Annotated in this window: 36 protein-coding genes and 3 pseudogenes (2 of these 39 only partly in view); 16 read left to right on the forward strand and 23 right to left on the reverse strand. The window is 42.6% G+C overall.

The annotated features are described in order from the left end of the window. On the reverse strand, positions 1-337 hold the 5' portion of the coding sequence (locus GD631_RS05280) for an LOG family protein (protein ID WP_143256677.1). Its footprint begins 197 nt before the window's first position; 337 of the gene's 534 nt are visible here — the first part of the coding sequence; the start codon lies at positions 335-337; its stop codon lies off the left edge, out of view. Positions 338-442: 105 nt separating this feature from the next. Here GD631_RS05280 and GD631_RS05285 point away from each other — a divergent pair, with 105 nt between their 5' ends. The 4 genes and pseudogenes from GD631_RS05285 (at position 443) to GD631_RS05300 (ending at position 4,133) form a co-directional block, all read left to right on the forward strand. After that, positions 443-1,663, forward strand: coding sequence for a M16 family metallopeptidase (locus tag GD631_RS05285; RefSeq protein ID WP_143256678.1), 1,221 nt, complete (start codon positions 443-445; stop codon positions 1,661-1,663). Positions 1,664-1,721: 58 nt separating this feature from the next. Further along, a complete protein-coding gene (locus GD631_RS05290; RefSeq protein WP_143256679.1) occupies positions 1,722-2,819 on the forward strand; it encodes an SGNH/GDSL hydrolase family protein in 1,098 nt (365 codons plus the stop codon). A 145-nt stretch (positions 2,820-2,964) separates the two neighbouring features. Then, positions 2,965-3,087: pseudogene (locus GD631_RS05295) on the forward strand (HU family DNA-binding protein); the annotation flags it as partial. Positions 3,088-3,248: 161 nt separating this feature from the next. Next, positions 3,249-4,133 carry a D-isomer specific 2-hydroxyacid dehydrogenase family protein gene (locus tag GD631_RS05300; protein WP_143256680.1) on the forward strand — a complete coding sequence of 295 codons (885 nt, stop codon included), beginning with the start codon at positions 3,249-3,251 and terminating at the stop codon, positions 4,131-4,133. Here the strand turns inward: GD631_RS05300 and GD631_RS05305 are convergent. From GD631_RS05305 to GD631_RS05330, 6 genes are all read right to left on the reverse strand, one after another. Beyond that, positions 4,116-4,904: an aspartate dehydrogenase domain-containing protein gene (locus tag GD631_RS05305; RefSeq protein WP_143256681.1), complete on the reverse strand. Its 789-nt coding sequence runs from the start codon at positions 4,902-4,904 to the stop codon at positions 4,116-4,118. The genes GD631_RS05300 and GD631_RS05305 overlap by 18 nt on opposite strands. A gap of 40 nt (positions 4,905-4,944) precedes the next feature. Next, positions 4,945-5,487 carry a hypothetical protein gene (locus GD631_RS05310; RefSeq protein ID WP_143256682.1) on the reverse strand — a complete coding sequence of 181 codons (543 nt, stop codon included), beginning with the start codon at positions 5,485-5,487 and terminating at the stop codon, positions 4,945-4,947. Between the two features lie 68 nt (positions 5,488-5,555). Next, entirely contained in the window at positions 5,556-6,260 is a 705-nt protein-coding gene (locus tag GD631_RS05315; protein WP_143256683.1) for a hypothetical protein, read from the reverse strand. Between the two features lie 24 nt (positions 6,261-6,284). Then, entirely contained in the window at positions 6,285-6,755 is a 471-nt protein-coding gene (locus tag GD631_RS05320) for a hypothetical protein (RefSeq protein WP_185911632.1), read from the reverse strand. A gap of 87 nt (positions 6,756-6,842) precedes the next feature. Next, positions 6,843-7,334: a hypothetical protein gene (locus tag GD631_RS05325; RefSeq protein ID WP_143256685.1), complete on the reverse strand. Its 492-nt coding sequence runs from the start codon at positions 7,332-7,334 to the stop codon at positions 6,843-6,845. Between the two features lie 161 nt (positions 7,335-7,495). Beyond that, the gene (locus tag GD631_RS05330) at positions 7,496-8,110 is read right to left on the reverse strand and encodes a TetR/AcrR family transcriptional regulator (protein WP_143256686.1); all 615 of its coding nucleotides are present in this window, start codon (positions 8,108-8,110) and stop codon (positions 7,496-7,498) included. Positions 8,111-8,360: 250 nt separating this feature from the next. Here GD631_RS05330 and GD631_RS05335 point away from each other — a divergent pair, with 250 nt between their 5' ends. From GD631_RS05335 to GD631_RS05365, 7 genes are all read left to right on the forward strand, one after another. Continuing rightward, the gene (locus GD631_RS05335; RefSeq protein ID WP_143256687.1) at positions 8,361-10,004 is read left to right on the forward strand and encodes a SusR family glycan utilization regulator; all 1,644 of its coding nucleotides are present in this window, start codon (positions 8,361-8,363) and stop codon (positions 10,002-10,004) included. Between the two features lie 210 nt (positions 10,005-10,214). Next, positions 10,215-13,220: a SusC/RagA family TonB-linked outer membrane protein gene (locus tag GD631_RS05340; RefSeq protein ID WP_143256688.1), complete on the forward strand. Its 3,006-nt coding sequence runs from the start codon at positions 10,215-10,217 to the stop codon at positions 13,218-13,220. Continuing rightward, complete coding sequence (locus tag GD631_RS05345) at positions 13,220-14,755, forward strand: RagB/SusD family nutrient uptake outer membrane protein (RefSeq protein WP_185911581.1); 1,536 nt, start codon at positions 13,220-13,222, stop codon at positions 14,753-14,755. Before GD631_RS05340 ends, GD631_RS05345 begins: the two co-directional genes overlap by 1 nt. A 31-nt stretch (positions 14,756-14,786) precedes the next feature. Then, on the forward strand, positions 14,787-16,277 hold the full coding sequence (locus GD631_RS05350) for an endo-1,6-beta-glucanase (RefSeq protein ID WP_143256690.1): 1,491 nt from the start codon (positions 14,787-14,789) through the stop codon (positions 16,275-16,277). A gap of 22 nt (positions 16,278-16,299) precedes the next feature. Then, entirely contained in the window at positions 16,300-18,297 is a 1,998-nt protein-coding gene (locus GD631_RS05355) for a DUF5125 domain-containing protein (RefSeq protein WP_143256691.1), read from the forward strand. A gap of 191 nt (positions 18,298-18,488) precedes the next feature. Further along, complete coding sequence (locus GD631_RS05360; RefSeq protein WP_185911582.1) at positions 18,489-20,735, forward strand: glycoside hydrolase family 3 C-terminal domain-containing protein; 2,247 nt, start codon at positions 18,489-18,491, stop codon at positions 20,733-20,735. 941 nt (positions 20,736-21,676) lie between these two features. Next, positions 21,677-23,386 carry a GH35 family beta-galactosidase gene (locus tag GD631_RS05365; RefSeq protein ID WP_143256693.1) on the forward strand — a complete coding sequence of 570 codons (1,710 nt, stop codon included), beginning with the start codon at positions 21,677-21,679 and terminating at the stop codon, positions 23,384-23,386. Positions 23,387-23,440: 54 nt separating this feature from the next. Here GD631_RS05365 and GD631_RS05370 read toward each other — a convergent pair whose 3' ends face one another. From GD631_RS05370 to dapB, 4 genes are all read right to left on the reverse strand, one after another. Next, positions 23,441-24,079 (reverse strand): WbqC family protein, encoded by a 639-nt coding sequence (locus GD631_RS05370; protein WP_143256694.1) that lies wholly within the window; start codon positions 24,077-24,079, stop codon positions 23,441-23,443. A 70-nt stretch (positions 24,080-24,149) separates the two neighbouring features. After that, on the reverse strand, positions 24,150-25,091 hold the full coding sequence (lepB, locus tag GD631_RS05375; protein WP_143256695.1) for a signal peptidase I: 942 nt from the start codon (positions 25,089-25,091) through the stop codon (positions 24,150-24,152). A gap of 42 nt (positions 25,092-25,133) precedes the next feature. After that, positions 25,134-26,618 carry a signal peptidase I gene (gene lepB, locus GD631_RS05380; RefSeq protein ID WP_143256696.1) on the reverse strand — a complete coding sequence of 495 codons (1,485 nt, stop codon included), beginning with the start codon at positions 26,616-26,618 and terminating at the stop codon, positions 25,134-25,136. Positions 26,619-26,653: 35 nt separating this feature from the next. Next, on the reverse strand, positions 26,654-27,418 hold the full coding sequence (dapB, locus tag GD631_RS05385) for a 4-hydroxy-tetrahydrodipicolinate reductase (protein ID WP_143256697.1): 765 nt from the start codon (positions 27,416-27,418) through the stop codon (positions 26,654-26,656). Between the two features lie 83 nt (positions 27,419-27,501). Here dapB and GD631_RS05390 point away from each other — a divergent pair, with 83 nt between their 5' ends. Further along, positions 27,502-28,785, forward strand: a complete 1,284-nt coding sequence (locus GD631_RS05390; RefSeq protein WP_143256698.1) for a DUF2851 family protein — start codon at positions 27,502-27,504, stop codon at positions 28,783-28,785. Positions 28,786-28,896: 111 nt separating this feature from the next. After that, entirely contained in the window at positions 28,897-29,457 is a 561-nt protein-coding gene (locus GD631_RS05395) for a DUF4348 domain-containing protein (RefSeq protein ID WP_185911583.1), read from the forward strand. 127 nt (positions 29,458-29,584) lie between these two features. On the opposite strand, the gene GD631_RS05400 is transcribed toward GD631_RS05395, so the two are convergent. From GD631_RS05400 to GD631_RS05420, 5 genes and pseudogenes are all read right to left on the reverse strand, one after another. Next, positions 29,585-30,100, reverse strand: a complete 516-nt coding sequence (locus GD631_RS05400) for a DUF1573 domain-containing protein (RefSeq protein ID WP_143256699.1) — start codon at positions 30,098-30,100, stop codon at positions 29,585-29,587. A 38-nt stretch (positions 30,101-30,138) separates the two neighbouring features. Beyond that, entirely contained in the window at positions 30,139-32,292 is a 2,154-nt protein-coding gene (locus tag GD631_RS05405) for a DUF4838 domain-containing protein (RefSeq protein ID WP_143256700.1), read from the reverse strand. After that, the gene (locus GD631_RS05410; protein WP_143256701.1) at positions 32,267-35,233 is read right to left on the reverse strand and encodes a hypothetical protein; all 2,967 of its coding nucleotides are present in this window, start codon (positions 35,231-35,233) and stop codon (positions 32,267-32,269) included. Before GD631_RS05410 ends, GD631_RS05405 begins: the two co-directional genes overlap by 26 nt. A gap of 30 nt (positions 35,234-35,263) precedes the next feature. Continuing rightward, the gene (locus GD631_RS05415) at positions 35,264-36,739 is read right to left on the reverse strand and encodes a glycosyltransferase family 2 protein (protein WP_143256702.1); all 1,476 of its coding nucleotides are present in this window, start codon (positions 36,737-36,739) and stop codon (positions 35,264-35,266) included. Between the two features lie 5 nt (positions 36,740-36,744). Continuing rightward, positions 36,745-37,916: pseudogene (locus tag GD631_RS05420) on the reverse strand (HEAT repeat domain-containing protein). Positions 37,917-38,239: 323 nt separating this feature from the next. Between GD631_RS05420 and GD631_RS05425 the strand changes: the two are divergent. The 3 genes and pseudogenes from GD631_RS05425 to GD631_RS05435 all read left to right on the forward strand — a co-directional run bounded on the left by GD631_RS05425 (position 38,240) and on the right by GD631_RS05435 (position 43,015). Then, complete coding sequence (locus tag GD631_RS05425) at positions 38,240-39,583, forward strand: LruC domain-containing protein (protein WP_143256703.1); 1,344 nt, start codon at positions 38,240-38,242, stop codon at positions 39,581-39,583. A 115-nt stretch (positions 39,584-39,698) separates the two neighbouring features. After that, positions 39,699-39,839: pseudogene (locus GD631_RS05430) on the forward strand (DUF6250 domain-containing protein); the annotation flags it as partial. 101 nt (positions 39,840-39,940) lie between these two features. After that, positions 39,941-43,015 (forward strand): chondroitinase family polysaccharide lyase, encoded by a 3,075-nt coding sequence (locus GD631_RS05435; protein ID WP_185911584.1) that lies wholly within the window; start codon positions 39,941-39,943, stop codon positions 43,013-43,015. Positions 43,016-43,442: 427 nt separating this feature from the next. Here the strand turns inward: GD631_RS05435 and GD631_RS05440 are convergent, their stop codons facing one another. From GD631_RS05440 to GD631_RS05470, 7 genes are all read right to left on the reverse strand, one after another. After that, complete coding sequence (locus GD631_RS05440) at positions 43,443-44,702, reverse strand: DcaP family trimeric outer membrane transporter (protein ID WP_143256705.1); 1,260 nt, start codon at positions 44,700-44,702, stop codon at positions 43,443-43,445. A 55-nt stretch (positions 44,703-44,757) separates the two neighbouring features. After that, the gene (locus tag GD631_RS05445; protein ID WP_143256706.1) at positions 44,758-45,702 is read right to left on the reverse strand and encodes a tRNA-dihydrouridine synthase family protein; all 945 of its coding nucleotides are present in this window, start codon (positions 45,700-45,702) and stop codon (positions 44,758-44,760) included. Between the two features lie 210 nt (positions 45,703-45,912). Further along, positions 45,913-46,956: a DUF5017 domain-containing protein gene (locus GD631_RS05450; protein ID WP_004310354.1), complete on the reverse strand. Its 1,044-nt coding sequence runs from the start codon at positions 46,954-46,956 to the stop codon at positions 45,913-45,915. Positions 46,957-46,986: 30 nt separating this feature from the next. Beyond that, complete coding sequence (locus GD631_RS05455; protein ID WP_143256707.1) at positions 46,987-48,759, reverse strand: RagB/SusD family nutrient uptake outer membrane protein; 1,773 nt, start codon at positions 48,757-48,759, stop codon at positions 46,987-46,989. 27 nt (positions 48,760-48,786) lie between these two features. Then, positions 48,787-51,945, reverse strand: coding sequence for a SusC/RagA family TonB-linked outer membrane protein (locus tag GD631_RS05460; protein WP_143257074.1), 3,159 nt, complete (start codon positions 51,943-51,945; stop codon positions 48,787-48,789). A 159-nt stretch (positions 51,946-52,104) separates the two neighbouring features. Beyond that, the gene (locus tag GD631_RS05465) at positions 52,105-53,640 is read right to left on the reverse strand and encodes a sulfatase family protein (RefSeq protein ID WP_143256708.1); all 1,536 of its coding nucleotides are present in this window, start codon (positions 53,638-53,640) and stop codon (positions 52,105-52,107) included. Positions 53,641-53,983: 343 nt separating this feature from the next. Continuing rightward, on the reverse strand, positions 53,984-57,671 hold the 3' portion of the coding sequence (locus GD631_RS05470) for a hybrid sensor histidine kinase/response regulator transcription factor (RefSeq protein WP_143256709.1). 371 nt of this gene lie beyond the right edge of the window; only the last 3,688 of its 4,059 coding nucleotides appear in the window; the start codon falls outside the window, past its right edge; it ends in the stop codon at positions 53,984-53,986.

Here is a 57,671-nt window from a genome sequence, read left to right on the forward strand (position 1 = left end):
CATCGAGTGTACCAACGCCTCCGGGTAGTGCGACTAACACTTCCGACTTCTCTGTTATGATATCTTTGCGGTCACTCAAGTTGCGGGTGTGAATTTCTTCGTCTAACAGAGTGCTTACTTTGCCGTTCTCCTCCAGTTTGGTGGGAACAACTCCGATGACCTTGCCTCCGTTTTCTTTCACGGCACGGGCTACACATTCCATCAGTCCGAGGCTGGCCCCTCCATATATCAAGGTTTTGCCTTTCTGCCCCATCCATTCTCCTATTTGGCGGGCACTTTCGAAGTACATTTTGTCAATGTTCTCGGAGGCGGAACAGAATATTCCTATCTTTTCCATATACGTTGTTGCTGTTATAGTCCACAAATATCTGCAATTTTCTATAAACAGCAATAAGTTTTATTGTATTTTTGTGGCATTAATTCAATAAGGAAGTATAAAACAATGCAAGGTAACGAATATACATTGCCAAATGGCTTACGTATTATCCATGAACCGACCCTCTCAAAAGTAGCTTATTGTGGTTTTGCGATCGATGCCGGAACACGCGATGAGGCAGAGAATGAGCAGGGAATGGCCCATTTTGTAGAACATCTGATTTTTAAGGGAACGGAGAAGCGGAAAGCCTGGCATATCCTCAACCGGATGGAGAATGTGGGGGGTGACCTGAATGCTTACACTAATAAGGAAGAAACGGTGGTCTATGCCGCTTTCCTGAAAGAACATTTGGAACGGGCACTTGAACTGTTGGGGGATATTGTATTTCATTCAACTTTTCCGCAGCATGAGATAGAAAAAGAAACGGAGGTCATTATTGATGAAATCCAGTCGTATGAGGATACTCCGTCGGAACTGATCTTCGATGATTTTGAAGATATGATCTTCCGCAATCATCCATTGGGAAGAAACATTCTTGGTAAACCGGAACTTCTGCGAAGTTTTCGCACGGAAGATGTTCTATCGTTTACCCGCCGGTTTTACCAACCGGGGAATATGGTGTTTTTTGTTCAGGGACAATATGATTTCAAAAGAATCGTCCGTTTGGTAGAAAAATACCTTTCGGATATTCCTGATGTAAGAGTAGAGAATCGTCGTACACCTCCGCCTCTTTATGTGCCGGAACATTTGACGGTTCCCAGAGACACACACCAGGCACATGTTATGATTGGTAGCCGTGGCTATAATGCGTATGACGACAAACGCACGGCTCTCTATTTATTGAACAATGTCCTCGGAGGTCCCGGAATGAATAGCAAACTCAATGTGGCCCTTCGTGAGCGCAGAGGACTGGTTTATAATGTCGAATCCAATCTGACCTCCTACACGGATACAGGGGCTTTCTGTATTTATTTCGGGACGGATGTAGAAGATATGGATACCTGTTTGAAACTGACCTATAAGGAACTGAAGCGAATGCGTGATGTGAAAATGACTTCCTCCCAATTGGCAGCAGCGAAAAAGCAGTTGATCGGACAAATCGGAGTGGCATCTGATAACTTTGAGAATAATGCACTGGGAATGGCGAAAACATACCTTCATTATCATAAATATGAATCATCCGAGCTTGTTTTTAAGCGTATTGAGGAGTTGACAGCAGAGCAACTACTGGAGGTTGCCAATGAAATGTTTGCGGAAGAGTATTTATCAACGCTGATTTATAAGTAGCTTTTTGATATTGCTACGATATGCTGACAATTAATAAACTGTTAATATTAAACTGACCATGAGAAACTTAACACGAAATGTCTGGATTTGCCTGGGTCTGATAATGTTTCCCCTTACAACATTCGGACAGCAGAAGAACAATTTTACCTATGTACCTGCCCAAGAGCTTTTACTGGTAGGAAAAGCGACCACCGAAGGTGAATATTTCCATCGGGTAGACACAGCAAAGTATTGTACGATGCCTCCTGCGGTAAAGAAACTATTCACTAACTCTGCAGGTTTGGCTATTTCCTTCACAACGAACAGTCCGGTGATAAAAGCTAAATGGACTGTTCCTGACAATTACCAATTGCCAAACTTGACCAGATTAGCCCAGAAAGGCTTGGATTTGTATATCAAACGGGATGGGAAATGGCAATTTGCCGGAGTAGGGATGCCGGGTGGCGTGACTACGGAAAGAGTGATTGTCGATAATATGGGAACCGAAGAGAAAGAATGTTTGTTATATCTGCCTTTATACGATGAGTTGAAGAATCTGGAGATAGGTGTTTCTTCTGATGCTCACATACATAAAGGAGAAAATCCGTTCAAAGATAAAATAGTAGTCTACGGATCCAGTATTTTGCAGGGAGCTTCTGCCAGCCGTCCGGGCATGGCCTATCCGGCCCGCTTATCCCGTAGCAGTGGATATAATTTCATTAATTTGGGATTGAGTGGCAATGGGAAAATGGAGAAAGAAGTTGCCGAGATGTTAGCGGATATTGATGCGGATGCTTTTATCTTGGATTGTATTCCTAATCCTTCTCCAAAAGAGATTACCGAACGGACTGTAGACTTTGTAATGACCTTGCGGGAGAAACATCCGGATACACCTATTATTATCATACAGACATTGATACGCGAAACAGGAAACTTTAATCAGAAAGCCCGTGAAAATGTAAAGCGACAGAATGAGGCTATAACTGAACAGGTAGAAGTGTTGCGTAAAAAAGGCGTAAAGAATCTGTATTTCATTAAAGAAGACCATTTCCTGGGGACAGATCATGAGGGAACCATTGACGGAACTCACCCGAACGATTTGGGATTCGACCGAATGTTGAAGAAGTATAAACCGGCTATTGGTAAGATTCTGAAAATCAAGTTTAGAGATAAATGATGGAAAGAATAAAGAGGCTATCCGAAAAGTCCCTAAAAAGAAAAATCACCCTTTTTAGGTAATGGATAATGTTTTACTCGTACAATTTTTGGGGTGCACTTTATCTGTTTGCAGGGTGACTGTTGTCACGTTACAACTAGCCAACTCAACCAAAGTGAAAGCTTCCCGATTGGTAGCAAATAAGAATGATATTCGTTCTGAATCCGTAGCTTTCAACGGAGTGAATTTCCGCGCCTCCAAGAGTCTGCGTGTAGGTATTCGCGGAGATTTTGGATATGTCTAACTTGCGTTCGTATGTCTAAAACATACTGTTATCGTCCATCATTAAATGATATTATGACTAGAAATTTGTATCTTAGCGCCCATGTTGGGTTGCTAATCCGGTAACCGTGTATGTTTGTTTTTATAATACTTCTAAAATAAAAAACGATGTTTCAGAAACTTGTAGCTATAGAGCCGGTCAGTCTGGTTCCGTCGGCCGAAAAAATGTTGTGGTCATTTGCCGGTCAGGTCGTGATGTATCCTGACATACCCACGAGTGATGATGAAATCATTGCCCGTATCGGAGATGCTGATGCGGTGCTTTTGAGTTATACCTCCCGTATCAACCGATATGTACTTGAATGTTGTCCGAATGTGAAATACATTGGAATGTGTTGCTCGCTCTATTCTCCCGAAAGTGCTAATGTCGATATTCGCTATGCCAATGAACGGGGTATCACGGTGACAGGTATTCGGGATTATGGTGACGAGGGAGTAGTGGAATATGTAGTCAGTGAATTGGTGCGCTGTTTGCACGGCTTTGGACAGGAACCGTGGGAGGAGTTACCTCGTGAGATCACCGGATTGAAAGTCGGGATAGTCGGACTGGGTAAGTCTGGTGGCATGATAGCGGACGCTTTGAAGTTCTTTGGCGCTGATATTTCATATTATGCCCGCAGTGAGAAAGAAGCAGCCACTGCCAAAGGATATCGCTTTTTACCATTAAAGGAACTCCTTGCAGAGAGTGAAGTCATTTGTTGTTGCCTTAATAAAAATACGGTTCTGTTGCATGAAGAGGAATTCAGGCAGATGGGTGACCGGAAGATCTTATTCAATACCGGTTTGTCACCAGCATGGGATGAGGCTGCATTTACTGAATGGCTGGAAGGTGATAACCTTTGTTTTTGTGATACGGTAGGCGCATTGGGGAATGAGCAACTGCTCAATCATCCACATGTACGTTGTATGCAGGTGTCTACTGGCCGCACGCGTCAGGCGTTTGACCGCCTGAGCGCAAAAGTGTTGGCCAATCTGTCAGAATACAATGGGTGATGCGATATTAATCAGGGTGCTCACTACTGACCACCCTGCAATATCTGATGTAGCACTATAAATATCTACTACGGCATGCACCTGGTCATTTTTGATTTCTACCCTTTGCGTATCTCCCACAAATCCGGGGGTAGATTGTATGGATACCTGCATGTTCTCCGGACCGACAGAAGCTCGTGAGGCGGCAACTGTAACATTCACTTTGGTTGGAAAGATGCGAATAGCTTCCGCAGCACTTCCGGAGAAAACGGTACGTTGCTCCGTTTGCAAAGAATCATCATAAACGGGAGTTCCTTTGAGTCCGTTAGGACCTTTTTCATTGAAGAAGCGGGCTGTTGTATTTCCCATCAGGGAGGCAGTTCTTAAAACATCGAATCCACCGGTAGCTCCGGATGCGATATAGATTCGTGTGCCATTTGCCTTGGCGGTTTCTGCCACTTCCCGATAGAATGTCTCGTCTGCCAAAGCACCGATAGACAAGGTAATGACAGACGTTCCGTTTCTCAATGCCGGCAAGGCCAATTCCCGCATAGCGGCAGGAGAGGCCGACTCCACCAGATAATCTGGTTTTAATGCTAATAACTCTTCCAATGTGGCGCAAGCAATGCAAGGCTTGCCATGTTGCTGCATTTTATTTACGATGTGCGCAGCTTTTGATGCCGTACGCGAATAGACACCTACCAGATTATAATCTGGTAATAAGCCTTTGACAACTGCATCCGCAACGATTTCTGCAAGTCGTCCACATCCAACAATGACTAATTTTTTCATGCAACAAAGATAATACTTTTATTGGTAAGAACTTGGATTGCTAATTATTGTATTCAAATATCAAATAACACACCAACAGGTACAGGATAAGGAACAGCACAGACTCGATTCTCATTTTCAGTTCTTTCCGGGTAGGATGCAACCAATTTATAATCCGTGTGCGCAGAGTTTCGGGTGGACGTCTGAATAATCTTGCAAGCTCCTCAAAAGTCTTGCAGCCGTAGACTGTTTGTCTGAAATCATTCCTGCTGCCCCAACCTTCCTCTTTGAACCACCGGGTTTTAGGGTATCTTTCCGCTATCTGGTCTTGCAGCTGTCGCAAGGAGAAAGATTCGGGATTGTCTTCGTATTCCTGTTCGTAGTATATCATGCCTGTGAATCCATGTATACCTTTCCATTTAGTCATGTAGGAGCACTTGATAATATATTTTGTTCCGGTGGCATCAATAATTATATCACCTTTCCACCCGTTGGTTTCTTTTAGCATATCGAGTTTCGTTGTCTTGCCCTCTTTCCAAAAGACATAGACTCTGTTGTCGTTCGGACTGGACCAAAATATCGGGTATTTTAATTTTACTTTCATCTTTATTCCGGAACATGATGATTCAGGGTATCATGTGCAAGTGCTGCTTTATATCAGGGCTTTTTACATCAGGATTCTTCTATGGGTAATGCCACTTTCAGATTCGGATAGCAGTCGCCTAGGTGTTTTAGAAAATCATTGGCAATGACAATGGCCTGTACCGTTTCTTTCGCATCTACCGGAGTTTCGGGAATATCCGTAAAAATCAGACAGGAATAAAGGATGAGTTCAATTGCTTTTCCGTCTGTCTGCAAAGAGAGTTTATAGGCTTTTACATTTTTGCCGCGAGCTTGGGCTTGTGCTTTTGTCTGTCCCTCCAAAGGATATAAGGTGAGTCTGGAGTTTTTGAGTTGCGAAGGTTCGAATATCAGATGCTTGTCTATTTCACCATTGGTATCCGTGTCGAACAGGTGCAGCTTATCACCGCTTAATACCAAATATTTGGGGGTTGCCACGGTGGTGAAACGCACAGTTCCCAAAGTGGCCATTCCTTTCAGTTTGTCTTTCATCCCGTCTTTGAAGGCATCTACCATGTTGTGTTCGGTATTAGCATAGTTGAAAGCATCGATAGGATTTTGCTCCATCGCTTTTTTCAGAAAGGGGAGTTCGGATGTCAGAAATTGGTTCTTGTATTGTGTCGCATTTGCAAATTCTGCTTTGAAATCGGTGTTGTCTACTGCCTGAACCTGCTGGGAGATTTTGCTTTTTGTATAAAACCAATATCCCAAAGACAGGATAATGCAGACAATCGGAATAAGCGAATAGATGTTCATGGGTTTTATTTTTAGGTATCCGTACTATTTTTCTTTTTCCTCGTTGTTATCCTTCACTTTTTTCACCATGCCTAGAAGCCCCAGGATAAAGTCTTTCAGGTAGGATAATATGCCTATGACTATCAATGCTGCAAGACCATAAAAAAGAAGGCTGCCACCCCATTTGTCCCAAAATGTGGGTTCAGGGATGAGGCGGCTAAGTTCTTCTACATTCAGGTCTTGCCGGATTGCTTCGGCATATTCGTCAGAAATGTCGTAATACGTATCGGGTTTCGATTCAGAAAAGAGTACGAGCGTACGTTTGCCGTCTTTCTCAATATACCCTAAATCCAGATGAGTACCTTCGTCCGTTTTATAATAGGAGCTGTCAGGGAGGGTAGCTACTTTCGGAATGTTGTTACTTACAGGAATTCTGATTCTGCGTGCTTCGGCATTACTACTCATCAAAAGACCGGCTATGACGGTCAGAATAAATAAAAACTTTTTCATAATTATTGCAATTTAACGTGTTAATGACTGATAGAGGGACAGTGTTTGACTGTTTTCTTTGTTTGTAATAATTTACTTTATGTGCTCTCCGGCTTAATTGAAAGTTAAATTCCGTACAATGTTATTTTTCCAGATAAAGCTGAACCAGTCATCCATATCCTCTTTGACGAATGTAATTTCCCAGCCGTCATTGCCTTTAGTGGATGGAGCTATTGCTTCTGGATAAAAATGGTCTTGCCAGGAAGCGTATATTTCTTCTTTATGTACCAAGCGGCTTTCATTAGGCACTAGGTTGTCTAATCGGGCAGTTATGGATGTCCAATTTTTCAGTAATGCCCGTAATTCTAACAATTGGTGTGGCGACGGCTCGGAAGCATCGCCTTCTATTGCAATGACTGTTTCCGCAGAATAAAATGGCAGTTGTAGGATGGTAAACCAGTTGTAATGATCATTCTGCCACCAATCACAAACCTTGCTGGAAAAGATGCCTATATCTTCCCCTGTGTATTCTTTTCTCGTTCCCAGTAAAATAGTTACCAGTGTTTTGAAAAATCCCTTTCTTTTCCGCTGTTTGTCTACTTCCATACAGTGCTTGTTTTATAACATTTATAACGACCATTTTTTGAATGATAGTGCCAAAGTTATAAAACTATTTCGGAAAAAGTGAACGGTCGTTTCTTTTTTATCTTTTTTTTGCATAGATAATCTTAGGTGGAAGGAATATGGTATGTATTGAATAATACAGTCTAGTTTTTCAATAAGGAGTAAATGGCATGTAAATGTTTGGAGAGTAGCTGGGTATCCAATCCGCCCAGGAATGCCATTTCAAAGGACAGACCCATGTAAACCTGTCGGAACATGACTACCGCTTCCTCAACGTCTACATCCTTTTTTAGTTCTTCTGTTTGTATGGCACGTTGGATGGCGGTACGCCAGTAAGCATAATCGTTGGTTACGAGATTATGGAGCTTTTCTTTGGCGTCAGGATCATACTGGATCACTTGAAACAGAAAATGAAAATATTGGGCGTGGTATGAAAACTTTTCTGGCGCCACCTTATCTGTGCCTATCAGCTTGCCCAGCATATCCATCGTTCGTTGTACTCCTCTCACGTATTCGTCTATAAATTCGGCAAACGTACCGTTTGTTTCAGTGAATTTGTTTCGTGGATTCTGCGTGCTGAACCAAAACCTGTCCACTACAGCAATGAATAACTCCTGTTTGTTCTTGTAGTATTTGAATATGCCGGCTTTCGACATTCCGAGCATCTTGCCAAGTTCCGCAAAACTGGCTTTTTCGTAATTCACGGACATAAACAGTTTGAACGCAGCTATCAATAAATCATCACGGGTAATTTTCATATTACGGTAGTCTTTTATATTTTCTACCCCCGAAAATACTATTTTATCGGATAGCTTGCATAAAAGCGGGCAATAGATTAACAAAAATAAATCAGGAAATGCCGTTAATGAATCAGCGAAAAGTTATTTTTTAGTAAATCACCTTTCATTCCTTTTCCTAATTTATATGCTGTTTTAGCTAAAATACGAAGATTTTCTCTACATTTGTCTTTATTAGTCTTGTAATCTTCTATTAAAGTTTAATACTCCGATGAAAAAAAGGTATTTGTTGTTTCTTCTACTTCTCTCTTTTCCACTATATACCTGGGCCGATAAGACCCTGGACTCACTATTGAATGTGCTTGATATAACAATTCAGGAACATGAACTTTATGTGGTTCAACGTGAATCACGTATCAGGCATCTCAAAGAACTGATGCAAGGAATAGAAGCTAATTCTGCGGAACGGTACAATCTGAACAGTCAGATATATAAAGAATATAAAGCTTTTATCTGCGATTCTGCCATCCACTATTTGAATGAGAATGTCCGGATTGCGGATCGTTTGCATGACGCAGACCGGAAGATAGAAAGTCAGTTGCAGCTCTCGCTATTATTATCTTCAACGGGCATGTACACGGAGTCTATCGATGTTTTAGAATCGGTAGACCGACAGAAAGTCATTCCCCGTTTAATAACCGATTATTATACTTGCTTTGACCATGTGTATGGCGAATTGAGCGTTTATACACAGGATAAAACCCTTTCGGGACGTTACTGGAGTATCTCGCAGGCATATAGAGATTCATTATATGCTATATTGCCTCCGGAATCGGAAGAATACCTGTTGATGCGTGAAGCATCACTTCGCGATCAACGCCAGTATGAGGAAGCTCTGAAAGTGAATGATCTCCGGTTGGCAGAAATAGAAGCGAACACTCCACAGTATGCATTGGTTACTTACCATCGCTCTTTGATTTACAAGTACAGTAATGATAGCTTGGGAGAGAAACGGAATCTTTGTCTTTCTGCTATATCGGATATTCGTTCTGCCATTAAGGACCATGCTTCGTTGTGGATGCTTGCCCAGCTACTTTACGAAGATGGTGATATGGAACGTGCGTACCAATATATGCGTTTTTCCTGGAATGCGACAAAGTTCTACAATGCTCGTCTGCGTAGTTGGCAGAGTGCCGATGTACTTTCGTTGATTGATAAGACCTATCAGGCGATGATTGAAAAGCAGAATGATCGTCTTCAACAGAACCTGCTGCTTATCACTGCACTGTTAATGTTGTTGATTGTAGCCTTGGGATATATCTACTGTCAGATGAAAAAGCTGGCAGATGCAAGAAATCATCTTCAGGTAGCTAATAAGCAGTTAAACGGATTGAATGAGGAGTTGAGGCAAATGAATAGTTGCCTGTCCTCTACTAATGTCGAACTCTCAGAGTCCAATCAGATTAAGGAGGAATATATTGCCCGTTTCATCAAGTTGTGTTCTACTTATATCAACCGTTTAGACGCTTACCGGCGGATGGTGAATAAGAAAGTGTCCGCCGGACAAATTGCGGAGTTATTAAAGATAACGCGTTCACAGGATGCTCTTGACGAAGAACTGGAAGAATTGTATGCAAACTTTGATACAGCCTTCTTGCATCTCTTCCCTAATTTTGTGGGAAAATTCAATGACTTATTACAGGAAAATGAACAGATTTTGCCGAAGAAAGGCGAGCTATTGAATACTGAACTGCGCATCTTTGCTTTGATACGTCTGGGTATTGAAGATAGTTCACAAATTGCGGAGTTTCTTCGTTATTCGGTGAATACAATTTATAATTATCGGGCGAAAGTAAGGAATAAAGCCCGTGGATCGAGAGAGGATTTTGACGATTTAGTGCGAAAAATTCGCTAATACGGACTGTAAATCAACCACTTTTTTAGGTATACGTTATGAATGTAAATAGATGGTAATTAGAGAATTACCGTTTTGCATGATCCACTTATTGCCCCCTCCTTGTTAGCTCACTTTAATTTCTTTATACTTTTGACCTGTGCTTCGAAAGTAATGAGAGTAGTCCATTGCTGACGAGCGTCTTATTATTAACTTTAAAACTTAGTACGCATGAAAAAAAACAGGCGAAAAATCCTTTCCGGGAGTCGCAAGATTTTCTTTGCTATCTTGGCAATGTTTTTATCTTTGAGTGCATCCGCACAGCAAATTACTGCATCCGGTCAGGTCCTGGATGCTCAAAAAGAACCGCTAATCGGTGTTAGTGTACAAGAGAAAGGTACGTCTAACGGAGCAATTACCTATTTAGATGGAAACTTTACATTAAACGTTCAGCAAAACGCCATTTTGATATTCTCTTATGTGGGTTATAAGTCGCAGGAGGTAAAGGCGACCCATCAGATGAAGATCACACTTCAGGAAGATAATGAAGTGCTTGATGAAGTGGTGGTCATCGGTTATGGTTCAGTGAAACGGAAAGATGTGACTACCGCTATCTCTTCCGTATCTACCAAGGATTTGGATATGCGGCCTATCGTTTCGGCAGGACAGGCCATTCAAGGTAAGGCAGCCGGTGTCTCGGTGATTCAGCCTAATGGTACGCCGGGCGGTGAGATGTCTATCCGTGTACGTGGTACTACTTCAATGAATGGTAGTAATGATCCGTTGTATGTAGTGGACGGAGTGCCTGTAGACAATATCAAGTTCCTTTCTCCGAATGATATTGAGAGTATGCAGATATTGAAAGATGCTTCATCGGCATCTATCTACGGTTCGCGTGCCGCTAACGGGGTCATTCTAATTACTACGAAGGCCGGTGCAGCCGGTAATGCCAAAGTTTCTTTGACAGCCCAGTTCGGTCTGAACAAAGTAGCTGATAAAGTAGAATCCCTGAATGCAGCACAATATAAAGAATTGCAGGATGAAATCGGGCTAGTGTCTTTGCCGGACGGATTATCCGATCGCACTGACTGGTTTGATGAAACGTATACAACCGGAAAGACTCAAAATTATCAGGTAGCTGTATCCAATGGTAATGAGAAGATGAAATATTACCTCTCTGCGGGTTACCTCAAAGAACAGGGAGTGTTGGATATCTCTTATTACAAGCGTTATAATTTCCGGGTAAATCTGGAAAATAAGGTTCGTAAATGGCTGACAGTAAGTGCTAATATCTCTTATTCAGATTATACAAGCAATGGAGGTGGAGCAATGGGAACAGGCTCGAATCGGGGTGGTGTTATTCTGGCTGTTATCAATACACCAACTTATGCGCCGGTGTGGGATGCTTTGAACCCTAATCAGTATTACAATAACTTCTATGGAGTGGGTAATATTACAAATCCATTAGAAAATATGGCCCGCGCGAAGAATAACAAAGACAAAGAAAACCGCTTGTTGGCATCGGGTAATATATTGTTGACTCCATTCCCGGAACTGAAGTTCAAGTCTACTCTTACTCTTGACCGTCGTAACGCTGTTAATACCACTTTTCTTGATCCGATTTCTACTGCTTGGGGTCGCAATCAGTACGGTGAGGCTTCGGACAATCGGAATATGAATACAGTGCTGACATTTGATAATGTATTGACTTATAATAAAAATTTCAAGAAACATGGCTTGGAAGTAATGGCCGGTTCGTCATGGACAGATTCAGACTATTCAAATAGCTGGATCAATGGCTCTCACTATCGTAGCGATCTGATTCAAACATTGAATGCTGCCAATAAAATATCTTGGGATAATACAGGTACGGGTGCGTCCCAATGGGGAATTATGTCATTTTTCGGACGTGTAGCTTATAACTTCGACAGTAAATACCTGATAACAGCTAATCTTCGTGCCGATGGCTCTTCTAAATTACATCCCGATCATCGTTGGGGCGTATTTCCTTCATTCTCTGCAGCTTGGCGTATTTCTTCGGAGAAGTTCATGGAGAACCTGACCTGGATTGACGATTTAAAATTGCGCGGTGGCTGGGGACAAACCGGTAACCAGTCGGGGATTGGTGACTATGCATATTTGCAGCGTTACAATATCGGTCGTATCGAATGGTTTAAGAAAGGCGGTGAAGGTGATTCGACTGATTATGCAAATGCTGTTCCTACCATTAGCCAGGCAAACTTGCGTACATCTGATTTAACATGGGAAACCACGACACAGACCAATATAGGCTTGGATCTGACCATATTGAATGGACGGTTGACGTTTAATGCCGACTATTATTATAAGAAGACCAAAAACATGTTGATGAATGTGTCATTACCTGCCGGTGCCGCAGCAGCTACGTCTATTGCCCGTAACGAGGGTGAAATGGTAAATAAGGGTTTTGAGCTTTCTATTAGTTCGAAAAATCTTCGTGGAGGAGCATTTACATGGGATACAGACTTTAATATCTCTTTTAACCGGAATAAATTGACAAAACTGGAATTACAGAAAGTTTATTACGATGCTAAAACTGCGGATGTGGTGAATGACTATGTGGTACGTAATGAGCCGGGACGTGCTTTGGGAGGTTTTTACGGTTATATAAGTGATGGGGTAGATCCTGAAACCGGTGAGTTGATGTATCGTGATTTGAACAATGACGGTAAAATATCATCTTCCGACCGTACTTATATCGGTGATCCGAATCCGGATTTCACCTATGGTATGACTAATACCTTCTCTTGGAAAGGATTTAATTTGAGTATCTTTATCCAAGGGTCTTATGGAAACGATATTTATAATGCTTCACGTATTGAAACGGAAGGTATGTATGATGGTAAGAATCAGTCGGCCCGTGTATTGAATCGTTGGAAAATACCCGGACAGATAACAGACGTGCCTAAGGCTAATTTCAAATTACTCAATTCTACCTATTTTGTAGAAGATGGCAGTTATCTAAGATTGAAGGATGTTTCCTTGTCATACAACGTTAAAGGTAAACTGTTGAAGAAATGGGGAATTACCCGTTTACAACCTTACTTCACGGCTACTAACCTGCTGACATGGACTAGCTATTCGGGAATGGACCCGGAAGTAAACCAATGGGGTAACAGCGGTACGGTACAAGGTATCGATTGGGGTACTTACCCGCATTGCAGATCATACGTGTTTGGTATTAATGTTGAATTCTAATGAAAGGAAAGATTATGAAACTAAGAACTATATTTTACGGATTAACCTCCGGTTTGCTATTGGGACTTTCTTCCTGCTCGCTGAATTATGAGCCATTAGACACCTATTCGGATGTGACGGAAGGAGTGACAAGTGATGGTACAAAAATTGTATTCAAAGATAAAGCTGCAGTTGAAAGTCATCTGACAACGCTTTATAATCAAATGCGTGACCGTCAGGAACATTGGTATGTGGATTTACTTTTGATTTCAGACTCCCATTCGGATAATGCTTATGCCGGTACTACCGGAGCGGAAGTTGTCCCGTTTGAGAATAACTCTATTGAAGGTTCCAATTCTGTGTTGGAACGTGACTGGAACCGTTATTTGGAGGATGTGGCCCGTGCCAATAAACTCATTTGTAACATTGACCTGGTGACAGATAATTCGTTGACTGCTGCCGAACGGGCGCAATACAAAGCAGAAGCGAAGATATTCCGTGCCATGGTAATGTTCGACATGGTACGTCTGTGGGGTGATTTCCCTGTGATTACAACAGTGGCTGATGATATTACTTCTGAAAACATTGATGAGGTATATCCACAATATTTCCCCAAACAAAATACGGAACTTGAAGCTTATCAGCAGATTGAAAAGGATTTGTTGGATGCAGTATTGTATGCTCCGGACAATACGCCGGGGAATAAGACGTTGTTTTCCAAATCTGTAGCTCGTACCTTATTGGCTAAAATATATGCCGAGAAACCTTTGCGTGATTATACGAAAGTTATCCAATATTGTGATGAAGTGAAAGCAGACGGTTTTGATCTGGTAGATGATTTCAGTGATTTGTTTGGAATGAATGCCGCAGGAACAGATGCAAAGATGCGCAATACAAAAGAATCGATTCTTGAAGCACAATTTACTTCCGGAGCAGGTAACTGGTGTACATGGATGTTCGGGCGTGATCTGGTGAACTGGAATAACAATTTCACGTGGGCGAAATGGGTGACTCCGTCACGTGACCTGATTAGTGCTTTCAAACAGGAAGGGGATGAGGTTCGTTTCAAGGAATCAGTAGTGTACTATGATTGTAATTGGAGTAACTATTATCCGTCTGATAATTATCCGTTCATGTATAAATGCCGCTCTGCCAACAGCAGTATTATCAAGTACCGTTATGCTGATGTCCTGTTGCTGAAAGCCGAAGCGCTGATTATGCAGGATACTCCGGATTTGGAAGGAGCAGCCGATATAATAGATGAAGTTCGCGAACGTGCCAAATTGGGAGCGCTTCCCACCTCTGTCCGTTCAAATAAGAATGCCATGCTGAATGCCTTGCTTAAGGAACGTCGGTTAGAACTGGCTTTTGAAGGGCAACGATGGTTCGATCTGGTTCGTCTGGACAAGGTAGAAGAGGTGATGAATGCAGTATATTCTAAGGATTCAGGTCGCAAGGCGCAGATTTATGCTTTTGATAAGAACTCCTATCGTTTGCCAATTCCGCAGTCGGTAATCGACGCGAATGATAAGATTCACCAGAATCCGGGTTATTAATTCAACTAAAAACATAGAAAAACTTAAGATTATGATTGACATGAGAAATATAGCATTGACCTTTTTAGGATGCTTCACCATATTAGCTGCATGCAGCAACAGTGACGACGCGGAGAAACCGGTTACACCTGTTCCGACCGGAGATGTGACCATTTATGCGACCACTAGCAGCCTGACTCGCGACTTGACCCGTGATGCCGTTAATTTCAGTTCGAAAGATAATTTGGCACCTACCTCAATCACGTTGAACCCGACTGAACACTATCAGACGATGGATGGCTTCGGAGCAGCTATCACAGGCGCCACTTGTTTTAATCTTCTGCAAATGAAACCGGAAGATCGTCACGCCTTCCTTACGGAAACATTCTCTGACGACAAAGGCTTCGGATTTAGCTATATCCGTATCTCCATCGGCTGCTCGGACTTTTCATTGAGCGAATATACCTGCTGCGATACGAAAGGTATTGAACATTTTGCTTTGCAAAGTGAAGAGAAAGACTATATCCTTCCGATTCTGAAAGAGATTCTGAGCATCAATCCTTCTATTAAAGTCATTGCCGCTCCCTGGACTTGTCCAAAATGGATGAAAGTAAAGAGTCTCACAGACCTTACTCCGCTGGATTCATGGACAAACGGTCAACTGAATCCAGCCTATTATCAGGACTATGCCACTTATTTTGTGAAATGGGTACAAGCATTCAACGCCGAAGGCATTGATATTTATGCTGTAACTCCCCAGAACGAACCGTTGAACCGTGGTAATTCCGCTTCACTTTATATGAGTTGGGAAGAACAGAGGGACTTTGTGAAAACAGCACTCGGACCTAAATTCAAAACAGCCGGACTGGCTACGAAAATTTATGCATACGATCATAACTATGATTATAGTGATATTGCAACGGAAAAGAACTACCCCGGTAAGATGTATGAGGACGCAGCTGCTTCCCAATACCTGGCCGGAGCTGCTTATCACAACTATGGCGGGAATCGCGAAGAGCTTTTAAATATACATAAAGCCTATCCTGAAAAGGAACTTCTTTTCACGGAGACTTCTATCGGAACATGGAATAGCGGACGTGATTTATCGAAACGATTGCTGGAAGATATGAAAGAAGTTGCATTGGGTACGATCAACAACTGGTGTAGGGGAGTTATAGTGTGGAACCTGATGCTTGATAATGACCGTGCTCCTAACCGTGAAGGCGGTTGCCAGACTTGCTACGGAGCGGTGGATATCAGTAATAGCGACTATAAGACAATTATCCGCAACTCGCATTATTATATCATCGCCCATCTTTCAAGTGTGGTGAAACCGGGAGCGGTACGTATCGGTGCATCCGGCTATGCTGATAGCAATATCATGTATTCTGCTTTCGAGAATCCGGATGGAACATACGCTTTTGTACTGATGAATAATAATGAAAAGACTAAAAAGATAACCTTAAGTGATGGTAAGCGTCATTTTGCTTATGATGTTCCGGGCAAATCTGTGACTTCCTATCGTTGGGCAAAGTCGGAATAAGAACCTTAAAACGATCAAGACAATGAAAAAAAACAGTTATATTATATTAGTTTTGGCAGGAATGTTATCCATGAATTCCTGTAATGATGACGAATTCTTGCCCGGTAATCCGAGTATGGAAATCAAAGCAGAGAATGCAGATGCTCTTTTTGGTGACAGTCTTCCGTTTACGATTAAAGCTTCGGATGTGGATGTGCCTCTTTCTACGTTGAAAGCACAGCTTTTTTATGGAGAAGAACAAGTGTCTGAAACGGTCATCCGTACAAAGACAAGCGGAAATGACTATACTGGTAAAATTTTTGTTCCTTATTATGCTAATATTCCTAATGGAAAGGCAACTTTGAAATATATTCTTCAGAACATTCATTTTACTACAACGGAAATGACGAAGGAACTTGCTCTGGCACGACCGGACTTCCCCTACCTGACATTAGTGGATGAGGAAGGAAAAGAGTACCGGATGGAACGTCAATCCATGTACAAGTATAGTGTGACAGGAGACTTCTCGCAAAAGATGAAAGCGTATATCAAGACTCCGAAAGTGGGAGAGAATGGGAATGAATTGACTTTCGGATGGGAGAATGGAACGATTGAATCCGGTTCTACTAATGCTATCTCATTTTCTAATACGGAACCGGGAAATTATGCTATCAAGTTTAATACGTTGACTTACGAGGCAGAACCATTTGCCAAGTTAAAGGTGAACGGTGAAGACATGGAGTTGGTAGAGAATGATATCTATGCAATCAAGTTGACTTTGAAGAAGAATGACATTCTAGCGTTTGAAGGGGTGCCTGATTATGATAATTGGTGGATAGACCAGGATTATTTTGAAAAGCAGGAAGATGGAACATTGAAATTCCTGCCGATTGACGGAAGTTACCAAATAACAGCCAATGGTAAAATGAAGTATTTCTCTGTCATTGCTTTGAAGAATGGTGAGGCTGCCAAGTTGCAGGATGATGGAACAGGTGCTATCTGGGCTATTGGAACAGGAATCGGTAAACCGTCGGTGGCACTTTCTGAAGTAGGGTGGACTCCGGAAAACGGTCTGTGTATGCCACAGCTTACTGCGAAGAAGTATCAACTGACATTTATAGCTGGCGTTACTATGAAAGTGGATGATATTAACTTTAAATTCTTCCATATCAATAAATGGGACAACGGCGAGTTTAAGGGTGATGCTATTTCTACAACGAGTGAATTGGTTAAAATCTCATCGGACGGAAACTTGGGACTGGAAGAAGGTCAGAAGTTCGAAAGAGGAGGTATTTACAGGTTTACAGTTGATGTGACGAAAGGTAATACCAAGGCTGTGTTGACAGTGGAGAAAGTAGGGAAGGTAGATTTACCTGCACCGGATATATTCTTTGGTAATGATAAGATGGAGGTGACAGATACTGATATATATAAGTCAGATCAGGCATTTACACAAGGACAAATGATAACAGTCACAGGCATTGATAATTTGAATGAATGGTGGATCGACCCTGACTTCTTTGAGAAACAAAGTGATGGTGCATTGAAGTTCCTGCCGATTAACGGAGATTATCGGGTGACAGCTAATGCTGTTTTGAAGTATTTTTCTGTAATGGCTTTGAAAGATGGTAAACCGGCCAAATTGCAAGATGACGGAACGGGTGCAATCTGGGCTATCGGGAAAGGAATCGGTAAGCCTTCTGTTGCGTCTTCCGAAGTAGGTTGGGAGCCAGGTAAAGCGCTCTGTCTGGCGCAAGTTGCTCCTAAAAAGTATCAGCTAACCTTGAAAGCTGGGGAAACACTGAAGACTAGCGGTGACTGGGAGGCGATTAGTTTTAAGTTCTTCTATCAGAATGATTGGGGAGATGAATTCAAAAATTATGCAAGCAATACTTTAGTGGAACAGCTTAAACTTACAGATTCCGGAAACTTGGAAATGCAGGGTAATAAAGCATTTGAAGAAGGAGCTGTCTATCGATTTACCATTGATGTAACGAATGGTAATACAAATGCTGATCTGAAGGTTGAGAAAATAAATTGATCTGAAGACTGATGCCGGATTTTTATTGAACCTATCCTGAAAGGGTATGATGAATTGTACCCTTTCAGGATTCATCTTTGGGCGGAATAATGTAAAAAACATTAATAAACCCGTCCGCAACTAGGAAATATCCCCTGTTTGGGAGTCTATATAAATAAAGTATTAACTCATTTCTTATATCATCAATAAACATGAAACTCAAAGCAATGTTACTTGGCTTGTCTGTGATAACTGCGTTGCCTGCCTTTGCGCAGAAGCCGGTGTATCTGGATACTGGTAAGCCTATCGAAGAGCGAGTGAAAGATGCATTGAACCGGATGACCCTTGAAGAAAAGGTGAAGATGATTCATGCACAGTCTAAATTTAGTTCGGCAGGCGTTCCCCGCCTCGGAATCCCCGAAGTATGGGCTACCGACGGTCCTCACGGTATCCGTCCGGAAGTGTTGTGGGATGAATGGGATCAGGCGGGATGGACAAACGATTCTTGTATTGCCTATCCGGCACTGACGTGCCTTGCTGCTACATGGAATCCCGAAATGTCTCATCTTTACGGGAAAAGTATCGGTGAAGAGGCGCGTTATCGCAAAAAAGACATTCTGTTGGGTCCCGGTGTGAATATCTACCGTACTCCCTTGAACGGACGTAACTTCGAGTATATGGGAGAAGACCCGTATCTGTCCGCCACTATGGTGGTTCCTTACATCAAAGGTGTACAAGAGAACGGGGTAGCTGCCTGTGTGAAGCATTATGCATTGAACAATCAGGAGTTCAACCGCCATACCACCAATGTACAATTGAGTGATCGTGCTCTTTATGAAATATACCTGCCTGCTTTTAAAGCGGCTGTCCAGGAAGGTGGAACATGGTCGATTATGGGTGCTTATAATCTCTATCAGGGAGAGCACGCCTGCCATAACAAGCGTCTGCTCAAAGACATTCTTCGTGATGAATGGGGCTTTGATGGTGTTGTAGTGTCTGACTGGGGTGGTGTGCACCATACCGAACAGGCTATTCACAACGGCATGGACCTTGAGTTTGGTTCCTGGACGAACGGACTGTCTGCCGGAACGAGAAATGCGTATGATAATTATTACCTTGCTTTCCCTTACCTGAAACTGATAAAAGAGGGTAAAGTAGGAACAAAGGAACTGGACGAAAAGGTTAGTAATGTCCTTCGTCTGATATTCCGTACTTCAATGGATCCGCACAAACCGTTCGGCTCTTTAGGCTCTCCCGAGCACGGGCAAGCCGGACGTCAGATTGGAGAGGAAGGCATTGTACTGTTGCAGAACAACGGTAACGTATTGCCAATCGATTTGAATAAAACGAAGAAAATCGCAGTTATTGGCGAAAATGCGATAAAGATGATGACTGTGGGTGGCGGTAGCTCTTCTTTGAAGGTGAAATATGAGATTTCGCCATTGGATGGACTGAAAAACCGTGTGGGCTCAAAAGCGGAAGTGGTATATGCCCGTGGGTATGTAGGTGATCCGACAGGAGAGTATAACGGTGTGAAAACCGGTCAGGACTTGAAAGACGACCGTTCGGAAGATGAACTCCTTGCAGAGGCTTTGCAGGTGGCTAAAGATGCCGATTATGTAGTTTTCTTCGGTGGCTTGAACAAGAGCAATCATCAGGATTGTGAAGATTCGGACCGTGCTTCTTTAGGTTTGCCATACGCACAGGATAGAGTGATAAGCGAACTGGCAAAGGTGAATAAAAACCTGATTGTGGTCAATATCTCCGGCAATGCAGTGGCTATGCCTTGGGTAAATGAAGTGCCTGCTATTGTTCAGGGTTGGTTTCTGGGTTCGGAATCCGGAACAGCTCTTGCTTCCGTATTGGTGGGAGACGCTAATCCTTCAGGAAAACTTCCTTTCACCTTCCCTGCAAAACTGGAAGATGTAGGTGCTCATAAACTGGGCGAATATCCGGGTAATAAAGAAGAACTGGCACAGTCTAAACATAGAGGAGACACCATTAATGAAATCTATCGGGAAGATATTTTCGTAGGTTATCGCTGGGCGGATAAAGAGAAAATCAAACCGTTGTTCCCGTTCGGACACGGATTGAGTTACACAACTTTCGCCTATGGAAAACCCTCGGCCGACAAGAAAACAATGACAGCAGATGATACCATTTCTTTCACAGTCAATGTGAAGAATACAGGCACTCGTGAAGGTCAGGAAGTTGTTCAGCTTTATATCAGTGATAAGAAATCCTCGCTCCCTCGTCCGGTAAAAGAGTTGAAAGGTTTCCGGAAGGTGAAACTGGCTCCGGGAGAAGAGAAAGCAGTAACGTTGACGATTGATAAGAAAGCATTGAGCTTCTTCGATGATGCCAAACACGAATGGGTGGCCGAACCGGGCAAATTTGAGGCAATCATCGGCAGTTCATCCAGAGATATTAAAGGTATTGTACCATTTGAGTTGAAATAGGTAGATGTTTGGTTAGAGATTGATTGTTAGGAGAATGTTACTATCTTATAAAGATCAGGGTAACATTCTCCTTTTTTCTTTGAAGCTCTTTTAATCTGTGATTGGAAAATAATCTATTTCTTTGAGATTCAGTAATATAATTGCGTGCATTAATTAATATGGAATTTATGTAATTCTCTAATAGCTTTAAACAGAGTTTCACCAGTTTCACCGTTAGTTGAATAGTTATAGACCAGATATTTATGGTGAAAGAGGTACATAAAATAATAAAGAATCATCCTTCACACTCTTCACCGTTCTTTTTATATGCTATAAGCTAAAGTCAATATGCTATAAGGAAAAACGAATATGCTATAAGCTAAAATAAATATGCTCATAGCAAACGCTCCGTCAAGTATTAACACTTGAGTTATAAGCTATTAATGCTTTGTATCTAGGCTATTAATACTTGAGTTGTTGGGCATATATATCCAAGACGCAGGATATATATATCCAACGTGCTAGATCTATATGACCAATACACTGGATCTATATACCCAACAAATTGGGTGTATAGACCCTTAATCTATACGATATAAGCATCTCCACGTTGCTATCTTCTCATTTATCCTTCTGCTTTTTATCCTGTAAGCGTCTCCGCGATGCCGTATTGTTTTATTTTGTGAAGGAGGTGAAGGATGATTCTTTATTATTTTATGTACCTCTTTCACCATAAACATCTGATTTATACTGATTTTCTTTTCATTATTAAGTATCTAACGAATACAAAATATTTTTGATTTGTGTAAGATAGCGGAGATAATGCATAGATAAAGACAGCAGATGTAACGTAACACAAAGCATCTGTAACCTGCCCAATAAAAAAGGAACTCAATCTCTTGTGTTCCTTTTTTATATTGTCGTAACTTTGCTTCCGGATAATATGATAAAAACCAACGGTCATGAGAAACACATTCTTTTGGATTCTATTCCTTTATATTCTGCCTCTTCAGGCACAGCAGAAACTTCCTTTTCTACAGAAGCAGGGAAGTGCTACGCAACTGGTCGTAGATGGGAAACCGTTCTTGGTAATTGGCGGTGAACTGGGTAATTCTTCTGCATCTTCTATTGAAGATATTGAACGTATCTTCCCAAAATTGCAACGCATGGGACTCAATACGGTATTGGTGCCTGCCTATTGGGATTTGACGGAACCGATGGAAGGAAAGTTCGATTTTACCCTGACTGATAAAGTAATTCAACAGGCCCGTGCGAATGATTTGAAAGTAGTTTTCCTTTGGTTTGGCGCATGGAAAAACTCAATGAGTTGCTATGCTCCAATCTGGTTTAAAGAAGATTATAAGAAATATCCCCGTGCTTATACGAAAGCCGGGAAGCCTTTGGAAATAGCCAGCTCTTTCTCGGAGAATGTATTTCAGGCAGATAGCCGTGCTTTCTCCGAATGGATGAAACATATTGCATTGGTGGATAAAGAAGAGGGAACAGTAATCATGATTCAGATAGAGAACGAGATCGGAATGTTGGAAGATGCCCGCGACTATTCCAAAGAAGCGGATAAACAGTTCAATGCGCCTGTGCCACCCCTTTTCATCGACTATTTGCAGAAGAATAAGAAACATCTGCATCCCGAAATGCTGGCAAAGTGGGAGAGTCAGGGATTCAAGAAGAAAGGAACTTGGCAGGAAGTGTTTGGTGCAGACGTATATACGGATGAAATCTTTATGGCTTGGTCGTATGCGCAGTATGTAGAACGGATGGCAAAGTTGGCACGCTCTATCCATCCTGTTCCCTTATACGTCAATGCGGCAATGAACAGTCGGGGGCGGAAACCGGGAGAATATCCGTCGGCAGGACCATTGGCTCATTTGATAGATGTATGGCATTATGCAGCACCCAACATTGATTTCCTGGCTCCGGACTTATATGATAAAGGCTTTGTTGATTGGGTGGCGAAATACAAACTGCACAATAATCCTCTCTTTATACCGGAAATCCGGTTGGAAGATAATGACGGAGTACGTGCTTTCTATGTGTTTGGCGAACATGATGCGATTGGTTTTTGCCCTTTCTCTATTGAAAGCGGTTCGGATAGAGCAGATGCACCTTTGGTACAGAGTTATATTAAATTGAAGGAACTGATGCCCTTGTTAACGAAATATCAGGGGATGGGAGTGATGAAAGGGCTTCTGTTTGATGGTGAGAATAAAGAACGGGTGCTTTCGTTCGATGATTTGGAGATTACCTGCCGCCATTATTTTACTTTACCATGGGACCCACGTGCCCGGGATGGCAGTGTATGGTCCGAAGGAGGAGGCGTTTTGTTACGTTTGGCCCCCAATGAATATATAGTTGCCGGCAGTGGCTTGGTACTTGAATTTAAGAAAAAGGGAGAAAATAAAGTGAAAAGTTCACCGACATTGGGTGAAGACGGTTTTGTCAGCATAGGTGGAAAAGTGCAGAAGTCGGAAAACAGCTGGCAAGGTGGTATGAGAGCCGGCATCGGCTCTGTGGATGAGGTCAGCGTGAACAAAGATGGTTCACTGAAATATATCCGACGCCTGAATGGCGATCAGGACCATCAGGGAAGACATGCACGTATTCCTGTCGGAGAATTCAGTATTTTACATGTAAAGCTGTACGAGTATAAATAATGTAATTATATGGTTCACACTATTGTATATTTTCATTCCGATAGAAAAATGAGGTCATTGCTTACCCAGTACCAACAGACTTTCCGGTCCCATATTGAATAAGAGGTCTATGATACTCAAATTAGGCAGGAAACCCAGTTTGGACTCGAAAACCTGATAGTAAGGTTGCGGAACAAACTCTGTATCCACTTCCCTGAAATCCTTTTTGGGGTGAATGACTTCTCGAAAATCGGATTCTCCGGGAGCAAACTGCATCTTATATTCGGAAGTACGTTCAATGGTGGGGTGAATATCGATCAATTCACAGACCATCCGGCAGAGTTCTTCGTTGAAATCGATTAAAAACTCGTATTTCTTTTCATAGAAAGGGCGGAAGTCGTCCTTGTAGTATTCAAAGAAAGGAGTATTGTTGTAGGCCGATTCGATGGCGTTCCAATGCAGATGTCTCCAATTGCCGTGGTCGGAGATGCGAATATCCTTCATAGGGCACTTCAATGTATCGGGCTTTACGGTTGGGATGGAAAGAGCTAATTCACCCGATGGGCCGGCAATGGTGCATCGGTTGCGGTAGGTTTGTTTTATATAATGGTCGTATTGTTCTATAAACACCTTGTCATAAGCCAGTAGTTTGGCATAATATTCGATGGGGGCGAGATAGGCTGAAGATAAATAAGCTATGTTCATTTCTTTCATTTTAATTCGTTTGGGAGGCTTTATTATTAAGGATATTATGAAGGAGTTGTTTCTTTTATGATCCGGAAGATTATTTCACCGTTCTGAAGAAACGGTTCCATCGGTATCCGTCAAACAAGCCTGTTTCTTTTTCTTTAGAGAACCAAATGATGGAGGCTTTTCCGATGATATGGTCTTGCGGAACAAATCCGAAGAGACGTGAATCGGAGAAGTTGACGGTATTGTTAGACCCCATCCAATAGTAATCTTTGGTGAAATAACAGTGTTGTGTAGGCTTTCCGTCCACATAGAGGGTGTCGTTCTTTATTTCTGCCTGTTTGCCTTCGTGCATCACGAGGGTATTCCGCAGCAAGGTTATGTTCCAGGGATAGACCCGGATGAATTTCCCTTTCCCGGGGACAATCAACGGATTCGGTTCGGCGTCTTCCTTTTCAGACAAGGGATGAACGAAACACTCTTTTCCATTCATGGCCTGTTCCAATAGATAATATTCGTAACGGCTGAAACTACGCACATGAGTACTGTCATTACTTCCCATCAATCCGTCGTTGGTAATGGAAAGAGTATGCATGAGTGAGGTAATCAGATTTTCTTTTGAAGCGGGATACGAATAAAGTCTTTTCTTATCCGGGTTGAATCGTGCCTCCGGAGAAATAACAGAGAAAAGGGAATCAACCAATAGCGTATCTCCCGGAACTCCGAGACAACGGCTGATATAGATTTCCCGACGGTCGATGACAGGTTGCCGGATTCCGGCAGGATTATTGAACACTACGATGTCTTGCCGGCGTACAGGATTCTCGCACCAGCGATGATAAGAAAAGAGCGACATGAAAGGAACCCGCAGCCCGTAACTCCATTTATTGACCAGGATACGTTCACCCTGAAAAATAGAATTTTCCATGCCGGTGGAAGGGATAAGGCAGGACGTGAAAGCAAATCCCCGGAGCAGAAGCACTACGACTACTGCTCCGGCAAATGCTAGTATCCATTTGAATTTACGAATGTTCATCAATTTTTATCACCTTATCACTCTATTCTATCCGTACACTTATCAGTCTACCCACTTGAAGAGGCGGTTCCAGCGAATCTTGCCGTCGAACCATCCACGGTCTTTGTCAAGCGATAGCCATACGACAATCGGTTTGCCCACTACATGATCTTCGGGTACAAAACCCCAATAACGGGAGTCGGCGGAGTTGTGACGGTTGTCACCCATCATCCAGTAATAATCCATTTTGAAGGTATACTCGTTGGTCTTTTCACCGTTGATGTAGATACCGTCCGGTTTCACTTCCAGTTTGTTGCCTTCGTAGGCTACGATGCAACGCTCATAGATAGGCAGGTTGTCATCTGTGAGGGTAATGGTAGCTCCTTTGGCAGGAATCCAGATCGGACCGTAATTGTTGCGGTTCCATTTGGTATAAAGATTGAGCGGATACATTTGTCCGGCATAATCTTCGGGTTCCATTACTATTTTGCTGATTAGCTTTTTATTGCCCAAAAGAGTTTCATACATCTTCTTGGTTAATGGAAAATGATATACCGGATTCAGTCTACCTTGTGCATTCCGGCTGTCCAGTCCCATTTCCAGCAATCCGCTTTCCCAACCGGAGTCTTCTATCAGCATGGTGTCATCCTTGCTGATGCCTAATTCGCGCAGCATATCTTCGGGAATGTACGGGCCGGTGGTCTGTACGAAATAGTTGAATTGCAGGTTTTCGGGGTTCTCGATTGCTTTGCCGTCAATCATCACCTGTCCGTCTACAATCTGAAGGGTATCACCAGGCAGGCCGACACAACGCTTCACATAATTCTCGCGACGGTCTACCGGGCGCCAGAGGACTTCACCATAAGTGCGCGGGTTGTTCATTATCTGTTTACGTCCCGCAGCATAGTACAAATCATAGATAGCACGTTGCTGGGCACGTGTCAGACTATCCATTCCAATCTGTTTGGAATAGATGCGTTGTCCTTCGCCGTAAGCCAGCGTATAGAAGTCCGTTGTCTGTTGGTAATTCACTGCTACCGTATCTCCTGCGGGGAAGTTGAAGACAACAATGTCATTCAGCTTCACTTTGCCGAAGCCCGGCACCCGTTTGTACTTCCACTGTGGCCACTCGATATATGATTTAGTATTGAGGATAGGCAATGTATGCTGCGCCAACGGCATGGAAAGAGGAGTGTTCGGTACGCGGGGACCGTAACTCATCTTGCTCACATACAGGAAGTCGCCTACCAGCAATGATTTCTCCAGTGAAGAGGAAGGAATCTGATAATTCTGGAAGATGTAGATATTGACGAAGTAGACAGCAACCAACGCAAACACGATGGCGTCTACCCAGCTCATGACATTGCGGACAGCCGGATTCTTCGACTTCTTCCAAAAAGACCAGGGAATTTTCTTTGTGATATAAATATCGAAAATGAAAGGAACAACAATCAATCCCCACCAACTCCGTACCCAGATAAGGAAGATGAGGTAAAGTAGAATGGCAATGGCACATTTGATCCATTGTGCGCGCGTGGCTTGTCTCATAATGTTATATTTGTTTAGAACTAGCTTTTGATATCTTAATCGTTCAAAAATGGGAATAAATCACTCATGCCCAGAAAACCTTCGTGTGTGGCGGTATATTCGGCTGCCAATACAGCTCCCAATACAAATCCACCTCGGCTCTTGGCATCGTGGGTGATAGAAATGGTGTCTACATCGGACTCATAACGGATGGTATGAAGTCCGAAAACTTCACCCTCACGGATGGAACTGATAGGAAGTTCGTTAGGCGCACAATCGTTGGTTCCGCTAATGCTTCCGTCCGGCGCAAGGAAAGTTCCTTTCACCCATTTGCCCTTACGGTCTATCTTTTCCAGAATACCTTCCGCCAGTGTAATGGCTGTTCCGCTGGGGGCATCCAGCTTGTGAATATGATGTGTCTCGCTCATGGTGACATCATAAGCAGGAAACTGGTTCATGATTTTAGCCAGATACTTGTTGAGAGCGGAGAAGATGCTGACTCCCAGGCTGAAGTTGGACGACCAGAAGAGTGTTTTGCCCCCTTCCGTGCAGAGCTTCTTGATTTCTTCGCCATGCTCGGCCATCCATCCGGTACTGCCCGATACCAGTTTCACACCGGCTTTGAACGCTTTCATATAATTGCTGTAAGCTACCATCGGATTGGTAAACTCAATGGCTACATCGGCCGATTTGAATGCTTCCGATTCGAAGTCATCCTGATTATTGATGTCAATGATGCAGACGATTTCATGTCCGCGACTACGGGCAACCTTTTCTATCTCTTTGCCCATCTTTCCGTAACCGATCAGTGCTATTTTCATTGTTTTCTGACTTATATTCAAAATAATAGTCGCAAAGATAAGATTTTTATTACATTTGCAGCGCACATTAACGTCTTGTTAACATGGAACACCTTCTCCACTACGTGTGGAAACACAAATTATTTCCTCTGAAAGTACTGCAAACCACCAACGGCTTACCGGTAGAAGTGATTGACCCCGGTCTGCAAAACCCCAATGCCGGTCCCGACTTTTTCAACGCGAAATTAAAGATTGATAGCGCCTTATGGGTGGGAAACATAGAAATACATACATATTCTTCCGACTGGTTCCGCCACGGACATCATTCTGACAAAGCATACGATTCTGTCATTCTCCATGTAGTGGGCGAGGTAGATACGGAAATAACCCGTTCCAACGGTGAACAGATCCCGCAACTGTTACTTACCTGTCCGGAAAATGTGCAATTGCATTACCACGAACTTTGTGTGGCCGATCATTATCCGGCTTGTTATCCCATCCTTGCTTCTCTTCCCAAACTTACCATTCATTCCTGGCTGACCGCTTTGCAAACGGAACGTTTGGAGCAGAAAGCACAATTAATCACACAGCGTCTCAAACATTGTAACAGTAACTGGGAAGATGCTTTCTTTATCACCCTTGCCCGTAATTTCGGTTTTGGCTTGAATGGGGATGCTTTTGAAACATGGGCGGGATTATTGCCGTTTCGTGCGATGGACAAGCACCGGAATGATTTGTTTCAGATAGAGGCTTTTTTCTATGGTTTGGCGGGATTGTTGGAAGAGACGTTTTTGAAAAAGGAACAGGAAGATGAGTATAGTCTCCGTCTTTGCAAGGAGTTCCGTTATTTGCAGCGGAAGTTTGAAATCGGGCAGGGGATGGACGCTACGTTATGGCGTTTTCTACGGCTTCGTCCGGAAAACTTTCCGCATATTCGCCTGGCACAGTTGGCTTATCTCTATCAGAAAGGAGATAAGTTGTTTTCACGTTTGTTGGAAGCCGAAACGCTGGCGGATGTGAGAATTTTGCTGGATGCCCGTACGTCTCCTTATTGGGAAAATCATTATTTATTCGGACGACTTTCTTCACAAAAGGAGAAGGCGATGGGAGAGCGTTCCAAAGATTTGGTTATCATTAATACAGTGGTTCCTTTTCTTTATACTTATGGTCTGCATAAGGCAGATGAACGAATGTGTGAACGTGCCGGACGCTTTCTGGAAGAATTGAAGGCGGAGAGTAATCATATTATCCGTTCGTGGAGCGATGCCGGGCTTCCGGTTATCAGTGCGGCGGATAGTCAGGCGTTGATACAGTTGCAAAAAGAGTACTGTGATAAACGCAAGTGTCTGTACTGTCGCTTCGGTTATGAATATTTGAGGCATACATAGATTCGGAAAATCGATTGCGTATAGAAAAATATTTAGTTCTTAAAATAACCAAGATACCAAACTTGTCATTATCTTTGCGGCGTCAATTAAACTGTTAATTTATATCGTGTTATGAGAGCTAAAAAGTTTGTATGCTGCTTGCTGGCTATGATGTTGCTCGCAGGTGTTTCGTTTATCTCCTGCGGTAATAGTTCCAAGGTAAAAGCCGATAATGAACTGACTACGCAAGATGGTGAAGATTTCAAATCGTTTTTGGATAAATTTACTTCCAGTGCGGCCTTCCAGTATACTCGTATCAAGTTCCCATTAAAGACTCCGATTACTTTATTGGCAGATGATGGTGAAACTGAGAAAACATTCCCTTTCACCAAGGAAAAATGGCCGTTGCTGGATAGCGAAACCATGAAGGAAGAACGTATCACCCAAGAAGAAGGAGGAATCTATGTCTCCAAGTTTACGCTGAATGAACCGAAACACAAAATCTTTGAAGCAGGCTATGAAGAGTCTGAAGTGGATTTGCGCGTCGAGTTCGAATTGCAGGCTGACGGGAAATGGTATGTGGTGGACTGCTATACAGGCTGGTATGGGTATGACTTGCCGATTGGGGAGTTAAAACAAACCATCCAGAATGTGAAAGAAGAGAATGCTGCATTCAAAGAGATACATCCTTAAAAAGGTTATAAGTGATAGGTTATAGTCATTTTCTATTACCTGTCACTTATCAATATCTGAATTCCCTTGCCATTCATACCCTATCTGGAATAGCTTACCCAAAATAAAAGGTAGTGCGTCTCATTCTTTAGGGTTCTCCTACATAGTATCCCAGTTCGGATTCTTTTCCGTCCACCATCTCCCTGACAATACCGTTTTTAGTGTTGAAATCCTGATAGAGCTCTTCATAATCACGCGTATAATCTGCATCGGGGACCACGTTAACATCAAATTTCAGTTCTGCTTTTCCATTTGGGAGCATATTGCCGAAAATCCGGATGCGGTGAACTACCTCGCCTACATTCTTGATGCTGTTGTAGGTTGCCTTGAATTGCCTGATACCATCTTCGGGAATGATGATATGCGAACTTTTATCCAGAATGGTGCAGCCACAGGAAGGTTGCATTTCTGAAATGATTAACGGAGCGTCTCCCGTGTTGGTGATGGTAAACATGATATCGAGTTGCTGACCTTGCTTGATTGGGTAATAGTGTCTGACGGAATCTTTTATCGTCATGCTGGTGGGACGTACTTCCTTCCTGCACCCTGTAAAGCAGAGCGGAAGCGCCGTCAGTAGTAAAATATAGAATATAGATTTATTCATTGTTGCCATTTATTTTTGTTATATCACTTTTTCAGCATCTAAGGGATGAATGCAATTTCATCGATACCCATTTGCGTTCCCGGTTTCTTTAAACAACTGATTTTTATGCTTAATTGTTCTGTTCCGTTCAGGTCTGCCGGAACAGTGGCTTTCATCATTTCTCCTTTTTCCGGGGAGTCTTCCGGTTTCAAATCTATTGTTTTATAGGCTACTCCGTCTTTCAACAGTTGAACTTGCTGTGGCGCATAGATGCGGTGGCGGGGAAGATTCAGAAAACTGATATAGAACGTTCCTGATGCATTGAGTCCTTTAACCGGCAGGTTGATGACACATTCTTCTCCCGGAATGATAACCCAACCGCAATGGTAGTCTCCGGGTAAACCGTGAGTGCCGTCGGTCAGTTTCTTTGAATCATTTTTATTTAGTTTAGGGGTTGCGGAAGGATTCATTCCCAGAAACAAGCTTTTCTTTATGTCGGAAGCAAGTATATATTGTTCCCATTCCTTTATATAATAGTCAATCTCATAAGCTGACTCGTTATAATATTCCATTCCGGCAAATGCTTGATGCTCTTTGAGCTGGGCAACCCATTTACGTGCTTGGGGAAGCGGTTGAATATCCTTTCCATTCCGCTTGGCATATCCGTAAGTGTCGGAACCGTGGTCACGTGCCAATTCCATGCGTGTGAAAGACAAGGCGGTCTGAAGTTCGTGCAGCTTTTTGCGTTCTTTCCCTTTTGCTTCGGATACGAAATCTCCCATTTCATCATAGAATCTGATAAACTTCTCCGGATAGAGGAATCCTTTTTCCGATTCTCTGATACCGGCGTAAAGTCCGAGCCGCTTTCCGGATTGGGCGTTATTTTCTAGCTCTGTGTAGTAATCGTACAGCCATTTTTTGGATACCGGGTATTCCTGATTGAAATAGCTTTTAATTAAGTCATCAACCGGAAGTTCCGGGTTGATAAGGAGAGCTGATAATACAAAAGTCCTCATTTCATCGAAAGAAGAATAGCTGTAACCGCTTCCGTTGAAGAATATGCCGCTGGCTCCGTGTTGTTTGAAGAGTTGGAGTCTTTGCCGGGCTATCTTTAATATGGGGAAAGGAGTGAGATAGTCGTCAAAGTTGTTGATATAGTCCCATATATAGATGTTGTTCGTTACTTTCTTCCAGTTGTCGAGTTGTTCCGCAAACTTTTGTTCTTGCTCATCCTTGCCGTCTGTCCGGCGGAGCGGGAAGTCGATAGCGCTGACCATTACCCCGACGTTGGACGGGAGTTGCTTGTCTGTGACTTGTTGTGTAGTCAGGTAGGAAGTCGTAAAGAACGTATGTTTGGGAAAACGCTGCGACAGGCGGAGGATCAGTTCCGTAACGGCCGGAGTTGCGTTCTTCTCTGTATTTCCCAATGCGGTGCAGGAGGCACACGTACAGGCGTACGGAGTATCATTCGGTGCGATTACAAAACGGGAATTCCCCTTTTCACCGAAGTTATCTGCGATGTAACTTTCTATCTGGCGATACATATCCTCGGAAGAGAAACACAGTTGTGAGTCATCTGTCTTCCCGTGAATGGTGGCATATACTTTCTCTGCATCTTTTCCCAATACTTTTCGCAGGTTGTGTCCCCATATTCCCCAGCTGTCGTCAAAGTTGTTCAGGCCGATAACGCCTGTATGATCGGCGTTCAGGCCGTATGGAGAATAAATGCTTTGGTAGTCAAATGCAAAAGTTCCGCAAGTATCATTGAGGTTGATAAGGGCGGGAGGAAGGTCCGAACCGTCTATGCGCGGGTCTTCCTTGCTGATCTTCTTTATCAGTTGGTATTGTAGCCATAACATTTGTTTGTCGTCACTTGCGGTCAGTCTGATATCCGAACCTTTGCAGGCTACTTTGAATTCTCTCTGCAATGTCGGGTCTATCTGTATGATGATACGCCACATATCCATCTCGGAGACACCGAAAGCGACCATTTCATCGTCATTTGCACGTTTCTTGAGGTGCTCGTACAGGTATTTGGCCCATCGGGTATCTCTGTCCGTCGGATCTTCGCCGATTGTGATGAGGTATCCTTCTTTAGATGGGAACATCTCCGTGCGTGCCTGCATGCGGCAACCGGATAAAAGGCAGCATATACATATCATTCCTGCCAATATGGGGCAAAGCGTGTCAGAATGAAATATAGACTTGTGCATAGATGTTATATAAGTTTTTATAGCGTGTCGATATGGATTCTATCGGGTTGAGCGGACTGGTCCCTCGCACGGTGTTGGTCTGGTTATAATAGGTATTCCAGGTACCCATCAGACCTATGGTAATGTTAGGACTGACCATGTATTGGCCTCCCAGTCCTACCATTGTATTGGTGTGTGAAAAAGAGCCAGGCAGCGCATAGTCCAGTACGGCCGTTTCCGGGGCCGATCCGATACTTGCCATGGCGTTGATATTCGTCTTTCCATCATTAGCCGGGAAGTATTTGGCGCCAATCTGTGCATTGTAGTAGAAGTTGGAGTTGAAGAAATGCATGTCCAGCTTCGTGTTGAGGCGAACGACTTCGATGGTTTTGGCTAATTCTCCGCCTACGGTGAGCAGGTTGGTCTTTGACTCATTCCAGCCGGTAAATAGATAACCGTTATCTCCGGTGCCTCCTGCAAAGAATTCATCGTTCCATTCATAACGTTTCGTATAGGCAGCTACGCGTCTGTATCCCACATGTGCTCCTATTTCCCAGTCATTCTTGAGATAATGCCGCACGGCAACATCGGCGGTAATATCCGGGAAGTATTTGGTAGCAAAGGCGGCATTGACCGTAGTGCTCCACTTTGGTGAGAAATGGTGCGTCCATTCTCCCTGTATCTGGATGCCGACCCCTCCCGGTGTCTGTTCTTCAGCCTCCATGCTGTCGCTTGCCGATCCGCTTCGTCCTGCATAGTTGAGACGTCCCGTGTAGCTGTTCTTCTGGCCTTTTCGGGTGTATTCGGCGGTGGCAACGGAGGTAATGATATCTTCTTCTCCGTAGCGTGCACGAAGGTAGGTCAAAGCAATCTCATTCTTGAGCATCATGCTTCTAAGGCCTGATAAGTGCCGTTGGAAAGAGCGATATTCCATGATGGAAGGCTCGTAATACTTTTGGTAATAATAGGCTGAATCCGCTTGTCTGTTGGCTTCATATACCACGCCTTTGGTGTATTTCAATGACTTGTTCTGGCTGTCGTAAAGCAAAGCTGTATCAAGAACAGCAAGAGCTTTTTCCGGTTCTTTTGCCTTTGTCAGTTGCAGGGCATGATATTCGCTGCTTTGTGAGAACGCGCCTATAATCTCTTTGTTACTCGGGTATTTATTGAGTATTGGTTTCAGGAATTCCAAAGAAGCTTCGTATCTCTTGTCACGTTCAAGGATAGTAGCCCTCTTTGCCTGATAGAATGGTTCTTCAGGATAGTAATTGATTCCTTGCGCTGTATATTTCTCGAATTCATCGTATTTTCCGAGTAAACCGGACGAATTGATAGCATACCGTAATCCCAGATCGCTCGATGGATTCAGGCTGACCAGCTTGATGGCTTCTTCGTATGCTTTCTTCGTAGCTCCGGCTTCCATGCACTTTTTGATGTAGGGCACTGCCAGTTCCTCATATCCGATGACGTAGAAGATACGCATATCCTCGTCGCTCTGCTCGATGGCAGACAAGTATAGTTGTAAGGCCTCTTCGGTTTTGTCCATTTTATCGAGAATAAATGCCCTTTTCAACGTACCATTCTCGTAATCCGGGAAGTGAAGGGTAATGGTATCCAATGTGGCAAGTGCTTCATTGTAGCGTTTCATATTGATGTAGCAGCTCAAGGTTTTTTCCCATGCGGCACCGTTCATTTCATTATCTACATGCTTTTGGGATACAAACAATACGTGTGGCAATGCTTCCGCATATAAACCGAGTTCCATCAGTTTTTCAGCTTTCTTCATGTGCTGTGCGCTCATGGCAAGCGTAATGTCATAATCATCAGGATACATCTCGTACATCTTTTTCAGCGTTGAATAAGCAAGATCATCCTCATTCATCTGGCGATAAAGCATATATTCTTTATAGAGAATTCCTTTATCATTGTTGCCATATTGTTTTTTAGCCTCTCTGATATAGAAGAGGGCATCGTCGGTATATCCGCGGGTGACGGAAGTGTTGAGCAAGTAGTCTAGTGCTTCCTTGTTCTTGTTGCCTCCTTCGTAGGCCATGCCATATAATACATAAGGGTCTCGTTGTTTTTCTGCACGGGCAGCTTCCATCAATAAGTCGTTGTACATACGCCGTATGGCAGGACTATTGTTTCTCTTCATTTGCTCGCGTATAAATGCCAGTGCTTCCGGATAACGCGCCAATTCACTGAGGATACTTGCCCTTTTGACGATGAGAGCACTGCTTCCCGGTATGGCGGCCAAACCGTTGGATGACCATCCTAGGGCAGCTTCCCGGTTTCCTTCCTGCAAATGCAGGTTGATGATATCCAGGTAATATTCTTCGTTTTGCGGAGAAACTTTGATTAGCTCCGTCAGTTTCTCAATTGCTTCTTTCCGGTTGCCGCCTTTTTTCATTTGTTGGTAGCCTACTTCCATACTGTAGATGTAGTCTTTCCTTAGGATGGTATCGTTCGGGTAAATCTGGTTGATTCGTTTCAATAGGCGATCCGCTTCCACATCGTTGTTCTGCTTGCGGTATAGTTCAATCTTTCTTCGCCATAGGCCTCTCCAGTACGGATTCACTTCCAGCAACTCATTAACGTAGCAAATGGCACTGGAGTAATTCTCGGTAATATCTTCCACATCCACCAGCAGATGTTTGGCATTGACGTTGTTGTAATTGTCGTCTATTGCTTTGACAAGATGATAACGCGACTGGTCGTAATTCTTTTCGTGGAACCAGTATTTACCCATGAGCCATTCAAGGTCAGAAACATTCGGGTATTTCTGAAGGCCCTCCTCCAACAGCTCTTTTCCTGCTTCCCATTCCTCGTTCGCAAAATGCTCCTGCACAATCTGGGCATATTGCTCCGGCGTCTGGAATCCATTATCGGTTCCGGAGGAAGAGGTTATCAGCAAAAACAGACAACCTAATAGGGTGATCTTATGGAGAAATTCTCTGTTCATTCTATCTTGTCTTTAATCTTTCTTTCTTGTTTAAATCGTTGCCGGTTCGGGCTTCATAGCCGCTGTTTCAGCATCATCCGTCTTTTCTTCTTTCTGCTTGAATCCTTTACGCTCCATATTCTTCCACTTGAAGTCTCTATTGGTCAGATAACTAAGGTATCCTCTCAATGAACAGAAAGTGATGATGGGATGATAGAAAATGGGCTCCAATATGGACGCAATGATAATCCACAGGTATTCGTATCCTCTTTTATAAAGCATCCCGACGTAATAGTCATAGGTAATAACGACGATGGAAAGGAACTGACAAAACGTATAGATCGTCAGGTAAATCATCCATGCCGTGTTCCAGTTGACCGCTCCTGTAAAGGCCAGATAGATAAATACGATCAAACCGGTAAGCTCGATGATGGGCGCTAAAAACTCAAATACGAACATATAAGGCAGAGTCAGCAATCCCATCTGTTTATATGTTTTCTTGAAAATCATTTTATGATGGATGCTAAGTGTCTGGAACAATCCTCGTGCCCAACGGGTACGTTGACGGTAAAGCATCGCCAAGTTGGGAGGGCCTTCCGTCCAACAGCAGGTATCAGGAATCTGAATAATCTTATAAGGGCGGGAGAAATCGCACATATATCCTACCATGCGGGTAATGAGGTCCATGTCTTCTGCGAAGGAAGTACCGTCATATCCTCCGGCTGCAATAGCCACGGAACGGTCGAAAAGACCGAATCCACCGGAAACATTCGGCATACCATTGATTGCGGACCACCCCATTTTACCAATCAGGTAGGAACGCATATATTCGAGGTTCTGGAAAAGCGGAATCGGAGTACGCGGAGTTCTCACGTCTACTATCTGTCCGTCTTTCACTACGCATCCGTTGGCCATCAACATCGTTCCGCTGACTGCGATTACCTGTTTATCGGAAGATATAATGGGCGATATACAGCGGTAAAGAGCATATTTCTCTAAGATACAGTCTACGTCCGTACAGATGAAATAAGGATATGAAGAGACATTGATACCTGCATTGGATGCATCCGCCTTGGTTCCTCCATTCTCTTTGTCTACCACGGTAAGCCGGCTGTATTTCGGACTGGTAGATTTGAAGAGTCTTCTGAACGGTTTGGTTTTGATTCGCTCAATATAGGCATAGGGCACTTCTATCAGTTCATAATGTTCAATCATCTTCTTCAACGTACTGTCCGTGCTTCCGTCATTTACGATCACCACCTCGAAAAGCGGGTATTCCAATGCGAGCATAGAGTTCACGTTATCAATGATTGTCTTTTCTTCATTGAAGGCAGGGGCAATTACCGAAATACCCGGTGTATAGGGGGATTCCTTGATTGTTTTCCGCATATAGCTTTCCACATAGTAATCTTTTCTCCGTTTCAGAGAAATGAAAGAGAGGAAGGCGAATGTGACGAAGAATATCGCCAGCATACTCGTATAAAAGAATACGAAATAATTGAAGAATGTAAATATTATATCTTTCATATTCTTTAAATTAACTGGTTGATTAACGGATGCCTGGTATGGGCAAACAATATAGCTGTGTGGGAGTCGGCCTTTCTCTCCAATTGATCGAATGTTTTTCTTCCCATTGGGCTGTATTCATAGAGGGCTTTCAGGATGATACGTTTTGTCCCCCAGTTGTCTGCTTCGTCATAAGCATTGTAAAGAAATCCTAATGCTTTATCTGTTTTCAGGTCTGCGACAGCCGAAATGATTTGTCGTTTGATTTCTTCCGGTTGCACATGATACATTTCAATCAGCTTGGGCTCGATCTCTTTATATTTTAGTTTTCCTAAAGTTCTGATCGCTTCGCCCCGGATTTCGGTAGAGCGAGCGTTGATTTGTTTAGCCAGGGTGGGAGCGCTTTCCGTTTCTTTATATAACCGGATTTCGTTGATAAAGAATATCTTAACATTCTCTTCGGCCGAAGTATTCACCCATTTTATAAAGCTGGGTGTGTTATATCCCACCTTCTTGCGGTGTTCCAAAATGGCATGCAATTCCATCATATCCCATTGTCTCAACTTCATGCCGATATCTTCGTCGAAGAAACGGAACGGGTCTCCCTGGCTTAGCCACATATAAGTGTAGCGTGCAGAGTTCCTCAATTCTATTTCACGATGATAGAGGAAGGTACCAATACCGCTTCAGAGGCATATCCGTTGATGGATTGAATAAGTTTCAGAGCTTGTATCTTTGATCTTTTGGAGCCGAATTGAAGTTCGCGTTCAAGGAAACGTGTGATCTGGAATACGGTTTGAATCGTTTGGTAGTTTAGTTCATGAATGTCATCTTCATGTACACTCTTGATTTCTGTTAATAGTTGAGTGATAATACGTAGTTCATTAGGCTTGGGACGTTTTTTCGTATCATACTGTAATCTGTCCGCGATTTCTTCTTCACTCAATGTGTTGGAATCTAGCGAGATAGATTTCATTTCCTCGTAATATTTATCGAAAGCTTTATTGTATCTTCGCTTTTCTTTCCGTCTTTTGAATATACCATATATAATATGGAATAGGAGAAACAAGTACGCAATAATACAAAACATTACCGCAATTGAGCATATTCTTATGATTAAAGGATAGCCAATAAACTTGTAATATATCCAATAGAAATAATATTCTATGTAATCTATACCATACAGTACCTGATCCATTTCCCTTGATATTTAATCTATAAAACTTGTATATTCAAAACAAAAGTTTTATATTTGTTGTATTGAATGTTCTGTCCAATGCAAATATACTAAATAACTTGTATATATTATCCATTGCTCATGAACAGGCCTTTTGAACGATATTTGAACTCTTGTGATTATTTTCGATGGAAAGGATTGAAATTACAAATAAAGGCAGGTGGAAAGCTGTTGAGCGTTAAATATATTTTTGATAAGTTAACAGATGAGGTCTGGGGATAAGTATGATAAACCGGGCTTTCGTGCAAAACAGAAACAAACAATAATTAAAAAATTAGATTAAAATGAAGATTAAAAGTTTGATGTATGTCCTTATGGGGGCGATGTTGGTTGTTGCTTGTACAGACAGTAACAATGAAGAAGGAATAGTGGATAATGGAGGAGGAGATGATTCCCCACAGTATATTATTCCGGCAGGGTTTGATTTTGCAACTAGTCGTACTGTCTCTGCTAAAGTTTATTCAAGTAAGCCTGTAGTGGCTGATTTGTATTGGGATTCAGAAAATCAGGAAAGAAGTTTGTTGGTGAGTGGTCTGCTTGTTGATGGAGAGAAAGACTTGGAATTGAATGTGCCTATTCACTGTGCCAATATTTACTTGAAGTATTCTGATGGAACGGATAAAACAGCATCATTTCCGATAAATAGCGTGACTCGGAGTGGTGAGACTGTAGCAATAACTGTACCTGAAGACGCAGTGGCGGTAACTAGCGAGGAAGATGATGGATGGTTTTTCTATCATAATACAGGCGTTGCTATGTTTGAAGACAATTGGCCGATTGAACCAGGTCAAGACAATGATTTGAACGATGTTGTTTTTGAGTACGATTTGAAAGTAACCGAATGTCAGGCTGAAAAATGGCTCGAAGCTGGTCAGGGATATAAAGAAGGATTGAAGTTGACTTTGGATATTCGTGCCAAAGGCGGTAGATATCCTATTAAATTAGGTGTAGTATTAGGCGGCTTGGATAAAAAGTATATAGAGACTGTTGCGACCCGTATTCTTTTGAAAGGAGGACAAGGAGAAGAAAAAGAACTTGCTACTGGGGAAATGAAAGCAGAAATGTCTCAACAGCAACTCTTTGGAAAATCGCAATTTTGTAAAGTTACGGTAGACACGGAACACGGTAGTCCGGTTATCATAATGGATGGTTTGAGTGCTTTGGGTGATAATACTAATTTCTTCCAGACTACGAAAGGTTTTATAAATCCGGGACAAGGTATGTTACGTGCAGAAATTATTTTGGGAGCTAAGGCTCGTACTAGTCTTACTGAAGATTTGGATCAATTGAAAGCTTATCGTGCTCTTATTACTGATACTCATAATCAGAACTTCTTTATTGTGACACATACGAATAAAGAGATTCACATGAAAGGCTATAGACCTTCTTATCTTTATACTGATTACGAAGCTGATTCAGCCGGTGAAATGATGGAAGATGTTCCATATTGTAATAAGAATGGTTTTGTTTGGGGGATTAAAGTTCCTGTTGGTGTAAAACATGCTTATGAAAAGGTGCTTTTTGATAACGCTTATCCTGAATTCCGTGCTTGGGTGACTAGCAATGGAGCTGATAACAAGGATTGGTATTTGCATCCAGCTGCTGAAAAAGTGGTAGAAGCTTGGTAATACAAATTCCCGGTCAATACATTATTTGAGATATTTTGTACAATTTGAACCCCTCTTTTTTCGAAAAGAGGGGTTTCTTTGTATCCGGAAGAATTATCTTTAAACTAATACCGTAATGACGAAGCGATTTATTATTAGCTACAGTTTGATTACTTTATTTCTTTTGAGTAGTGTAGTGCTGTTTGCACAACACGAAAATGCGTTTGCGCAACAATGGAAGATAGAAGATGCATCCCATGCCTTGCAGGTGATGGACATTTCGGGCTTCGTCTCTTACAGAACCATCTACTATTTACGGATTTTAAAGTGACTACTCTCTGACTTATATACTGGAAAACCTAATAAGACGATATATCCATGATGAAACGACCTTTTATTAAATTAGGAGTGACAACTCTATTTTCTCTTTTGTGTTCAACATTCCTTCATGCGCAAGTCGTAACAGATGAGCGGATGTTTTCTTTTGAAGAACCACAAATCCCGGATTGTATATCCGGTACTCATTCTCAACTGTCAGTATCCGATGCGCATTATAAAGACGGAAAACATTCGTTGGAATGGACATTTGAGCCAGGTGGTGTATTAGAACTTAAAAAAGACTTGAAGTTTGAAAAGAAAGATCCGACTGGCAAAGACTTATTCCTTTCGGCTTTTATTGTGTGGGTTTACAATGAAGAACCCCAAGATGCAACCATCGAATTTGAGTTTCTGAAAGACGGTAAAAAATGTACTTCTTTTCCTTTTGGTATCAATTTCACTGGCTGGCGTGCCGCATGGGTCTGCTATGAGAGGGATATGCAAGGCACACCGGAGGAAGGGATGAATGAACTTCGTATTATAGCTCCAAATTCAAAAGGACGCCTTTTCATCGACCATTTAATTACATCTACTAAAGTAGACGCACGTCAACAAACAGCCGATTTGCAGGTACCTTTTGTTAATAAAGGAACGACTAGTCATTGGCTGGTGATTTATAAACATTCTCTTTTAAAACCGGATATTGAACTAACTCCTGTGGGCGACAAGCAACGGGAAGAAATGCAACTGTTAGAGAAACGTTTTCGTGATATGATCTATACGAAAGGCAAGATCACAGATAAAGAGGTTGAGAATATTCGCAAGAAATATGATTTCTATCAGATCACTTACAAAAACGGTCAGGTTTCGGGAGTACCTGTCTATATGGTACGTGCTGCGGAAGCTTATGAGCGAATCATTCCGGATTGGAACAAGGATATGCTCACTAAGATGGGTGTGGAAATGCGTGCTTACTTCGATCTGATGAAAAAAATAGCTGTTGCATATAATAATAGTACGGCGAAACCGGTGATTCGGGAAGAAATGAAGAAGAAGTTTTTAGCCATGTACGATCACATAACCGATCAGGGCGTGGCCTACGGTAGTTGTTGGGGAAATATCCATCATTACGGGTATAGTGTTCGCGGTCTGTACCTGGCATATTTCTTGATGAAAGATGTGCTTAGAGAAGCCGGCAAACTTCAAGAAGCCGAACGGACATTACGCTGGTATGCGATTACTAACGAAGTGTATCCCAAACCGGAAGTCAACGGAATTGATATGGACTCTTTCAATACACAGACCACAGGGCGTATTGCCAGTATTCTAATGATGGAAGATACACCGGAGAAACTGCAATATTTACGGTCTTTCTCTCGTTGGATTGACTATGGTTGCCGTCCTGCACTGGGGTTGTCCGGTTCATTTAAAGTGGACGGAGGTGCTTTCCATCACCGCAATAATTATCCGGCTTATGCCGTAGGCGGACTGGATGGAGCAACAAACATGATTTATCTTCTTAGCCGGACGGAATTCGCAGTTTCCAAATTGGCTCATGAAACGGTGAAGAATGTATTACTGACCATGCGCTTTTATTGCAATAAACTGAACTTCCCTCTTTCTATGTCTGGTCGTCATCCGGATGGAAAAGGAAAGCTGGTTCCTATGCATTTTGCCATGATGGCCCTAGCCGGTTCACCCGATGGAAAGGTGGAATATGATAGTGAAATGGCTTCTTCTTACCTTCGTTTGATTTCCGATTCAGGCGTTGAGAATGATGCTCCCGAATATATGCCCAAAGTGTCAAATGCTGAAGAACGCAAGGTGGCAAAACTTCTGATAGAGAAAGGCTTCCGTCCGGAACCGGACCCGCAGGGGAATATAGCAATGGGCTATGGTTGTGTCTCTGTTCAACGTCGTGGTAACTGGTCTGCCGTGGCCCGTGGACATTCCCGTTATTTATGGGCGGCTGAACATTATTTGGGAGCGAATTTATATGGTCGCTACCTGGCACACGGCAGTTTGCAGATATTGACTGCTGCACCGGGGCAGACAGTGACTCCGGCCACTAGTGGCTGGCAGCAGGAAGGTTTTGACTGGAACCGTATCCCGGGAGTCACATCTATTCATTTGCCATTGGAACAATTGCAGGCTAAAGTGCTCAATGTAGACCGTTATTCAGGAATGGAAGAAATGCTTTATTCTGATGAAGCTTTTGCAGGCGGATTGTCTCAACAGAAGATGAATGGTAACTTCGGAATGAAGTTGCACGAACACGACAAGTATAATGGATCACACCGGGCACGTAAATCTTACCATTTCATCGATGGAATGATTGTCTGCCTTGGATCGGATATTGAAAATACAAATACGGAGTTTCCAACTGAAACGACTATCTTCCAATTGGCAGTCACTGATAAGGCGGGACATGACTATTGGAAAAATTATCAGGGAGATAAGAAAGTTTGGGTAGATCATTTGGGGACAGGTTATTATGTTCCGACAGCCATTCGATTTGAGAAAAACTTCCCTCAACATTCGCGAATGCAGAATACGGGAAAGGAAACAAAAGGTGATTGGGTTTCTTTGGTAGTAGATCATGGAAAGGCCCCGAAAAGCGGAAAGTATGAATACGCTGTTTTGCCTCAAACGAATGAAACCGCGATGAAGAAGTTTGCGAAAAAGCCAACTTATAAAGTATTGCAGCAAGACCGGAAGGCACATATTGTAGAGTCCGCTTCCGAACAGATTGTTTCTTATGTATTGTTTGAAACTCCTGAAACAACGTTGCCGGGTGGTCTGTTGCAACGTGTGGATACTTCCTGTCTGGTTATGACTCATAAAGAATCTGCTGATAAGATTAAGCTGACGGTGGCACAACCTGATTTGGCTTTGTATCGCGGCCCAAGTGATGAAGCGTTTGACAAAGACGGAAAGCGGATTGAACGTAGTATCTACTCTCGTCCGTGGATTAATAATGAAAGCAGTGAAATACCGGTGACTGTGACCCTAAAAGGCCAATGGAATGTGGAAGAAACTCCATTTTGTAAAGTCGTCTCTTCTAATGAAAAGCAAACAATCTTACGATTCAGTTGCAAGGATGGCGCTAGCTTTGAAGTGGAGCTGAAGAAATAAGAGTTATACAGTTAGGAGATATCCTGTTTGCCTTTGTAGAAACAATAGTTTCAAAGCTTTGAAACTATTGTTTCCAGCCGCGGAAACTTTAGTTTCTATAAGGAGAAACTTTGGTTTCCAGCGTATGAAACTTTAGTTTCAAGTAAGGAAAACAAAAGTTACGTGCCTTGAAACAAAGGTTGTATATTAATGAAATAAATATAACTGCTTGAACTCTCGGAATGAATGTCTCCGGTTTATGAAATGTAGTTAGTCTGTTTGTAAGCGTCTCCGCGATGCCGTCTTGCCTTTATTTCCAGTGACAGCAATATTGCTGTCACAATGCTGTCACCGATTGCTGTCACAATGTTAATCGTTTATAATCAAATTATTAGGCAGTGATCGGTGACAGGTGACAGATATATAATCAAAATATTTGTGTAGAGGGTTAGAACATAAACATGGCAACAGCAACAATACGGTTGTTGCATACGGCATGAGTATCTCTGATTTTTCCATTGGAGGCATTAAGTGAACCATACCATGCAGAGCTTAAGGTATATTCCAATCCGAATTTCCAATGGGGAACATTGTAGGTCAGTTCAGCGCCTGCTGTTACTAACTGGTCGAGGTTTGTTCCCGTTCCATACACTTGAGCGTCAGTTCCGTTCGGGGCATATAGTGCATCGCTTGTTCCCAGATTTTTAGCATATCCTACAAAAATACCAGGTTTCCATTTCTGTCCGTAGACAACATTCAACCAAGAGCTGGAGAAACGTATTGGAGTATATTTCTGTTCTCCGGTGTGCTCGTTGACTGACTTAATGCCGAATCCGCCTAATCCGGAAGCTTGTGTAAGATTGGAACCCAATACACTTTTTGCGGCAATGAACCAGGCTTTATGGGTATATTTTGCATGGGCCTCGTAAGACAGGGTAGTTATGCGTTCGTCTATTTTATATTTATATCCGTTTGCTCCCCAGGCATTTGTGCGTGGCTTTAATGATAACAATTCAATGCCGACACCTGCCAATAAACCGTCTTTCTTGTAGTCAGCTCCTACATATATCTCCGGAATGCAACCATTTTTCAGGTATTCATGACTTTTTTTGCTCTCTTTCGGTTTGTCAGGATTGATACCTTGTGAGGTGTATTGTGATTGCCACACTGCTGCTCCGGTAAGTTGGAAATTTTTGTTTGTATAGCGATAACGAATTTGTGGCGCACGGCTGAAAGGTTGGAACGGTGCTCCTACGGAAAGATTAAGAATCTGCGGCGATACATCTCCAAATAACGGATGCCAAGTCTGCCCGAGCAATACAGCCGATTTTCCCCAATCCAGATTCAAATAAGCATGGCGGAGTCTAATGACCGAATAAGAAGTCCCTGTACCACGGAAGTCGACCTCTACTTTGGCAGATGTCTTGGCTGTTCCCAGCTTCGGACCGGCAACGTCTACTCCGAGACGTGAATACAAGGTATAAAAGTTACTGTTAGGAGTTGAGTTCAAATCATTCCCGTCCGGATCACGTACCTTATCTTTCGGGTACATATAGAACAACCCGTCTACGGTCTCTTCATTGGCACGACTATTGTAATAGAAATCAGTACGAATTTGTCCGTAGAATTTGAACTTGAAATCCTTCATTTGTGCGAAACTGCCTGATACAGTTATCAGACAAAGAAATAATAGAATGTATTTTTTCATAATGTGCTTGTTTATAAACGGGCGCAAAATTACATAAAATTACCGGTTTATCAGTTTATCGTTGATTAAAAAAGGCTAGAATCGCCTGATTATATTTATTGAGACTTCCGCTTTTATGAATTGCTTTCAGTAATTTTCTGTCTGCTTGTGGCGTCAGATATTCCCAGAAAGTTTTCATCTTGTTTAGAAGCTGTTCGTCTCCTCCTTCCAACTGTTCTGCATATTGAGTGTATATAGATGTATGCATCGAATGAAGTTTTTCCCTCATTTCATCGGCGGTTAAGATTCGATTCTCTTTATACTCCAAAGCCAGAGCCGGATTGGCAAGCAGTCCCCGCCCAATCATAATGCCTGCCAATGCCGGAAATTGTTTCTGGATACGTTGGATATCCTCTAAAGAATGAATGTCTCCGTTATAGATAAGCGGATGCTTGCATACCTCCTGGAAGGCGGAGAATCCCTCCAGGTTTACTTCCCCTTTATATTGCTGTTTCCCTAATCGGGGATGCATGGTTACTTGCCGCAAAGGTAAGTCGTTGATGATAGGTGCCAAGTGAAGACATTCATCCGGATTTTCCCATCCTAATCTCATCTTTATTGAAAAGCTGATTCCCGGATACTTCAAAACAAGATTGAGCAATTCCTTCACTTCTTCCGGATAAGGAAGAATGCCGGAACCATTGTGGCGTTTGGTTAATATGGGAAAAGGACATCCCATATTAATGTCGGCTTCCTTATATCCCTTTTCAATGAATAGGGATAAAATCTTCTCAGCCTTTTCAGTAGAAGGGGCTATCAGCTGGGGAATCAGATGCGAAACCTGATTATTCCCGGGTTCGATTCCCCGGATGTCTCTATGGCGGAAGCTGCCTTTTTCGAGTCGTACAAATGGAGTGTAATAAGTGTCTATACCTCCAAAGCAGGCAGCATGAGCATTACGGTAAATTACGTCGGTGTAACCTTGTAATGGGGCAAAATGAATAGGAAGAGTCTTTTGCATTGTTTTTATTTTTGTGCAAACTTATATATAAATGTTGATTTATACGCCAGTTGAATAAAGAAAAATATTTCTCTGTGAAGAATGAAGATATGGAAAAAGTAAAAGAGAGGAACCTCGCGGACCCTCTCTTTTTAATGTTAAATTGATTAAAGTCTGATTTTTATAAACGTTTTCTATGATTGAAGGTTAGAAAAATTGGGGGATATACTATTATTCTACAACGTTTATAGTCAGTTCACGTACTACTTGACCACCTTGATGGACGTAGTTTGCATTGTTGGCTACGAAGGTAGCGGTGTATGTTCCGGCCTCCTCGTAGGTATGTGAGTATATCTCTAATGATTGCGAGATATTCTTGATGGCTACACCGGCGTCAGGATCGCAGGAACCATTGAGTAAGAGTGGTTCGGAGATTAGCCAACTATTTTTTAGTGTAGTTCCAGCCGCAGAGCTGGATACTATTATTTCCGTCGGTATAACTGTTTTCCAAAATCCGGGTACACCACCATCAACTGCTCCATACTCTCTGTCTTTAACTTTGTCCGATTGCTGGTCACTTTCATTATTTACAATGTTTAGTGGTGTGAAACCTAGATTTTTTGCATAGACAGTTTCTGATTTATTATTATTAAAAGCCAGTTCTATGCGTATATTGTTAAAAGTAAATTTAGGTTGTCTAACAGTACCGTCCTGACCGCCTTTGTAATGGAAAGCAATGGTGATTTGTTTTCCAAGATAAGACGCTAGATTTTTAGTGTATGGATATGATTTAGTATTGCTTTCTACTTTCACCGGCAATTCGTCTGTTGGTATTAAATATGTCCAGTCAAATCCTTCTACAAGTTGCTTATCTGCTTCAAAGTTATTCTTGGCCATTCCCGGAAAATTATCGGAAATGAAAATGTCTAATGCAGTCTGCGGGGTGTTTTTGGGTGGTGCGTCATATTGGGCGATCATATCGAAATTAATTTCACATTTTTCAATATCCTCTATTTGCATCTCTGTCCGATTGCGGAATCTATATTCATGGTCAATTTCTCCACTGAAGAATGTTATAAAATCAGGGTCACCATCAAAGCTGAACGTTACAGGGCTTCCTTTCTTTACAGTCACAGTTTTGCCATCGAAGCTGACATTGCTGTCTGTCACCACACCCACTTCCATTGCTGTTTCTTCTTTTAATTCCTTGTCGCATGAAGCCAGGGATAGTCCGGCAAAAGCGATAGTCATCAAACTTTTATATATTGTTTTCATGTCCTTTTCTTTTTAAAGTTATTAAGAGAATTACCAACCCGGATTATTCGTCTTGATAGCACCGTTTGATCCTATTTCATTGGCAGGAATCGGGAAATAATTGTAAGACTTCGGAATATTGAAGTAAGTATATACATTGATTCCGAATTTCCAGGATTCGTCAGCCTGTGCCTTGTCCACTTGTTCCTGCATCAGTTTGTAATAGTCTCCCCAACGGATCAGGTCGAAACGGCGTGTATATTCGAAGCAGAGTTCCATAGCACGTTCGTCTTTGATAGCCTTCCGGAAGTTGGTTTCATCCAGATTTGCAGCAAGCTTGTTGATTCCTGCACGCTCTCTTACTGCGTTGATACATTCATAAGCCAGATCATTAGGACCATGGTTGACCTCATTCTCTGCCTCTGCAATCATTAGCAGAATGTCAGAGTAACGGAGAAGAGGGAAGTTGATGGAAGTATCGTTTTTGCTCTTCTTGTCAGCTTCATATTCTCTACGATATTTGGCGGCAGCTCTGTTGCGGTTCTTATTGGCATCGTTCTTCGATTCACGATCACCGTAAGTAGAACCCGGCTCTGTTTCACCATAGCTGAAGGATTTGTCCCAGTATTGTTGTTTCACTTCATCTCTTTTTCCCTTTACAAATTCACGACCGTCTACCGGGGTACCTTCCCCTGCTGACTGGGTGTAAGTGAATGGAGCGATGTTCCAGTTGCAACGGTCAATGTCACCGTTTGCTTCATACAATTCGAGCAGTTTAGGAGTATTCCAGATAAAAGCGTATGCATAACCCGGGTCACCTTTACCGGTGATGGATGCTTTGGAAGAAAGATCTTTACCCTGAATACCAATGATATTACCGATTCTACCTTCTGCGCGTACATCCGTTGAACGGTTACCTGCAAATTCTACTTCCCAAATACTTTCATTAGCTTTGGCACCATCCTTATTGAGAGCTGTGTTATACTTATCAGAGCAAATGTCGATAAAGAAATCCCAATATTTGGCAGTCAGTGAATGACCTTCATTCTTGACTAACTGTGCATAGTAACTTGCTTTTTTGAAATATTCTGTAATCTCGGCACTAGTCGTATTGTTGGCCAAACCCACTTCTTTGTCACGTTTAGGTTCGCCGGCTCTGAACATATATACACGCGCCAACATTCCCCAAGCTGCCGATTTGGAAACACGTCCCGGCAAATAGTTCAAATCTTGAGCAGATTTGAGATCCTCAGCAGAACCATACATCTCTTTAATGATAAAATCATAAATTGTCTGTTTGTCCGTGCGCGGAATAGAGAGGTTATAAGCATCTTCTGTAGAATTAGTCTTGAAAGGTACATCACCCCAACATTCTACTAAAGTGAAATAATAGAATGCGCGTAAAAAGCGGGCTTCAGCTTTGTACTGCTTGCGGGTATCGTCGTTCATATCGGGCACTGCATCAATATTTTCCAGGAAAATATTGGCTCTGTTGATGCCGGAGTATAATGTGTACCACAATGCTGCAACGGCCGGATCACTTGTATTGGCATTGTTACAGATCAATCCGCTTTTGTTAGGTCCGCGGTTGGCACCACCATAGTGCCCCAGATCGTCACCTCCTACAAGGTATAAGAATTCATTTCCGTAGAAGGAACTTTGTCCCAAAATGGCATAGGTTCCTGTTAGCCAAGAGGTAGCGTCCGCTTCATTTTTGAAAAAGTTTTCAGGAGTGGTGTATGTCGGGTCTTTTTCCAGGAAATCGCAGGAAGTCAGGTTAAGTCCGACAAGAAGTGATATGATGATTATTTTTATTGTTTTCATATACGTAATTGTTTGAAGGATAATTGATTAAAAACCTAAGTTTATACCAAAACTGATAGAGTAGGCTCTCGGATAAGCGGAGAAGTCCAGTCCCGGAGTCAGTGCGCCTTCACGGATAGATACTTCCGGGTCATAACCGGAATATCCTGTACATGTCCATAGATTCTGACCGGCAACGAATACACGTGCATTGTCTATCTTCCATTTCTTGGTCAGTTGTTTTGGCAGTGTATATCCCAAAGATACGGTCTTCAGACGAAGGAAAGAACCATCTTCAATAATACGTGTAGAGAACACTTTGTTGGAACCGGAGTCGGTAGCTCTCGGAATATTACTTTCCGGATTTTCCGGTGTCCAACGGTCTGCATAACTTGCGTATTGGTTCAAGTCACGTGTTTTATTGCTGTTCTCGAAGAACAAGCGGTTGGCATTCAAAACATCGTTTCCGTATGACCATTGGAAGAAAACACTCAAGTCGAATCCTTTGTATTCGAAGTTGTTGGTGAATCCGCCTGTATGCTTCGGCATACCGTTACCGATCATAGTACGGTCGTTGTCGTCGATGATACCGTCGCCATTCAAGTCTGCGTATTTCGGCATACCTGGTTGTGTATTACTCTCGGAAGAGAAATACGGAACATTGCGTTTCAGTGTATATGTATCACCCGCTTTATCGAAATCTTCATATTTGTATGTACCTTCATAGATGAATCCGTACATCATTCCCATCGGATAACCCACTTTGGCAATATAGCTGTATTGGGAGTTATAGTTCTGGTCAAATTTGGCTGCACTCAACAGAGAGGATTGGTCTTCGGCCAATTCTAATACTTTGTTCTTATTGAATGCGATATTAAAGTTAGTAGTCCATGAGAAATGACGGTTCTTGATATTAGTTGTGTTCAATGTGAACTCGATACCTTGGTTGCGTACCTTTCCTACATTCTTCATGGCACTGAAATAACCGGAAGAGGTGGGAAGCGCAGTATTCAGCAATAAATCACGAGTCGTTTTACGATACCAGTCTACAGTTAATCCGATGCGCTCGTCCAGAAAGCCCAAATCCAGCCCCAAGTTCCATTGTTCGGTCGTTTCCCATTTCAGTTTTCTGTTTCTTAAGGAAGTGGGCACTGTACCTACACTTGTCAGACTGTTTTCGAACGGATATACGCCACTGGGGAGGCTACCGATCGAAATAAAGTCTCCGACTTTATCCTTCAATATCTGATATAAAGCATACGTATCATACTCGCCTACACGGTTGTTACCAGTCAATCCCCAGCTTGCTCTTAATTTACCTGAAGAAACAACAGACTTCAATGGCTTCATAAAATCTTCCTCCATGAATCCCCATGCCAATGAACCGGAAGGGAAGTAGCCGAAACGGTTATCACCACGGAACTTGGAAGAACCGTCGGAACGGAAAGAAACCGTTGCATAATACAATGATTTATAGTTATAGTTCAAACGTCCCAGGAAAGAAAGCATAGACCAGGAACTCTTTAATGATTTAGTCGTACTGGGAGTTCCTTCACTCATTCCCGCCATGCCGAGTGCTTCGTTCGGAATCTGTACCGTTTTGTATGAATAGTATTCATAGTCGGAATTCTGCAGGGTTACACCTACCATGCTATTAAAGAAATGCTTCCGTTTGATATTGGTCTGATAGGTCAGAATATTTTCGTTCAACCATGTTGCACGTTGAGAATGGTAGATTTCTGCATTTACCTTATCGGATGATTTCGGATTACCATAACGGGTCTTCGAGTTGTTGAATGTTTCCCCTTTGCGGGTATCGAATGTGTAACCGCCGGAAACTTTCAACTTCAATCCTTTGATAAATTCATATTCTGCAAATCCGTTGAACTGAATATAGTTCGCATACGTCTTGCGATATTCGTTTTTCAAGGACATGATAGGATTGAAACGATAGTCGTTGGTATTGTTTATCGCGTCGTCCATGATGTTATCCATCAACGAGTTTAATGGTCTGTCCGGTTCGGTCACGGGGCGATATCCCCATACACTATAGAACAGGTTATTCATACCACTGTATGAGTTCTGGGAAGGAGAACCACCGGTGGTTGTAGTGCTTGAATAGTTGGTTGTCAGATAGATTTTCAGTTTCTTCTTTTGGATGGTAGTACCCATACGGCCTTGTACACGTTTGTAGTTTGATTCCAACAAGATACCGTCCTGGTCATAATAAGATAAAGAAGCGTTGTAGCGAACTCCTTCCGAACCACCGGTCAGGCTGACATTGTGGCTTTGCATCCATGCGCTGCGGAAGATCTCATCCTGCCAGTTATATTGCGGGATATTCCTATAATCTTCCAGTCCCCATTTCTTACCGTCATAATTCATGAAGTAGGTAGTTTCCATATCTTTGGGACTACGTTCTGCCTGCAGTTTAACGAACTCGTATGCATCCATCATCGGAATCGTTTTGGTGATATGCTGAATACCGAAACTTCCGTCATATTTAATTTTAGGCTGACCGATTGTTCCTTTCTTGGTTGTAATCATTACGACACCATTGGCACCACGAGCACCGTAGATAGCGGTAGCAGAGGCATCCTTCAGGAAATCGAGTGACTCAATATCGTTCTGATTGATGGCTGCGGCTATGGAAGGGTCTTCTACCGGGAAACCGTCAATGACATAAAGAGGAGAGTTGTCTTGTGTCAATGAGTTGTTACCACGGATGACGATGTTCATCTGTCCGCCCGGCATACCTTCGCCCGAACTTACATTGACACCGGCAATACGTCCGCCCAATGTCTCGCCGAAAGAAGCAGTTGGAGTGCTAAGCAGTTCTGCCATGCTGGCTTTGGCAACAGAACCCGTCAGATCCTTCTTGCGTATTTCCTGATAGCCGACTACTACTACTTCGTCCAGCGTCTTTGTGTCTTCCTTTAATGTGATGACCATTGGCTTTTGAGTGTCCACCTTCATTTCTACAGTGACATAACCAATGAAAGAAATAACCAATATCGAATTCTTATTGGGCACGTTAAAAGCAAATTTACCGTCAAGGTCAGTGATTGTTCCTTGCGAAGTACCCTTTACCTGAACACTGGCTCCCGGCACTCCTTCTCCTAAGTTATCCTTCACTGTACCTTTAACAAGTACCTGTGCAAGTACAAAAGAAACAGAAAACAGGATCAGTCCGATGGAGGAAAGCATCCTTTTTCTAGTTTGAGTGGATAAATGTTTTCTCATATATTAAAAATTAAGTGATTTATTGAATCTACGTTTGCAAAGATAGACGGATTGAATCTTCTTATATGGATAGAATTATTCAAGATTGGTGCAAAATCATACAATTTTTCTGTTCTCATATATCTATTTCTCTTTTACGGATTTCAGTAATTCGGATAACTCTTTCACTATGTCGGAATGTTGCTTTGCGACATTGGTTTTCTCCGATGGATCGGAGGATAAATCGTAAAGTTGAGGCTGTTTGTCATTGCCTAACTCCATTCCTGTCCAGTATTCGATAGCAGGGCTGTCACTCGGCTCGATGTATTTCCATTGACCTTTAATAATGGCAAGCGTATTATTGAGATTTTGCTGAACGACATACTCACGATCTGTATTATTTTTGCCTAGGAGCACATTCAAATGTTCCTGACTGTCAGGAGCGGCTCCTTTACGTAAAGGTTGGTTCAGAAGCAAAGCGAGTGACGCGTACACATCTATCTGGGAAAAAAGTGCTTGCTGTTTGTTCGGCTTTATCTGGGCTGGCCAGCGAACGATAAACGGGACACGTGTACCGGCTTCATAAGCACTGTATTTTCCACCACGGTAAATCCCCATCGGCGTATGTCCGTTTAGAAGTTCGTAGGCTTGGTCTTGATAGCCGTCGTCTATGACAGGACCGTTGTCGCTGGTAAAAATCAGTATGGTATTGTCTGCAATGTGGAGACTGTCCAGCGTATGCATGATTTTACCGATGGTCCAGTCCAGTTGCAGGATGACATCACCACGGGTGCCTAGTCCGCTTTTGCCGGCAAAACGTGGATGGGGGATGCGTGGTACGTGTACGTCTTGCGTACCCATATATAAAAAGAAGGGTTTTTCCTGATGGGATGCGATAAAGTTCTTTGCTTTATTAGCAATAACATCGGCTATGTCTTCATCCTTCCAAAGGGCAGACTTCCCGCCAGTCATCCATCCAATGCGGGGGATGCCGTTGATAATTGTATTGTTGTGTCCTTGGCTGGGTTTCAAGGTTACGAGTTCCGGATTCTCTTCCCCCGTAGGCCAATTGCCGACTTTATGGTCGTAGCTTACGGTGATAGGGTCATTGGGGTCAAGTCCTACGACATGTCCGTTTTCTACAAATACACAGGGTACACGGTCTACAGTAGCCGGAATAATAAATTCATAGTCAAAACCAATACTTTGTGCGTTAGGGGTAATCCGGTTGTTAAAGTCGGTTCCACCCTTCGGACCGAGTCCCAGATGCCATTTACCTACTGCACCGGTTACGTATCCTGCATCTTTCAGCATATTTGCCATGGTGACGCAGGTAGTGTCGATAATGAGTTCGGAGTTACCGGGAGCGATTCCTGTGTTTTCCTGTCTCCAGGGATACATACCTGTCAGGAGTCCGAAACGGGAAGGGGTGCTGGTGGCAGAAGTTGCATAAGCATTGGTGAATTGTACTCCTTGTCCTGCCAACCGGTCAATGTTGGGGGTGCTCACTTTCGTTGCTCCATAACAACTTAAATCACCAATGCCGAGATCATCTGCAAATATATAAATAATGTTAGGCTTTTGGCTATTCTGCCCATTGCTCTTTTGGGGTGCATGATTGCATCCTGACAGCGTGACGATGCCGGACAATAGGGGAAGTAGACGCGAAACGTTTTTCATAATGCTGAAAGTTTTAGGAAATAATGTAATGAACACAAAGATAAGCGATTGGAAGAAAAAGAATGAGTAGGAATGTACAAGTGAAGTACAAAATAGTACACTTAAGAAGTTCCTTCTTTATTCGGGCTAAGATGTCCGGGGTAAGAAACGATCATTCCTCTGATTTGGAAAGTATATGGTTAGTGTTGTATCATCCCGTATTCGTTTATATAATAAATTTAGGCACGGATTACACGGATTAACGTTGTTGTTTTCATGCTCATCGTTTTAAAACCGTGAAATCCGTGTGGTCCGTGCCTAATAATATAAGATTATTTTGCAAGACAGCTTGTGCAATTGCTTGCTAATCAGCTTTTTCTTCGTCTCTTTCTTCGCTCTCTTCTCCTTTACGATAAGCCAGCGGACTGACGTGATAAATCTCTTTGAAACATTTACTGAAATAGCGGGAGGAGGAGAACCCAATCCGGTCAGAGATCTCCGTGATATTCAGCTCCGGATTATTCCTTAACATAACAGCGCCTTTTTTGAGACGTATGCTTAGAATGAAATCATTCGGGGTCTGGCCTGTGACTGCTTTCAGTTTGGTGAATAAGTTTGTACGTGCCATACCCATTTCACGGGCGAAGATGTTAACGTTGAAATCCGTATTGTCCAGATGGCGTTCGATAATAGCCATTGCACGGTCGAGCATCTCTTTATCCATCGGGTTGGTAGCCAACATTTGAGCAAAAGCCTGCGGCTGTTTGCTGAACTTCTCTTGCAATAGCCGTCGGGAGTTAACTAGATTATTGCAACGGGAAATTAGAAGATTGGTATTAAACGGTTTCGTGATATAATCATCCGCACCGATCTTCAATCCTTCGATATTATGCTCTATAGCAGTGCGTGCAGTTAGTAATACTACCGGAATATGGCAGGTATTAAAGTCCGTCTTGATCTGTTTGCAAAGTTCCGTACCTGACATACGTGGCATCACAACATCACTTAAAATGATGCTCGGCATATCCTTCTGTATCATTTCTAGTGCTTCTACTCCGTCGGAAGCTGTACTGACCTGATAGAATGTTTCGAAAATACCGACTAGCATCTGTTTGATAGATTCATTGTCTTCCACTATCAACATTTTGGCGTCCTCGATACGTTTGTTGTCTTCTTCTTTCCATTCCGAATCAGAGATTATCTCTACTGAAGGAACAATCTCTTCTGTTTGTTGGATGGTTTCCGTATCATCCTTCGCTATTTGCTCTTCTGTAAAGTGATTATTGCCAAATTTAAGGGTGATAATGAAACTGCTTCCTTTACCCGGTTCACTTTCCACCCGGATTGTGCCGTGATGAAGTTCTACAATACCTTTCGTCAGTGCCAAACCGATTCCAGTGCCAGCTCCGGTATTCAATGAGTTGAGATGCTCAGTCTGATAAAAGCGGTCGAATATCTTATCAATCTCGGCAGCAGCAATGCCTGTACCGGTATCTTTTATTTCAATAATGGCGTGATTATCTTCCTGCGATACGTTAATCGAAATTGTATCTTCAGCTTTGGTATGTTTTACTGCGTTTGATAATAAATTGTTTATCACTTTCTGCATCTGCTTTTGGTCATACCATACTTCAATGTCATCCTTCTGCTTATTGAACTTGAAGTTGATTTGTTTACTGCTGGCATATTCGAGGAATAGCAGGTAGTTCTCATACAGGAAATTTACCAGGTTATGCTGGCTTACTTTGATCTTCATGTGACCTTGTTCCTGCTTTCGGAAATCGAGCAGTTCCGTAATCAGTTCCCGCAATTGGAGACTGTTCTTGTAGATTCCCAACACCTTATTATATATGTTAGGCGTAAATGTCTGCACTTGCAACAATGTTTCTACTTGTCCTACGATCAGCGTTAATGGTGTGCGGAACTCGTGTGAGATGTTAGTGAAGAAACGAAGTTTTGACTGGTTCAAAGCTTCAAGGTCTTCAATATGTTTCTTTTCGTATTTTAAAGATTCACGGAGTTTGATGCGCGAATTATAGTTCTGAATAAGATACCATAACAGACTGATAGTTACAATGGTATAAATCAGGTAAGCCCACCATGTCTCATACCACGAAGGGAGTATAATAATCAGCAATCTGGCCTCTTTTATTCCTTCCCTCTGTGATTTGATGACAAGGGTATATTTACCTGGATTCAGGTTTGTATAAGTAATCAGCGTTTGTTTCCGGTAAGTATGGTTCCATTCGTCTGAGAAACCCTCCAGGCGATAGAGAATCTCATCTCTGTTGGCAGGGATGAAGTTGGAAGTGGCATATTCGATGCTAAACATCGATTGATTTGCTTTCAGGCTAATTTCCGGAGTGTGGCAGATCGATTGTTCAAGGATGCCGCTTTCATCTCCCGGAATTACTTCTTTTCCATTGACAAACAGACGGGAAAGAATGATATTATATGATTTTGGGGTGAAGTGTAATTTCTTCTCCCAGAAAGAAATCATTCCCTGAATACCGCCAAGGAATACTTCTCCGTCATGTGTCACAAATAGTGCGTTTTCATTAACGGCGGTCAGCGGGAACCCATTTTCCGTACCATAATTATAGAATGTCTTGCTTGGATAGTCGAACTGTGAGAATCCTTGATTGGTAATCAGCAGTAAGTCTCCTTTCTGTATGGATGATTCGCAAACTTCGTAGATACAGTCGCTGGATAAACCATCTTTCTGTACATCGAAGTTTTCAAAGTCATCACTTGCTTTACGGTAACGGTCGAGGCCGCTTCCGGAGGTGCAGAACCACAGATTACCGTTACTATCCTGCATGATGCTGTTGATATTGTTGTTGCTAAGACTGTTTGGATTGGCAGGATTGTGCGGATAATTAGTGAGTTTACCGCTGTCGAACCGGTAAGAATAAACGCCCTCCCCGGTAGCTGCAATCCACAATGTGCCGTCTTTATCAATGCAAAGACTGGCTACCATGCCAATGCCTCTTCCTTCTTTCGTCTCTTTAAAAAGTTGTTGGCAAGTACCTGTTATTGGATCGAAAAGGCAGACACCGTTCTGTGTAGCAACAACCAGCTTGTCTTTATATGGTACAATGTCCCGGACAATATCTGAAGGCAGCGATGTTGGATCCCCTGCTTTCATTCGGTAGGCTGTGAAACGATTAGTGTGCAGGTCGAGCTTATTCAGGCCTCCCAAGTGGGTGCCTATCCACATAATCTCATGATCCCGGTCATAATAGATTGCTTTTACATTATTATGGGAGATACTGTTCTTGCCTTCTTCATGGCGATACCACCGATAGGTGTTATTCTTCCGGTCGTACACATTCACACCACCGCCTTCGGTACAAATCCACAGGTTCCCGTTCTTATCTTCTGTCATTCTGCCGATGATCGGACTACTTAGACCTTCTTTCTCTGTATCTCCAGTTTTGTAACGAGTATAAATTTCGTATTCCGGGTTGAAATAATTAACACCTCCGAAGTAAGTACCCAACCAGATTGTTCCTTGCTCATCTTTTACGATACACCAGATGGAAGAGTGGGTGAGTCCGTCGGGTCTGTCATTATTGGCAGTATATAGATAGAATTTGCCTGTGCTTTTGTCATACCGGTTCAGACCGTGAAATGTTCCTATCCACAGGTTGCCTGTGTTGTCTTCACAACAGCTTCTTACAAAATCAGAGCAGAGACTATTCGCGTTTTTCGAATCGTGGCGAAAGTTTTCGATGTTTCCGTCTCTCTTTATATGGTAGAGTCCTTCTTCCCAACTGCCTATCCATAAATCTTTGGCAGAATCTTCATATATACTGGCAATATTACCTCTTGTAACAGGTTGTGAGATTTTTGTTTTATCTTCCGACAAGCAGTAAAGGCCACTACTGGTAGTCCCCATCCAAAGGTTTTTCTTTTCGTCCAAGTGGAGGCAGGAGAGGGTGATGTTTTTTCCGGCAAGATGATAGTAGAGATCGAAGTTACCCGTGCTTTCATTATATACAAAAATTTCTTCTCTTTTGCTGATATATAATTTTTCATTGAAGTAAATA

This window comes from Bacteroides luhongzhouii (assembly GCF_009193295.2).
In the GTDB taxonomy this organism is placed as follows: domain Bacteria; phylum Bacteroidota; class Bacteroidia; order Bacteroidales; family Bacteroidaceae; genus Bacteroides; species Bacteroides luhongzhouii.

Coding starts and splice junctions, on each gene's coding strand:
- GD631_RS05285 (WP_143256678.1), top strand. CDS start 443: ATGCAAGGTAACGAATATACATTGCCAAATGGCTTACGTATTATCCAT.
- GD631_RS05290 (WP_143256679.1), top strand. CDS start 1,722: ATGAGAAACTTAACACGAAATGTCTGGATTTGCCTGGGTCTGATAATG.
- GD631_RS05300 (WP_143256680.1), top strand. CDS start 3,249: ATGTTTCAGAAACTTGTAGCTATAGAGCCGGTCAGTCTGGTTCCGTCG.
- GD631_RS05305 (WP_143256681.1), bottom strand. CDS start 4,904: ATGAAAAAATTAGTCATTGTTGGATGTGGACGACTTGCAGAAATCGTT.
- GD631_RS05310 (WP_143256682.1), bottom strand. CDS start 5,487: ATGAAAGTAAAATTAAAATACCCGATATTTTGGTCCAGTCCGAACGAC.
- GD631_RS05315 (WP_143256683.1), bottom strand. CDS start 6,260: ATGAACATCTATTCGCTTATTCCGATTGTCTGCATTATCCTGTCTTTG.
- GD631_RS05325 (WP_143256685.1), bottom strand. CDS start 7,334: ATGGAAGTAGACAAACAGCGGAAAAGAAAGGGATTTTTCAAAACACTG.
- GD631_RS05330 (WP_143256686.1), bottom strand. CDS start 8,110: ATGAAAATTACCCGTGATGATTTATTGATAGCTGCGTTCAAACTGTTT.
- GD631_RS05335 (WP_143256687.1), top strand. CDS start 8,361: ATGAAAAAAAGGTATTTGTTGTTTCTTCTACTTCTCTCTTTTCCACTA.
- GD631_RS05340 (WP_143256688.1), top strand. CDS start 10,215: ATGAAAAAAAACAGGCGAAAAATCCTTTCCGGGAGTCGCAAGATTTTC.
- GD631_RS05345 (WP_185911581.1), top strand. CDS start 13,220: ATGAAAGGAAAGATTATGAAACTAAGAACTATATTTTACGGATTAACC.
- GD631_RS05350 (WP_143256690.1), top strand. CDS start 14,787: ATGATTGACATGAGAAATATAGCATTGACCTTTTTAGGATGCTTCACC.
- GD631_RS05355 (WP_143256691.1), top strand. CDS start 16,300: ATGAAAAAAAACAGTTATATTATATTAGTTTTGGCAGGAATGTTATCC.
- GD631_RS05360 (WP_185911582.1), top strand. CDS start 18,489: ATGAAACTCAAAGCAATGTTACTTGGCTTGTCTGTGATAACTGCGTTG.
- GD631_RS05365 (WP_143256693.1), top strand. CDS start 21,677: ATGAGAAACACATTCTTTTGGATTCTATTCCTTTATATTCTGCCTCTT.
- GD631_RS05370 (WP_143256694.1), bottom strand. CDS start 24,079: ATGAAAGAAATGAACATAGCTTATTTATCTTCAGCCTATCTCGCCCCC.
- lepB (WP_143256695.1), bottom strand. CDS start 25,091: ATGAACATTCGTAAATTCAAATGGATACTAGCATTTGCCGGAGCAGTA.
- lepB (WP_143256696.1), bottom strand. CDS start 26,618: ATGAGACAAGCCACGCGCGCACAATGGATCAAATGTGCCATTGCCATT.
- dapB (WP_143256697.1), bottom strand. CDS start 27,418: ATGAAAATAGCACTGATCGGTTACGGAAAGATGGGCAAAGAGATAGAA.
- GD631_RS05390 (WP_143256698.1), top strand. CDS start 27,502: ATGGAACACCTTCTCCACTACGTGTGGAAACACAAATTATTTCCTCTG.
- GD631_RS05395 (WP_185911583.1), top strand. CDS start 28,897: ATGAGAGCTAAAAAGTTTGTATGCTGCTTGCTGGCTATGATGTTGCTC.
- GD631_RS05400 (WP_143256699.1), bottom strand. CDS start 30,100: ATGAATAAATCTATATTCTATATTTTACTACTGACGGCGCTTCCGCTC.
- GD631_RS05405 (WP_143256700.1), bottom strand. CDS start 32,292: ATGCACAAGTCTATATTTCATTCTGACACGCTTTGCCCCATATTGGCA.
- GD631_RS05410 (WP_143256701.1), bottom strand. CDS start 35,233: ATGAACAGAGAATTTCTCCATAAGATCACCCTATTAGGTTGTCTGTTT.
- GD631_RS05415 (WP_143256702.1), bottom strand. CDS start 36,739: ATGAAAGATATAATATTTACATTCTTCAATTATTTCGTATTCTTTTAT.
- GD631_RS05425 (WP_143256703.1), top strand. CDS start 38,240: ATGAAGATTAAAAGTTTGATGTATGTCCTTATGGGGGCGATGTTGGTT.
- GD631_RS05435 (WP_185911584.1), top strand. CDS start 39,941: ATGATGAAACGACCTTTTATTAAATTAGGAGTGACAACTCTATTTTCT.
- GD631_RS05440 (WP_143256705.1), bottom strand. CDS start 44,702: ATGAAAAAATACATTCTATTATTTCTTTGTCTGATAACTGTATCAGGC.
- GD631_RS05445 (WP_143256706.1), bottom strand. CDS start 45,702: ATGCAAAAGACTCTTCCTATTCATTTTGCCCCATTACAAGGTTACACC.
- GD631_RS05450 (WP_004310354.1), bottom strand. CDS start 46,956: ATGAAAACAATATATAAAAGTTTGATGACTATCGCTTTTGCCGGACTA.
- GD631_RS05455 (WP_143256707.1), bottom strand. CDS start 48,759: ATGAAAACAATAAAAATAATCATCATATCACTTCTTGTCGGACTTAAC.
- GD631_RS05460 (WP_143257074.1), bottom strand. CDS start 51,945: ATGCTTTCCTCCATCGGACTGATCCTGTTTTCTGTTTCTTTTGTACTT.
- GD631_RS05465 (WP_143256708.1), bottom strand. CDS start 53,640: ATGAAAAACGTTTCGCGTCTACTTCCCCTATTGTCCGGCATCGTCACG.